This window comes from Streptomyces caeruleatus (genome assembly GCF_001514235.1).
GTDB lineage: Bacteria > Actinomycetota > Actinomycetes > Streptomycetales > Streptomycetaceae > Streptomyces > Streptomyces caeruleatus.
On record NZ_KQ948929.1, the window covers coordinates 570,360 to 626,727 of the forward strand.

A 56,368-nucleotide genomic window follows, 5' to 3' on the forward strand; every position below is an offset into this window, starting at 1 on the left:
CTCTCCCTAGGCCCAGGTCCCGCCGGCGACCTGCTCGACGTGCGGCTCGTCGCAGGACACCAGGGTCTCGGTGGACGCACCGTCCTCGTCGTCCTCGGCCAGCCAGACGCTGCCGCCGCCCCCGGAGCCCAGCCGCTGCCGCAGCAGGTAACGCCCGGCGATGATCCGCTCCCCAGCCACCAGCTCTCGCCCCTTCCGTGCGCCTTGGGCGTCTGTGACGCCTGGGGCGCGCCGTAGGCGGGACGCCCCGCCGGCCATGTTCGCCCGACCCGGTCGAGAACCCTCCCGAGGGGTCGGGCAGTTGGGGTCTGTCCTGGTCTGCTGCCGGCATCACACGCGTGGGCGCCGCACATCACCTGCGCGGCGAGGTGGGCGTCAGCCGGCCGGTGTGAGGGTCACGCGGATGCCGACCGTGCCGTTCGCGCCGCGGCGCAGTCGGCTGCCGAGGAGGGTGAGGCGGCCGGTGAGGCCGTACTTGCGGGCGATGAGCCGGCGGTAGCGGGCGCTGGTCGGCTCGTCGCAGATCTCGGCGGTGGCGGGGATCTGGTCGCCGGTCGGCCTGCCCCGCAGGTCGCAGGGGCCGACGAGGACGTCGCCGCGGGCGCGGATGCGCTTGACCTTCCATGAGTCGGCGACCGTCCACACGCCGAGCGCGTCGCCGTCGCGGACCACCCAGACCGGGGTGGGGACGCCGGTGCCGTTCTTGCGGTAGCTGGTGATGAGCAGGTACTTGCCCGCGCCGAGCGATTCCAGCGGTCCCTGCGTCTGATGCGACGAATCGTCCATGGCGGGAAGTGTAGGCAGCGGGTGCGGGGACGCCGAGGGGCGCCCCCGCCGCGCGGCTCAGTCGAGTGCCGCCGCCATTCGCCGTACGCCCTCCGTGATCAGCTCGGGCGAGGTCGCGAGGTTCAGCCGTACATGGCCCGCTCCTCCGGTGCCGAACGGGATCCCGGAGGTGAGCGCGACGCGGCCGCGCCGCAGGAAGACGTCCGCCGGGTCGTCGCCGAGGCCGAGGGCGCGGCAGTCGAGCCAGGCGAGGTAGGTGGCGTCGCCGGGGCGGTAGGTGATCGCGGGGAGGTGCTCGGCGAGGAGGTCGGCGAGGAGGCGCCGGTTGTCGTCGAGGCCCGCGAGCAGGGCGTCGAGCCAGGCGGTGCCGTCGCTCAGGGCGGCGCTGTGGGCGATGATCCCGAGGTGGCTGGGGCCGTGGCCGACCTCTTCGGGCAGCCGGGCCAGGTCGGCGGCGGACGCGGGGCCCGCGATGGCCAGGGCCGCCTTGAGGCCGGCCAGGTTCCAGGCCTTCGACGCCGACATCAGTGACAGTCCGCTCTCGCCGCCCGGGACGGTCAGGTACGGCACGAAGTCGGCGTCGGCCGCGGTGAGCGGGGCGTGGATCTCGTCGGCGACGACCCGGACGCCGTGGTGGTCGGCGAGTGCGGCGACGGCGGCCAGTTCGTCGGCGGTGTGCACGGTGCCGGTCGGGTTGTGGGGGCTGCACAGCAGGAAGGCGGCGCGCCTGCCGCCCGTGGTCGCGCGCCGGAAGCTCTCGTCCAGTGTGTCGAGGTCGATGCGCAGGTCCGCGCCGAGCGGGGCCTCGACCACCTGTCGGTCCATGTGCTCGACGAACTGGTAGAACGGCGGGTAGACGGGTGAGTTCACCACGACCGGATCGCCCGGTCCGGTGACCAGTTTGAGCATTTCGACCACACCGAGCATCACATCGGGCACGATCGCCGTCCGCTCCACGGCGAGCCCGTCCCAGCCCCACCGCTTCGCGGCGAATCCGGCGAGCGCCTCGGCGTATCCCGTGCCCGCCGGGTATCCGGTGTCGCCGAGCGCGAGGGCCTCGGTGAGCGCGTGGACGACGGGTTCGGCCAGCGGGACGTCCATCTCGGCCACCCACATCGGCAGCACGTCGTCGGGGTAGGTGCGCCACTTCATGCTCGTACGACGTCGCAGGCGGTCGAGGGTGAGGGCGTGGAGGGGATTCGGTTCGCCGGACGTCGTGTGCGGGATCCTGGTCATGGGGCACAAGATAGGCGGCCGCGCGGTGGGCGGGAACCGCTGGTGAGGTCGCCGGGGCGGGAACGATCAGCTGTGCGGTGAACACGGGCGGGCCGGGCCACGTATGGAGAGAGGGTGCTCAACTACGGGAGGGCCCCGCGGCGTTGCTGCCGCGCTGTACTGGTTCGGGAGCCCTGCATGAGGCACGCACGACGACGTCTCGTCCGGCGAGTGACACGGCTGGCGGCCGTCGGCGGACTCCTCCTCGGAGGAACGATGGTCACCCGCGCGGTGGCGAGCGAACCCCCCGACGCCTCCTCCGTCCCCCGCACCTACGCCGCCTCGGCCGCCAGTACCGGCGGTGATCTGGTCGCCCGGCTGGGGGCTTCGCGTACGGCGGGCAGCTGGATCGGCGCCGACGGGAAGCCGGTTGTCGCGGTCACCGACGAGGAGGCGGCCGCCCAGGTACGCAAGGCCGGTGCCGAGCCGAAGATGGTCGACCACAGCATGGACGAGCTGAAGTCGGCGACGTCGACGCTGCGTTCGACCCCCCGGGTGGTCGGTACGGCGTGGGTGATGGACTACCGGTCCAACCAGGTAGTCGTACGGGGTGACAGCACCGTGTCGGCCGCCGACTGGTCGCGGATGACGCGGGTCGCGGACGGCATCGGCGGCTTTGTGCGCATGGAGCGCACCGAGGGCACGTTCACGACGCGGCTCAACGGCGCGCTGCCGCTGCTGTCGACCGTCGGGCGCTGTTCGGCCGGTTTCAACGTCACCGACGGGCAGCGTGACTTCATCCTCACGGCGGGGCACTGCGGGCCCGACGGTTCGGTGTGGTTCGCCGACAACCGGGGCACGCGGCAGATCGGCCAGACGATCAAGCAGAACTTTCCGGGCGCCGACTACTCGCTGGTCCAGTACGCGAGCGGGGACGCCGGCGCCGGTGCGGACGTCGTGTCGATCGGTGCGGGCAAGGGCGTACGGATCACCGGTGCGGCCGATCCCGCGGTCGGGCAGCGGGTGTTCCGCAGCGGCAGCACGAGCGGGCTGCGCGACGGCGAGGTGACGGCGCTCGACGCCACGGTCAACTACCCGGAGGGCACGGTCACGGGGCTCATCGAGACCAACGTGTGCGCCGAACCCGGCGACAGCGGTGGTCCGATGTTCTCCGAGGGCGTCGCGCTGGGTGTGACGTCGGGCGGCAGCGGGGACTGCGACGCGGGCGGTACGACGTTCTTCCAGCCGGTGACCAAGGCGCTCGCCGCGCTCGACGTGAAGCTTCTCGTGGCGGCGCAGAACGGTTCCGGTCAGGGTGCCTCGCCGGCGCCGTCCGCGTCGTCGCCGCAGGGCGCGGGCTCGCCCGGTGACACGTCGCCCGGTTCGTCGGCCCCGGTGACGGGCGCGGACGCCGTGACGCTGCTGTCGCGGCTGGCGGACCCGAAGAACGTCGGGCCGGGCCTGCTGGTCATCGCGGGCAGTCTGGTCGCGCTGGCGGCGACCCGGTTCATCCGTGCGGAACAGGACCGCAAGGCGTATCGGCGGCATTACTCGGCGACCTGGGGGTGACGGGCCCGGGCCTGCCGTCACTACGCGGAGCGACCGGCCCGGGCGTCGGGCCGGTCGCGGAGAGGTGGGTCGAGGAGGAGGATGCCCGGGGTGCGCCGAGGCGAGTGTTCAGGCGGCCTTCGCCGGCTGGGGGGCCGCGGCGGCCCACTCCAGGACAAGGCGCTGGTATTCCTCGCGCTGCTCGACGCTCAGTGTCCCGCCCGACCGGCGCCACAGCGCCCGGATCTCCTCGTTGACCTCGTCAGCCGATCGCTCGGAGGCGAATTCAACAGTGGTGGACATGCTGTGAAGCATAGGGCTCCGCAGGTGAAGGCGCTGTGAGCAAGGTCGCACAATACGGGCATAAAGGACCGTGTTGCTGATCACTTCCGTCTGTCAACGGAGATCGTGGAGTTCAGGCGTCCGTCGCCCCGAGCACCAGCACCTGGATCGCCAGGACGGCCGCCCCACGTGCCCAGTCGTGAAAGTCGGACATCTTGGTCTCCAACCTGATGTCCAACGTCGTCGCCGGCCTGGTCTGGCTGTGGATCCTCGACACCCAGCTGGGCATCGGGAACGAGATCATCAGCGCCGTCGGTGTGGACCGCATACCGTTCCTCGCCGACGAGACCTGGGCGGTCCCCACCATCGCCCTGATCAACGTCTGGCGGCACGTCGGCTACACCGCGCTCCTGCTCTTCGCCGGTCTGCAGGCGATCCCGAACGACATGTACGAGGCGGCGAAGGTGGACGGCGCGAGCGAGTGGCGCATGTTCTGGCGGATCACGATGCCGCTGCTGCGTCCGGTCCTGGCGGTCGTTCTGATCATGACGGTGATCGGTTCGTTCCAGGTGTTCGACACGGTCGCGGTGACGACCGCGGGCGGTCCGGCGAACGCGACGAACGTCCTCCAGTACTACATCTACGGCTCCGCCTTCGGCCGCTTCCAGTTCGGCTACGCCTCGGCGATGTCCGTCGCCCTGCTGGTCGTGCTCAGCGCGATCACCGTCCTGCAGTACCGGCTCACCCGGGCCGGCCAGACCGACCTCGGCTGACGGAAGGGAGACACCGAGATGGCTGCCGTGACAACGACCACGAACAGGACCGCCGTACGGCCGGTCAGGCGCAGGTTCTCCCCGGGACGGGCCGCCGCCTGGACCGTGATGGGTCTGATCGTCCTCATCACCCTGCTGCCGTTCTACTGGATCCTGCGCACCGCGCTCTCCACCAACGCCGGGCTGAGCGCCGACCCCACCGATCCGCTGCCCGTCGATGTCACCGGCACCGGCTTCCAGCGGGCCCTGGGCCTGCAGTCGGCCGAGGACGCGGCCGCGCAGGGCGGTGCGGGCGGCGGGCTCGACTTCTGGCGCTATCTGCTCAACTCGGTGATCGTCTCGACCCTGATCACCGGCTGCCAGATCTTCTTCTCCGCCATGGCCGCGTACGCCTTCTCCCGGCTGCGCTGGCGCGGCCGGGACAAGGTGTTCGGTCTGTTCCTCGCCGGGCTGATGGTGCCGACGCACAGGGACTGGCCGGCACGTTCCCCTCGTACGAGGCGATGCTGGAGTCGAAGGCCGTCGACGCGGTCGCGATCTTCACGCAGCGCTGGACCCACGGGCCGCTGGTGCTCCAGGGCCTGAACGCCGGCAAGCACGTCTACTCCGCGGTGCCCATGGCGATCACCACTCAGGAGATCGCGGCGATCATCGACGCCGTCAAGGCGACCGGTCTGACCTACATGATGGGCGAGACCAGCGAGTACAACCCGGCGACCGTGCACGCCCGCAACCAGATCGCGGAGGGCGCCTTCGGGCGGCTCTTCTACGCCGAGGGCGACTACGTCCACGACATGGACCTGGGGTTCTACGAGGCGTACCAGTACAGCGGCGGCGAGAACTGGAAGGCGACCGCGTCCTATCCCCCGCTGCTGTACCCGACGCACGCGGTGGGCGGGGTGCTGGGGGCCTGGCGGACGCACGCGGTGAGCGTGTCGGCGATCGGGGTCGTGGACGACCGCGGCGACGGCGTCTTCGACAAGTCCGTCAGCCAGTTCGGCAACGACGTCTCCAACGCGACCGCGCTGTTCGAGGTCGCGGGCGGCGGCTCGTTCCGTACGAACGAGTTCCGGCGGGTCGGCTACCCCTCGCACATACGGGAGTCCCGGTTCCGGTTCTTCGGCACCGAGGCGAGCATGGAGCAGCTCGCCACCGTGGCCCTGTGGCAGGACAAGAAGGGCGTCAAGGACATCAGCGAGCTGCTGGAGCCCAAGCCCACCATGTCCCCCGACGACCCGTCGCTCCAGCACATCGCGCCGGAGCTGCGGGCGGCCTTCACCTCGGGTTCGGCGCCCGTGCACGACCGCTCCCGGCTGCCCCGGGAGTTCGACAGCCTGCACAACGGTCACGAGGGCAGCCATCATTTCCTGGTGGACGACTTCGTGACCGCGGTCAATTCCCGCACCCTGCCGTCGGTGAACGCGTGGGTGGCGGCCCGCTACACCCTGCCGGGCATCGTCGCGCACGAGTCGGCGCGGCAGGGCGGGGTCAGGCTGGAGATCCCGGACTTCGGGGACGCCCCCGAGGCGTGACGTTCCTGCGCGAGCCGGGTGCCTGGGGCTGCTCAGGTGCCCGGCTTGCGGCCGTACACGAAGACGTCGTCGCCGTTCTTCAGCAGGGACCAGTACTTCTTGGCGTTAATCTTGGTCATGTTGACGCAGCCGTGCGAGCCCGGCGGGTTCCACATGCTGACGCCGACCGAGTGGAAGGCCTGGCCGCCGTCGAAGAACTGGGAGTACGGCATCGGCACGTGGTAGATGCTCGACACGTGGTCGATGTTGCGCCAGTAGATCTTCTTCAGACCGGTGCGCGTCTCGTAGCCGTTGCGGCCGGTGCGGACCGGGACCGGGCCGTAGACCAGCTTCCTGCCGTCCTGGATCCAGCTCAGCTGGAGCGTGAGGTTCACACAGGCGATGCGGCCCTTGTTGACGGGGCACTTGCCGTCCTTGTTGGGGTTGTTGCCGACGGCCTTCTGCTTCAGCATCAGGTCCATCACGCCCCAGGTCACCGGGCCCGCGTAGCCGGCGTTCGGAGTGATGCCGTGCTTGGTCTGGAAGGCCTGGATGGCCTTGCAGTCGGCCGTGGACTGCTTGCCGTCGACCGGCCGGCCGAGGAACTTCTCGACCTTCTTCTGATACGGCCCGGTCTGGGACGTGCAGCTCGGGGCCGCCTGCGCCGGTGCGGCGGCGAGCGTCAGTCCGAGCGGTGCGACGAGTCCTGCGGTGATGCCGAGTGCGACGGCGCGCCGTCTGCGTATGTCCCCCATGGCCGGGCCTCTCCCTTGCGTGGTCCTGTGGACTTCTGCCAGGTAGACCGGTGTGCGGGGCGATCGGTTGTGGCCGTGGCCGGGCTGTGACCGAACGGTGAAATTTCGCCAGTCGCTCCGGCCTCGCTTCAGGCCTCTGCTCAGGCGTCGCCCGACCGCCGGACCACGGCCCGGAAGCCGGTGTGGACCGCGGTGAGGCCGCCGTCGACGGTGAGGGTGGTGCCGGTGATCCAGGCCGCGTCCCGCGACGCCAGGAAGGCGACCGCCGCCGCGATGTCCTCGGGCTCGCCGACCCTGCCCAGCGGATACAGCGGCCGGACCGCGTCGAGTTCCGCGTCCCTTCCCTCCCAGGCCGAGGTACGCACCGTGCCCGGCGTGACCAGGTTCACCCGGACTCCACGGGCTGCGGCGTGCCCGGCGAGCGTACGGGTGAGGGAGCCGAGGCCGGCCTTGGCTGCGCTGTAGGCGTGGTTGCCGAAGTCCTGCAGGGCGTTGACGGAGCCGATGTTCACGATGGCTCCGTGGCCGGTGGCGGCGAGGTGCGGCAGGGCGGCACGGCAGCAGCGGTACGTCCCGGTCAGCGTGACGTCGAGGTCGCGGGCCCAGGCGTCGTCGGAGCCGTCCTCGAAGAGCGGGGTGTCGGGTGTACAGGAGGCGGCGCTGTTGACCAGGACGTCGAGGGAGCCGAAGGTGTCCACGGCGCGGGCGACGGCGGCCTCGACGGACTCGCGGTCGGCGACGTCGCAGGCCAGCGCCTGCGCCGCGAGCCCGTGCCGGCGCAGCTCGGTGGCCGTCCGCTCGGCCTCGGGGCCGTCCCGGTCGGTCACCAGGACGCGTGCCCCTTCCTCCGCGAGGCGGCGTGCGGTGGCGGCGCCGATGCCGCGGGCCGCGCCGGTGACCAGGACTCCGTACCCTGCGAAGCGCGTCGTGTCCGTCATGGACGGAACCGTAGTACCGGGACGATCATCCGGGCAGATAGCGTGCGTCCATGTCCGTGTTCATGCAACAACTCCCCGCGCTCGTCGGCGTCGTGATCGGCGCGCTCGGTTCCTATCTGGTGGTGGTGCGGGGCGATCAGATGAGGTTCCGGCGGGAGCAGGCGGCGCGCTGGGAGGAGCGGCGGCTGGCGGTGTACGCCGACTACGCGCGGTCGGTGAAGCAGACGATCACGCTGACGTACCGGGTTGCCGCAGAGCTCGGCCACGGGACGCACCCGGATCCCCTCACCCCCGACGAGGCCAGACCGCTGCTCGCCGAGGCGAACGTCACGAGGGACCCCTCGGGTGAGGCGCTGATCATGCTGGGCAGCCGCGCTGTGGTGGAGAAGGGCCGGGCCTGGGTCGTGACCGCCATGGAGATGGAGCGGTTCGTCCGCGAGTCCGAGCAGGACACGGCGGCCTGGCGTGCGCTGCTGGAAGAGCAACGCGCCGGACGCGACGCCTACTACGCGGCCGTGCGGGAGGACCTCGGCCTGCCGCCCGGGCACTCCGCGCGCTGGCCGATCCGCCCTGCCGGCCCGGTACCGCCTCAGCGATAGCCGCTCGTGTCCGCCGGCTTCCCCGCGTCCTGCACCTCGACGAGATAGCGCCAGGCGTCGGGGCGGCTGCCGTCGAGGTCCGTGAAGCCATAGACCGGCGCGAGCTGCCCGCTGGAGAGCGACTCACCGTTCCAGCGGGCCACGTCGGGGTCGGCGGCCAGGGCGGCGACGGCGCGGCCCACGTAGCGCGGGGTCTCGGAGATGGCGAAGTGCGGGACGCGTTCGAGGGCGTCGCGCCAGTTGTCCTCGCGTACCTCGAACGCGTCGAGCATCATCTCCGAGCGCAGCCAGCCGGGGGTCAGGGCGACGGCGGTGGCGCCGCGCGGTCCGAGTTCGTGGCCGAGGGAGAAGGCCATGCGCAGAACGGATGCCTTGGCGAGGTCGTAGAAGAAGGAGTTCCGGTAGTTGGCGCGGTTGTAGTCCGCCGTGCCGTCGGTCATCTCGACGACCAGTCCGCCCGGCCGGCGCAGAAGCAGGGGCAGGGCGTGGTGGCTGGTGATGGCGTGGGTCTCGACGGCCAGCCGGAGCAGCCGTAGGCCCTTGTCGAGGTCGTGCTCCCAGACGGGGCTGTCCCAGGCGAAGAGCTTCTCGCCGCCCCAGACGTCGTTGACGAGGACGTCTAGGCGGCCCTGTTCGTCCGCGATGCGGTCGACGAGGGTGCGGACCTGGGCCGGGTCGAGATGGTCGGTGGGTACGGCGATGCCGTGGCCGCCTGCCTCGGTGACGAGGTCGGCGGTGTCCTCGATCGTCTCGGGCCGGTCGTACTCCGAGCGCCGGGCACGCGTGCTGCGTCCCGTCACGTAGACCGTGGCCCCGGCCGCCCCGAGCTCCACGGCGATGCCGCGTCCGGCCCCCCGGGTCGCCCCGGCGACCAGTGCGACCCTGTCCTTGAGCGGCTGTGACATGTCCGGCCTCCCGTGCCTCGTGTGCGGTGTCGTCATCGAGGGTGCCGGGGAAGCCGGACATCTTCTGTCGTCTTTTCCGGTCGGGTGCCGCCTTTCGAGGCAGGGTCACCCGGCCGGGCGCGGCCTCAGTGGCCCCGGTCGATCCACTCCTGGAGGTGGGGTGCCTCGGCGCCGATGGTGGTGGGGTCGCCGTGGCCGGTGAGGACCTTGGTGTCGGGCGGGAGGGCGAGGAGGCGGTTGCGGATGGAGTCGATGATCGTCGGGAAGTGGGAGTAGGAGCGGCCGGTGGCGCCGGGGCCGCCCTGGAAGAGGGTGTCGCCGGTGAAGACGACGCCCAGGCCGGGGTCGTGCAGGCACACCGCGCCCGGGGCATGCCCCGGGGTGTGCAGGACGGTCAGGTCGGCGCCCGCGGCCTCGATGATCTGGCCGTCCACGAGGTGGGCGTCGGGGTCGCGGTCCGGATGGGTCTGCTTCCACAGCGGCAGGTCGTCGGGGTGGAGCCAGATCGTGGCGCCGGTGCGGTCGGCCAGGGCGGGCGCGGCGTCGATGTGGTCGTTGTGGGCGTGGGTGCACACGATCGCGGTGAGGCGCCGGTCGCCGACGGCCTCGGCGATGGCGTCGGCGTCATGGGCGGCGTCGATGACGACGACCTCGTGGTCGTCGCCGACGAGCCACACGTTGTTGTCGACGTCCCAGGTGCCGCCGTCGAGGGTGAACTGTCCGGAGGTGACGAGCCGTTCGATGCGGGTGGCCATCAGAGCATCACCACCGAGCGCAGGACGTCGCCGTGGTGCATGCGCTCGAACGCCTTCTCCACCTCGTCGAGCTGGATGGTCTCGGTCACGAACGCCTCCAGGTCCAGGCGGCCCTGCAGATGCAGGTCGATCAGCATCGGGAAGTCCCGGGAGGGCAGACAGTCGCCGTACCAGGACGACTTGAGAGCCCCTCCCCGGCCGAACACGTCCAGCAGGGGCAGCTCCAGCTTCATCTCCGGGGTGGGGACGCCCACCAGGACGACCGTGCCGGCCAGGTCGCGGGCGTAGAAGGCCTGCTGGTACGTCTCCGGGCGGCCCACCGCCTCGATCACGACGTCCGCGCCGAACCCGCCGGTCAGCTCGCGGATCGCCTCGACGGGGTCGGTCTCGCGCGAGTTGACCGTGTGGGTGGCGCCCATGGTGCGGGCCTTGGCCAGCTTCCGGTCGTCGATGTCCACGGCGATGATCCGCGCCGCGCCCGCCAGGTTCGATCCGGCGATGGCCGCGTCGCCGACGCCACCGCAGCCGATCACCGCGACCGTGTCGCCCCGGCCGACGTTGCCGGTGTTGATGGCGGCGCCGATTCCGGCCATCACGCCACAGCCCAGCAGGCCGGCCACCTGCGGGGCGACCGCCGCGTCGACCTTGGTGCACTGTCCGGCCGCGACCAGCGTCTTCTCCGCGAAGGCGCCGATGCCGAGCGCGGGTGAGAGTTCCTGGCCGGTCGAGGCCAGGGTCATCCTCTGCTTGGCGTTGTGGGTGTCGAAGCAGTACCAGGGCCGCCCGCGCAGACAGGCCCGGCATGTCCCGCACACCGCACGCCAGTTGAGGATCACGAAGTCACCGGGCGCGACGTCCGTGACGCCGGCGCCGACCGACTCCACCACGCCGGCCGCCTCGTGCCCCAGCAGGAAGGGGAAGTCGTCGCTGATGCCGCCCTGCTTGTAGTGCAGGTCGGTGTGACAGACCCCGCAGGCCTGGATCTGTACGACGGCCTCGCCCGGCCCCGGGTCCGGCACGACGATCGTCTCCACGCGCACGGCCTCGTCCTTGCCCGGTGCGATCACGCCCCGTACTTCCTGCGCCATGGTGCTGAACCCTTTCCTCGGCGGCTCTCCGTCCACTTCCGACCCTAGACGTGACTGATCGGTAAAGGCACGGAGCGACGACCTTCACATCTGCTTCCGGCCACCTTTCAGAAATACCCCCCGGGGTACCCTGCTACTGTGGTTCATATACCCCCGGGGGTAATTTCCTCCCGGGGGCTCACAGGCTTCACCAGGAGAGGAGTGCTGCCGTGTACTTCGTCGACACCATCGAGGTGCCGGGGCTGGGCAATCGCGGGTATCTGGCGGGCGGTGCGCACAGCGCCGTGGTGGTCGATCCACCCCGGGACATCGACCGGGTGATCACGGCCGCCGCACTGCGCGGCGTGCGGATCACCCAGGTCGTCGAGACCCACGTGCACAACGACTACGTGACCGGCGGCCTGGAGCTCGCCCGGCTCACCGGGGCCGCCTATCTGGTGCCGGCCGCGGCGCGGGTCGGCTACCAGCGGGTGCCGGTCGCCGACGGGGACCGTACGGAGATCGACGACGGCCTGGTGCTGCGCGCCCTGGCCACTCCCGGGCACACCCCGCACCACACGGCGTACGTCCTGGAGGAGGCGGGACACGCCGTGGCCGTGTTCACCGGCGGTTCGCTGCTGATCGGCACGGTGGGACGGCCCGACCTGGTCGAACCCCGGCTGACGGATCACCTGGCGCGGGCGCAGTACGACTCGGCGCACCGGATGGCCGCCGAGCTGCCGGACGAGACGGCGGTCCTGCCGACGCACGGCTTCGGCAGCTTCTGCTCCGCCACGCAGGCCGCGGGCGGGGACACGACGACGATCGGGCGTGAGCGCGCCGCCAACGAGGCCCTGGTGAAGGACATCGACGCGTTCGTCGCCGACCTGCTCGCCGGCCTCGACGACATCCCCGCGTACTACGCCCACATGGGCCCGGCGAACGCCGAGGGTCCGGCTCCCGTGGACCTGACGCCGCCCCGGCCGGCCGACGCCGAGGAGATCGCCGCGCGGCTGGCCTCCGGGGAGTGGGTGGTGGATCTGCGCCACCGGGTCGCGTTCGCCGAGGGGCATGTCGCCGGGTCGTTCAACTTCGAGGCGGAGGGACAGCTCGCCGCCTATCTGGCCTGGCTGCTGCCCTGGGGCAAACCGGTCACGCTGCTCGCCGAGACCCAGGCCCAACTGGCCGACGCCCAGCGGGAACTCGTCCGCGTCGGGATCGACCGGCCGGCCGCCGCGGCGACCGGCTCCCCCGCCGACTGGACCCGCCCGGGCGACCGGCCCCGCTCCTTCCCGCGCGCCACCTTCGCCGAACTGGCCGCGCGGGACGGCGTGGTGATCCTGGACGTGCGGCGGGACTCCGAGCGCGCCGGCGGGCACATCCGGGGGTCGGTGCACATACCGGTGCACCAACTGCGCGACCGGCTGGCGGAGATACCGGAGGGCACCGTGTGGGTGCACTGCGCCGGCGGGATGCGGGCGGCCATCGCCGCCTCGCTGCTCGACGCGGTGGGACGTGATGTCGTCACCGTCGACGACGGGTTCGCGGCGGCGCTCGACGCCGGTCTCCCGATGGCCCGCGTCACCCCGGCCGAGGCCCGGGCGCGGGCGGACGCCGACGCCGTCCTCGTGGACGTCCGCGAGCCCGCCGAATGGGCCACGGGGCACGCCCCTGGCGCCGTCCTCGCGCCGCTCTCGGCACTGACGGCCGGTGAGACGCTGCCGCGGACCGCGCAGGGCCGCCCCGTCGTGGCGATCTGCCGCTCCGGCAAGCGCTCCCGCGAGGCCGCGGCGCTGCTCACGGCGCGCGGCACGGACGTGGTGGACGTCATCGGCGGCATGCGGGCCTGGGTCCAGGCGGGGCTTCCGGTGGTGACGGAGTCCTGTACCGCCCCCAGTGACCCCACGTGAGCGCGCTCGTCCTGGGCCTGTTCGCCGGTGGTGTCACGGGGCTCTCGCTCGGCGCGCTGGGCGGCGGCGGCAGTGTGCTGGCCGTACCGGCGCTGATGTACCTGCTCGGTTTCACGCCCGCGGCGGCGGCCACCGCGAGTCTGGTCGTCGTCGCCGTCACCTCGGTCACCGCGCTCGGCGCGCACGCCCGTGCGGGCACGGTGCGCTGGCGTGCCGGGGCGCTGTTCGCGGCGGCGGGTCTGCTGCCGGCGGCGGTCGGCGGTGCGGTGTCCGGGCTGCTGCCCGCGGGGGTGCTCACGGGGGCCTTCGCGGTGACCGCCGCTGCCGCCGCGCTGCGTATGCTCCGCCCTTCGGCCGCCGTACGGCGCGAGGAGGTGCCGGCGCGTCCGGGCCGGGTCGTCCGGGCGGGCGCCGGGCTCGGTGCCGTGACCGGTGTTTTGGGCGTGGGCGGCGGATTCCTGGCCGTACCGGCTCTGGTGAGCGTGGTGGGGCTGCGGATGCGGGCCGCCGTCGGCACCAGTCTGCTGGTGATCACCGTGAACTCGCTGGTGGCGCTCGCGGCCCGGGCCGGTTCGGCCGCGAGTGTCGACTGGGCGGCCGTCGGGCCGTTCGCCGCGGCCGCGGTGCTCGGCGCGTGGGACGGCAAGCGGCTCGCCGGGAAGATCTCCGGCGGCACGCTTCAGCGGGTCTTCGCCTACGTCCTGCTGGCGGTGGCCGTGTTCATGCTGGCCGACGCCGTCGGATGAGTGCCGGGCGCCACGGGACGGCCGGGCCGCCCCCTATGCCAGCGACAGGAACAGCTTCTCCAGCCGTGCCTTCATCTGCGCCGCCGTCTCGCCGTCGCGCCGGCCCTGCTCGACGTCGGTGAGGCACTGCTGCAATCCGGTCGCGATGATCGCGAAGCCGGCCCGGTCCAGGGCGCGGGAGGCTGCGGCGAGCTGAGTGACGACCTCCTCGCAGTCGCGGCCCTCCTCGATCATCTTGATCACTCCGGAGATCTGCCCCTGCGCCCGACGCAACCGGTTCAGCACCGACTTGAGGTCGTCGCCCTCGAACTGCAACTCCACGATCACTCCCCTGCCTGCCCCGCTACATACCCCTGCGGGTATTTTACCTCCACTCCGGAAAGGATCTCATTCCCCATGGCACCGCCCCACAGCTCCCCGGCGCTCGACGTCGACGAGGCCCACGCCCGCCTGAGCGAGTCGAGCGACTCGGCCGACTCGACCGACTCGACCGACTCGACCGACTCGACCGATCTGACCGTCGTCGACGTCCGCACGCCGGGCGAGTACACGGCCGGTCATCTGCCGGGCGCGCTGAACATCCCGCTGGACCGTCTCGACAGCGCGCTGCCCGCGCTCCGCAGCCTCCCCGGCGGGCAGCTTCTGGTGGTGTGCGCCTCCGGGGCCCGCTCGGCGGACGCCTGCCGTGTCCTCGCCGAGCACCGGATCCAGGCCATGACCCTCACGGGCGGCACCCAGGGCTGGGCCCAGCGCGGGCACGCGCTGCACCGGCCGGCGTCGAGCCCGCGCGCCACCTGGTCCATGGAACGCCAGGTCCGTTTCACCGCGGGCTCGATCGTCCTGGTCGGTCTCGGACTCGGACTGCTGCACCCGGCCTGGCAGTTGCTGTCCGCCGGTGTCGCGGGCGGCCTCGTCTTCTCCGCGCTCAGCAACACCTGTGGCATGGCCGCCCTGCTGGCGAAGCTGCCGCACAACCGCCCGCGCCCCGCCGACCTCGAAGCGGCCCTGGCCGCCCTGGCGCGGCGCGGTCAGGCACCGGTCACCTGAGGAAGTCCCGGACGGCCCGGGCGACGACGTCCTCGTCCAGGCCGTCCGCGCCGCCCAGCGGCAGCAGCCGGTGCGGTACGTGGACCAGGGTCTCGGCGACGTGCCGGGCCGACAGGCCGGGCAGCCCGGGTTCGACGAGCACGACGTCGGCGTGGGCGGCGGCCAGAACGGCGGTGCGCAGGCCGACCTGGTCGAAGGGCCGGACGGTGGCGGCGTAGAGCACGGCCAGGTCGAGGCCGGCCGTGGCGCGCAGCACCGGGTCGAGAGTGGCGCCGACGGCGAGGACGACGCCGCCGAGGCCCTCCCGGACGAGTTCGAAGCCCTCGGACAGGCCGTGCGGTTCGGCGTTGGAGTCGCCGGACAGATGCACGAAGGCCCGCTCGCCGCGCCCCACGGCGGACCGGATCGCGCGCCGCACCTCGTCCGGATGACCGGGGACATGGACGGTCCAGCGCGGGTCGGTGGCGAAGCGAGTCAGTTCCTCCACGGCGCCGTAGCCGACGAGGACGGTGCCGGTGCCGTGCCCGGCGGGGCCGTCGGGGCCGTCGGGGCCGTCGGGGCGGGCGGCGGGCAGGGACTCGGTGACGGCCCGGAGCATGTCGGGGTGCATGGCAAATCCTCCTCGGGACGGTTACGCGAGACGTCAAGAATTCGTCAAGAACAAAATGTGACGCTCACTCACATGGCCCTGAATTCCCCGGAGTTAACCCTTCCAGCACACTGTGAGTGAATCTTTAACAACCACAAAGGAACGTAGCCGTCTCTTTGCCCGGTCCGGGTATTTCCCGGGGTGTTCCCGCTCGCCGTGCTGCGTAACTTGGCAGTGGTCTTTCCCGTTGCCGAAAGCGGAGGGGGAACATCCCGCCATGGTCGAGAACGAAACGCCGCCCTCGGTTCGTCCGTTGGTCCATCTGATCGCGGGGCCGACCGGAGTCGGGAAGAGCGCGGCCGCCACCGACCTGGCGCGCGCCACCGGCGCCCCGATCGTCGTCGCCGACCGCCTGCAGTGCTTCACCGACCTCGCCACCACCAGCGCCCGCGCCGGTGCGGACGTGCCGGGTGTGCGCCGCCACTGGCTCGGGGACCGGACGTTCACCGAGGGGGACCTGTCCGCGAACCAGGCCGCCGACGCACTCGTCGAACTCGTCCAACTGCTCGCCGTTCAGCACCGGTTGGTCATCATCGAGGGTGGCTCGATCTCGCTGCTGCGCGTGCTGTGCGCCCGTCCGGCGCGGCTCGACTGGCGGCTGACGGTCCGTCTCCTGACACTGCCCGAGTACGACACGTACCTCGCCGCCCTGACTCACCGGGCCCGGTCGATGCTCACACCGGGCGTCTGCGGTCCGGGGCTGCTCCAGGAGCTGGCCGCACTCTGGCGCGATCCGGGGAAGCGACGGCTTGCCGCCTCGGTCAACGGGTTCGAGGCCGTGCTCGAATGCTGCGCCAAATACTCAATTGACGCGGAGACCGTCGACGACGGGGAAATCCCCGAACACATCCTGCGCCGGATGGCCGCGCTCATCGCCGTACGGCATGCCGAGCACGGCATTCTCCAGCATCGCGTGTTCACCGAGATTTTCGCGAACGGCACGACGGTCTCCGCATTCGACTTCGGCCAGCTGGAGCGTGCGGCATGACGGGCACATCGGAGGTGATGGAAGCCTCCACCGATTTCGGCCATATCATCGCTTCCTCCCCGCTCGGCGTGGTCACCGCCCGCTCGGCCGCCGACGTCAGGGAACTCGTCTCCTTCGCCGGTCCGCACGGCCTGCCGGTCTCCGCGCGAGGCGCCGGACAGGCCCTGTACGGGCAGGGACAGGCGCACGGCGGCTACGTCGTCGACATGTCGGCCCTCGACGACGTGCGCTGTGCTCCGGGCGAGCGGACGCTGAGCGCCGGGGCCGGTGCGTCGTGGCGTGCTGTGGTGCGGGCCGCGCTGGCCGAAGGGCTCACTCCGCCGGTGCTGCCCGATCACCTCGGCGGCAGCGTCGGCGGGCTGCTGAGCACGGGTGGCCTGGGCGGCTCCAGTCATCGGTACGGCCTGGTCGCCGACTGGGTGCGGGAGTTGGAGGTCGTCACCGGCACCGGTGAACGGCTGGTCTGCGCCGCCGACCGGCGTCCGGACCTCTTCCACGCGGTCCTGGCGGGCCTCGGCCAGTGCGCCCTGATCGTCCGCGCCACCCTCGCCCTGGTGCCCGCGCCGACCCACGTCCGCCGCTACCGCCTCTACCACGACGCCCCGGGCACGTACTTCACCGATCAGCGGCGCCTGGCCCGCGACAGCCGCTTCAGCCACGTCTCGGGCCAGGCGCGGCCCGCGCTCGGCGGGGGCTGGCACTACATGATCGAGGCGGTCGTGCCGCACGACGGCGGACCGCCGGCCGACGACGAGCTGCTGATCGGCGACCTGGACCACGACCGGGACACCGAGGAGACCGCGGACCTGTCGTACGCCGAGTACGTGCACCGTCTGGACCGCGACGAGCGGCTGCTGCGCGCCACCGGCGAGTGGGACCGCCCGCACCCCTGGCTGACCCTGCTGCTGCCGGAGGAGGCCGCGGCCTCCTTCGTCCCGGCCCTGCTCGCCGAGGACGCCCAGCGGGGACTGCGCTGCTGCGGCACGGTCCAGCTCCGTCCGCTGTCGGCCCGCACACTGCGCGCCCCGCTGCTGCGCCGGCCCGAGGGCGAACTCCTCTGCCTGCTCGCCCTGATGCGCACGGCGCCACCGGCCGCCCCCGACGTCGTCCGCCGTATGGTCGCCGCCAACCGGGCCCTGTACGAGCGGGCCAGGACGGTCGGCGGCGTCCTCCACCCGGTCGGCGCGCTGCCCATGACACCGGGCGACTGGCGCGACCACTTCGGCCCCGGCTGGCCCGAACTGGTCGGCGTCAAGGACCAGTACGACCCGCATCACGTCCTGACCAGGGGGTACGGCTTGTGGACCTGACCTCCGTGCGGGCCGTGACCGTCTTCTGCGGTGCCTCCCCCGGGCGCCGCCCCGACCATCTGCGTACCGCCGCGGAACTCGGCCGCGCACTGGCCGGGGCGGGCCTCCGACTGGTCTACGGCGGTGCGCGCACCGGGCTCATGGGGGCCGTCGCGGACGGGGTGCTGACCGCCGGCGGCGCGGTCACCGGAGTGGTGCCGCGCGGCATGCTGCCCTACGAGATCGCCCACACGGGACTCACCGACCTCGTCGTGGTCGCCGACATGCATGAGCGCAAGGCGCGGATGGCCGCGGAGGGCGACGCGTTCGTGGCGCTGCCGGGCGGGCTGGGTACGGCGGAGGAGTTGCTGGAGGTGCTGACCTGGGCGCAGCTGCATCTGCACCGCAAGCCGTGTCTGCTGCTGGACCCGTCCGGTTTCTACGGTCCGTTGCTGTCCTTCCTGGAGCACGCGCGGGACGAGGGCTTTCTGCACGCCGGGGATCTGGAGCGGATCGTGGTGTGCGGCTCGGCCGAGGAGGTAGTGGCACGGCTGACACGGCCGCGCAGGGCACCCGCGCCGGCGGTGGCCGCCGTGCCGGTGCCTCGGGGGCGGGTGGCGTTCCTGTTCTCGGCGGCCGGGTCGCAGCAGCCGGGCATGGGGCGCGAACTGTACGGCTGCTCCCCGGTGTTCGCCGACGCGCTGGACGAGGTGTGCGGGCTGCTCGACCCGTATGTCGACGTGCCGCTGCGGGACCTGATGTTCGCCGAGGCCGGGACGCCCGCCGCCGCCCTGCTCGACCGGGTCGCCTTCGGGTATCCGGCGATATTCGCGGTGCAGATCGCGCAGTACCGGCTGCTGGAGAGCCAGGGGGTGCGCCCGGACGTGCTCTTCGGGTACTCGGCCGGGCACATGGCCGCCGCGCACGCGACGGGGGTGTTCTCGCTGCCGGACGCCTGCCGTGCGGTCGGCGCGCTGGCCCGGCTGGCGGACGCGCTGCCGAAGACGGGGGGCATGGCGGCCGTGGAGGCGTCGCCCGGGGAGCTGAGCCCGGGGCCGGGCGCGGTGATCGCGGCGGTCAACGGCCCGAGGTCGGTGGTCGTGTCGGGAGACCGGGCGGCCGTACGGCGGATCTGCGAGGAGTGGACGGCCCGCGGTCGCCGTACCCATGTGCTCCGCCTGGACGTGGCACCCCACTCCCCTCACTTCGACGCCCTGCTGGACGACTACCACCGCGCCCTGGAGCCGCTCGACCTACGGGTCCCGCGGCTGCCGCTGCTCTCCGACACCACCGCCGAGCCGGTCGGGGCCGAGGCGACCTCGCCGGGCTTCTGGGCGCGGGCGGTGTGCGCGCCGGTCCGTTTCGCGGACGCCGTCGGCCGGCTGCGGCGCGACGGTGTGACGGTCTGTGTGGAGCTCGGCCCGGGTGACGTCCTGACCCGCATGCTGGACGACTGTCTGCCCGAGGGGGCCGAACGGCCCCTGACGCTCGCCGTGGCGCGGAACTGGCAGGCTCCGCGGGAGGAGGCCGACGTAGCCTGAAGGCTCCGTCCCACCTCGGAGGAGTCCCGTGAGCATCGCAGCGACCGAACCCGCCCCGCCCGCCTGGCGGCTGCTCCTGGGCTACGTCCGCCCGCACCGGTGGACCCTGCTGACGGGCGCCGTGCTCTCGCTGGTCACGGGCGCGACCGGGCTGCTGCTGCCGCTGGTGGCCCGGGAGTTGATCGACGACCTGTCCCACGACCGGGCCATCACCGGGGCGCTGCTGATCATGTCCGGGCTGGTCGTGACGAACGCGGCGCTCGGCGCGCTGGGTTCGTACGTGCTGCGGCGCACCGCCGAGTCGGTGGTGCTCGGCGCGCGGCGCGCCCTGTCGTCGTATCTGCTGCGACTGCGCATCCCCGCCGTGGACCGCAGCGAGCCCGGCGATCTGATGGCCCGCATCACCTCGGACACCACGCTGCTGCGTGAGGTCACCACCGACTCGCTCGTGGGCCTGGGCACCGGAGGGCTGACCCTCGTGGCGACGGTGGCCATGATGGGCCTGGTGGACCCGGTGCTGCTGCTCGTCACGCTCGGCGTGATCCTGGCCGCCGGCACGATCCTCGGCGTGATCGTTCCGCGCATCAACCGGGCCAGCCGGCAGGCGCAGGACGCGGTCGGGGTGATGGGCGCCTCGCTGGAGCGGATCCTCGGCGCGCTGCGCACGGTGAAGGCGTCGGGCGCCGAGCACCGGGAGGAACGGACGCTGCACGAGGCCGCCGAGGAGTCGTGGCGGCAGAGCGTGCGGGCCGCCAAGTGGTCGGCGGCGGCCGGCAACACGGCCGGACTCGCCATGCAGATCGCGTTCATCACGGTGCTCGCGGTGGGCGGGGCGCGGGTGGCGACCGGGGCGATCGACGTCGGCACCCTGGTCGCGTTCCTGCTGTACGTCTTCTATCTGATGTCGCCGATCCAGCAGGTGGTCGGCGCGATCACGCAGTACCAGACGGGTTCGGCGGCGCTCGCCCGGATCCAGGAGGCGCTGCGGCTGCCCGCCGAACCGGCCGCCGCGCCCGCGCCGTTGCCCGCCGCCGGGGCGGAGCCGGCCGCGCTGGCCTTCGAGGACGTCCGTTTCCGGTACGCCGATGATCTGCCGTACGTCCACCACAGGGTGACGTTCGCCGTGCCCGCACAGGGCATGACCGCGTTCGTCGGCCCGTCCGGCGCGGGCAAGACCACCGTCTTCTCCCTCATCGAGCGGTTCTACGACCCCGAGGCCGGCACCATCACCCTCGACGGGCGGGACCTCGCGGACTGGGAGCTGCCACAACTGCGGTCCGCGATCGGCTATGTGGAGCAGGACGCCCCGGTCCTGTCGGGTTCGCTGCGCGCCAACCTGCTGCTCGGCAACCCGGACGCCGCCGACGACGCCCTTACGCGCGTGCTGAAGACGACCCGCCTCGACGGCCTGGTCGCGCGGCTGCCCGACGGTCTGGAGACGCTGGTCGGACATCGCGGAACCAAGCTGTCCGGCGGCGAGCGTCAGCGTGTCGCCATCGCCCGCGCCCTGCTGCGCCGCCCCCGGCTGCTGCTCCTCGACGAGGCCACGTCGCAGCTGGACGCGGTGAACGAGGCGGCGCTGCGCGACACGGTCGCCGACGTCGCCCGTACGACCACGGTCCTGGTCGTCGCGCACCGCCTGTCGACGGTGACGATGGCCGACCGGATCGTGGTGATGGACGCGGGCCGGGTGCGCGCGGTGGGCACGCATCGCGAACTCGTGGCGTCCGACCCGTTGTACGCGGAGCTGGCGGCTACTCAGTTCCTGGCGACGGCCGACTGATCCGTCGTCCGGGATACCGGGGTTATCAGCCCTGGAGCCTGCGCAGCCGCTCCGTGTCGCAGGTGCGGGGGCAGGTGGAGCATGCCTCGGCCGGGCGGATCGTGTAGTACATGCAGCAGCCGGCGCGGGTGCGGGTGGGGTGCCGCTGCCCGTCGTCGGTCGTCAGGTGCCGGAAGTCGGCGCCGCCGGGGTACGGGGTCACGGCGGTGGGCAGCAGCCGGGTGGCCGCGGCCACGGCGTCGTCCTCGCGGCCCAGCGTCCGGCCGAGGTACCAGACGCCGGAGACCAGGTCGTCGGCGACCATGCCCCACAGGGCGCGTGAGCGGCGTCGGGTGACGGGGCCGATGGCGTCCAGGAGCGGCCCCATGTGATCGGCGACGGCGGCACGCAACTCGGCGCGCAGGGCCTCCTCGTGAGGAACCGTCAGCACGCCGGGGAGCGTGGCCGCCGGGTCGTCGGCCAGACAGGCGAGGTCGCTGCCGGGTGTCAGGGTGAACTCGGCCGTGGCGAGGTCGAGGCGCAGGTCCTCGGGCCGGATCCGGGGCACGCGGCGCGCCAGGTACCAGGGGCCGCTCATGAGGAGCGCGACGGACCAGGCGTAGTCGTGCAAGGCGCGGGAGGCGGCGACGTCGCGACGCGGGGCGGTCCCGTAGCGATCGTGAATCCGGGCCGCCTCCGCCGCCACGAACGCGTCGAGCACGGCCTCGTCCTTGACCAGTTCCGCCGCCGACACGCCCGCTGCGGCCTCCTGGGCACCGGGCGCGGCGACCCGCACGGTCAGGACGTCGCAGAGGTCGGTCAGCCGGGTGAAGTCGTGACGGAGCCTGCGCGCGACGGCGCCGGGCGGCGGGATCGTGAGGGCCACGGACATCGGCGCTCCTGGGCGGGTTGCAGCGAAAGGCTCTATAGGTAAGGCTTACCTTACACTCGCGATCAAGAGGAAATGCCAGGTGAACCCGGTGCAGTTGATCGACTATCGCGCACATCACAGTGTTCCCACAGCAGTTGAAACCTAAAGCAAGCCTAACCTAAGCTCACGGCTTGTGACTGCGACCCAACGGGGCGCACCGACCGGTGTGCCCTTCCGTGCCTTCAGGCACATACCGCTCTTCCTCACCGGCTTCGCCGCCCTGACCCTCTGCACCGCTCTGAGCCTCGCCCTCGGCGCCCGCTCCGTACCGCTGGGCACGGTGGTGGACGCACTCCTCGGCAATGTTCACGGGCGCGAGGCCCTGGTGGTGACCGGGCTGCGTCTGCCGCGCACCGTCATCGGGCTCGCGGTCGGCGCCGCGCTCGGGGTCGCCGGTGCCGTCGCCCAGGGCATCACCCGCAATCCCCTCGCCTCGCCGACCACGCTCGGCATCAACGCGGGCGCCGGTTTCGCGGTCGTCGTCGCCATCTTCGCCCTGGGGCTCAACAGCCCCGCCCAGTACGTGTGGTTCGCGTTCGCCGGCGCGGCCGGAGCCGCCCTGTTCGCGCAGGCGCTGGCCCGCCGCGCCGGGGACATCGACCCGGTACGGCTGGCGCTCGGCGGCACCGTGCTCCAACTCGTGCTGCTGTCCTGGACGTCGGCCGTGATGCTGATGAACCAGCGCACCCTGGACGAGGCCCGCTTCTGGCTGGCCGGGTCCCTGTCCGGGCGCACCCTCGACGTCCTGTGGCCGGTCCTGCCGACCCTGCTGCTCGGCCTGGTCGTAGCCCTGGCCGTCTCCCCCGCCCTCAACGCCCTTGCCCTGGGCGACGACTCGGCCCAGGCGCTCGGCGTGCCGGTCGCCCGGATCCGGCTGGCGGGCGGCGTCGCGGTCGTCCTGCTCGCCGGATCGGCGGTCGCGGTGGCCGGTCCGGTCGCCTTCATCGGCCTGGCGGCCCCCCATCTCGTACGCCCGCTGCTCGGCGGCGACCACCGGCTGCTGGTCCCCGGCTGTCTGATCGCCGGTCCCCTCCTGCTGCTCTCGGCGGACGTGCTCGGCCGGATGGTGATCCGGCCCTCGGAACTGGAGGTCGGCATCGTGACCGCGTTCCTCGGCGCGCCCCTGCTGGCGCTGCTGGCCCGGAGGGTGGCCCGATGAGCGCCGCGGTCGTCTCCCCGCGTACGAGGTCCACGTCCCGGGCCCGGGCCCGGCGCCGCGTCCTGCTGTTCGCCACGACCGGTCTGACCCTGCTGTTCGTGCTCCTCACCGTGTCCCTGACGATCGGTGAGATGCCGATACCCGCGAGCACGGCGCTGCGCGCCCTGGTCGGGCTCGGGGACCCGGGTGACGTGCTGGTGGTGCAGCAGTTCCGGGCGCCGCGGACGGTGGCGGCGATCTTCGCCGGTGCCGGGCTCGGCGCGGCGGGGTGCGTACTGCAACGGCTGTTCCGCAACCCGCTCGCCTCCCCGGACGTCATGGGCATCACGGGCGGCGCCTCGCTCGGCGCGGTCGCGCTGATCGCCGCCGGGGCCTCACAGGCGCTGATCCCGGTCGGGGCCCTCGGCGGCGGGCTGCTCGCGGCCCTGCTGCTAGGCGTGTTCGCCTGGGGTTCCGGCCTCACGGTCACCCGGCTGGTGCTCACCGGCCTCGCCGTACAGGCTGGTCTCGCCGCCGCCGTGAACCTGATGATCGTGCGCTTCCCGGCCGAGCTCGCCGGATCCTCGCTGCAGTGGATATCCGGTTCGGTGTACGGGCGGACCTGGACCGAGGTGTGGGGAGCGGGCGGCGCGATGGTGCTCGCGCTCGCCGCCGCGCTGGTGATGAACCGTCAGTTGGCCGTGCTGGACCTCGGGGACGACTCGGCGGGGGCGCTGGGGCTGCGTACTTCCGCCGCCCGGCTCCAGCTGCTCTTCCTTGCGGTCGTGCTGGCCTCACTGGCTGCCGCGCTCGCTGGTCCCGTGACGTTCGTGGCGCTCGCCGTGCCGCACATCGTGCGGTTCGTCACCGGGCCGCCGACCGCCGCGTCGCTGGCGTTGGCCGGGCTCACCGGGGCCGTGCTGTTGCTGGCCTCCGACTTGGTGGTGCAGCACCTGCTGCCGGTCGAGGGGCTGCCGGTCGGGGCGGTCACGGCCACGTTGGGCGCGCCCTGGCTGTTGGTGTTGATGCTGCGGCAGAGCTCGCCTGTTCAGAGGGGCGGCGCATGACGATGCGCTCCTCTGGGGTGCCGCGATGTGTCGTTCGGCGGGTGGGGCGCCGTCGAGGCTGGTCGCGCCCGCGCGGCGGAAGCCGCATGTGCAATACAGCCCCGCGCCCCTTGGGGCGATTCCCTCACCCGACCTCATGAACATCCCACCGGCCTTCAGGAGCCGCACATGACCGCGACCGCCAACCAGCTCTCCACCCAGCGCCTCGACCTGCGCTACGGCGATCGTCTCGTGGTCGGCGGGCTCGATCTGACGCTTCCCGGTGGGGCCGTCACCGCGATCGTCGGGCCCAACGCCTGTGGGAAGTCGACCCTGTTGCGCGGACTGAGCCGGCTGCTCGCGCCGGCCGCCGGGAGCGTGACCCTGGACGGTGCCGACATCCACCGCATGTCGGCGCGGGCGCTGGCGCTGCGGATGGGGCTGCTGCCGCAGCAGCCGGTGACGCCGGAGGCGATCACCGTGGAGTCGCTGGTGCGGCTGGGCCGGTATCCGCACCAGCGGCTGCTGAGCCCGTGGTCGGCCGCCGACCAGAAGGCCGTCGACGAGGCGCTGGAGCGCACCGGCACCGCGGCCCTGCGCGACCATCCCGTCGACCAGCTCTCGGGTGGTCAGCGGCAACGTGCGTGGATCGCGCTGGCGTTGGCGCAGGACACCGAGCTGCTGCTGCTCGACGAGCCCACCACCTTCCTCGACCTGCGGCACCAGCTCGACGTACTCGACCTGGTCGCCGCGCTGCACGCCGAGGCGGGCCGCACCGTGGTGATGGTGCTGCACGACCTCGGACAGGCCGCCCGCTACGCGGACCACATGGTGGTCCTCAAGGACGGCAGCCTCGCCGCCGCCGGCGCCCCGGCCGACGTGCTCGACGCGGAGCTGGTGAAGTCCGTGTTCGACGTGGACTGCCGGGTGATCCCCGACCCGGAGACCGGCACCCCGCTGGTCGTCCCCAAGAGCAGCGCGGTGCGGCGTACTTCCGCCGCCACCGTCTGATCCGTCCCCTCTCACAGAAAGACCCCTCATGTTCAACCGATCTCCCCTGCGCGGAATCGGCCGGCTGATCGCCGTGCTGCTCGCCGTCGTGCTCGGTACGGCCGTCCTGGCCGCCTGCGGCAGTGAGGACTCCTCCTCCACCGAGAGCGACACGGCCAAGGCCGCGGGCGACAGCTCCGCCTTCCCGCGCACGCTCAAGACCGTCATGGGGGACGTGAAGATCCCGTCCCAGCCCAAGCGGGTCGTCGTGCTCGACACCGGTGAGCTGGACGACGTCACCCTGCTCGGCATCGACCCGGTCGGCGCGGTCGCCCCGCACTTCAAGACGTCCGGAGGCTTCCCGACGTACCTGGACGGCGAGTTGAAGGACACCGTCGACGTCGGCCCGCTCCTGGAGCCGAACCTGGAGAAGATCGCCTCGCTGAAGCCCGACCTGATCCTGTCCTCCAAGGTCCGGCACGAGAAGGTCTACGACAAGCTCAGCGCCATCGCCCCGACCGTGTTCACCGAGACCACCGGCGGTGTCTGGAAGGAGAACCTCAAGGTCCACGCCGAGGCGCTGGGTCTGGAGAAGGAGGCCTCGACCAAGCTCAAGGAGTACGAGACGCAGGCCGCGGCGCTCGGTGCGGCCATCAAGAAGAAGGACGGCGGCACGATGCCGACCGTGTCCGTGGTCCGCTTCATCGCCGGTCCGACCCGTCTGTACCAGACCAACTCCTACAGCGGCGTCGTGCTGAACGACATCGGCCTCCAGCGCCCGAAGTCGCAGATCTCGAACGACCCCGAGGTCACGATGAAGGACGTCAGCCCGGAGGAGATCGACCAGGCCGACGCCGACCTGATCTTCGTCACGGCCGCCGACGCCGAGGACAAGACCCAGAAGAAGCAGGTCGTGTCCAACCCGGTGTGGAAGGACCTCCCGGCCGTGAAGGACGGCAAGGTCTTCGAGGTCCCGGACGAGACGTGGATGTCGGGCATCGGTGTCCAGGCCGCCGAGGAGATGCTCAAGGACGTGGCGAAGGCCACCGGCGTGGCGCTCCCGGCGAAGTAGCAGCCGCAGCCCCCTTCAGGGGGCGGGCCGTGCCCGACCGGCCGGTCCGCCCCCAACCCCCCACCCGCTAGCGGAAGTTCTCATCCGGCATGCGCCTGTACCTGCTCGCCCTCAACCCGACCGACGCCGTCACCGAGGGCTTCCTGCCCGCCGCGGCCCGGCTCGGCCTGGACGTCACCGTCCTCACCGACCAGCCCGACGCCCACCGCGGCGTGTACCCGGACGTCGAGATCCTTCAGTGCGACGTCCGGGACTTCCGGGCCGTGATCACCCGCGTCTCGACCCACCACGAGCCCGACGCCGTCTTCACCAACAGCGACCACCTGCAGACCCAGGCCGCCCTGGCCGCCGCCTACTTCGGCCTCCCCGGCAAGGACTGGCGGGCCGCCCTGCGCTGCAAGGACAAGGCCGAGATGCGCCGTCGGCTCGCCGCGGCCGGCGTGGACACCGTGTGGTCGGCCGAGCTGACCGAACCGGTCGCGCCCGGCGACGCGCCGTACCCGTGTGTCGTCAAACCGCGCGAGGGCGTGGCCAGCGAGGACGTCGTCCTCGTCCACGGCCCCGAGGAGCTGGTCGCGCACACCAAGGAGATCCTGGACCGCCGCCCGGGCACGGTCCTGGTCGTCGAGGAGTACCTGCCCGGCGACCTGTTCACCCTGGAGACCCTCGGCGACGGGCAGGCCCGCCAGGTCCTGGGCGGCTTCCACACCGAGCTGTCGCCGCCGCCGTACTTCATCGAGGAACGCCTCACCTTCGTCCCCGCCCATCCCGAGCCGGTCGTCGCGCAGGTCCTGGAGCAGCTGGACGCGCTGGGCGTCGGGTTCGGGGCGTGTCACACCGAGTTCGTGGTGCACGAGGGGCGGGCGCGGATCATCGAGGTCAACTACCGGGCCATCGGCGACCAGTGCGACCTTCTGCTCGCCCGGCTGCTGCGGATCCCCCTCTTCGAGCACATCCTGCGCGTCCACCTCGGCGAGCCGCTCCCGGCCGACCTGGGCGCCCGCCGGGACGGCGCGGCCCGTCTGGAGTACCCGTGCGCCGAGCGCGCCGGCACGCTCGTGGGCGCGCCCGAGGCCACGGACCTCGACATCGACGGTGTGCATCTGACGTACCGTCCGCTGCGCGCGGTGGGCGAGCGGCACGAGCTGTACCGCACCAACCGGGACTACCTCGGCGTCCTGCGGGCCACCGGCACCGACCAGCCGACCGTGGACCGGGTGGTGGCCGACTTCCTGGCCGAGCGGCGCTGGGAGATCCAGCCGTGACCGGGCCGGACAGCTCCGAGGCGGAACTCCTCACCCGTGTGCTGAGCGCTCTCCTGCGCGAGGACGTGGTCGGCCTGCGCACCCGGAGCACGCCGGTCCACCAGCAGGACGGGCCCTGGCTGCGGCTCTCCACCGGACCGGACGCCCTGCTGCTGCCGGTCGCCGAGGACGGCTTCCAGTGCGTGTACGCCGCCCGGCGGCCCGTGCTCGTGCGCGAGTCGGACGGCCTGGAGCTGACCTCGTACGAGAGCGTGCTGGCGGCGCTGCGTGAACTCGCCGATCCCGAGGACCGGGGCGGCTTCGACGCGTTCGCCGAGGAGTGCCGTCAGACGCTGGCGACCGTGCGGCTGCACGCGGCGACGCGGGCGGAGGTCATGGCCCGGCTCACGGACGAGCCCGGCCTCGGCGGCGGCCTGGTGTACGACACGCTCGCCGCTCGCCACGACCACCCGGTCTACCCGACGGCACGCGGCCGCTCGGGGCTGACGGAGCAGCAACTGCGCGCGTATGCACCGGAGTTCGGCCCACGTTTCGCCCTGCGCTGGCTCGCCGTGCCCCGGGGCGAGGTCACCCTGGCGGGCAAGCTGCCGGAGTTCTGGCCGACACTCGACACACTGGGCCTGCCCAGGCTGCGGGACACGCATGTGACGCTGCCCGTGCATCCGCTGACCGTCGGCGCCCTGCCCGCCGGCACCGTACTGGCCGACCGCGCGTGTCTGGACGTCGTACCGACGCTGTCCATGCGGACCGTGGCCACGGTCGCCGACCCTTCCGTGCACCTCAAACTGCCGCTGGCCACCGCGTCGTTGGGGCTGCGCAACAAGCGGACCATCAAGCCGGGCACGCTGGTCGACGGAGCGGTGGGCCAGCGGCTGCTGGAAGCGGTGATCGCCCGCGAGCCCCGCTTCCGGGAGACGGTCCTGCACGCCGACGAGACGACGTACGCCCACGCCGGGCACGAGCTGCTGGCCGTACTGTGCCGTCGCTATCCGGCCGGGCTGGACGACTGCACGGTGGTGCCGTTGGCGGCGCTGCTCGCCGAGGCGCCGGACGGACGCCTGGTGATCGACGGTCTCGCCGACCGCTTCTACGGCGGTGACCCGCTCGCCCTGCTGGACGCGGCCCTCACCCTGCTGTTCGACTGGCAGACCACGCTCTTCGGCTACGGCATCGCCCTGGAGTCGCACCAGCAGAACGTCTCGCTGGTGCTGCGGCCGGGCGGTCTGCGGTTGCTGTTCAAGGACAACGACGGGCCGCGCGTCAACACCGCGCGGCTGGACGCCCGACTGCCGGGGCCGTGGGCCTTCGACGACGCGCGGGTTCTCGGTACGGACGACGGGCCGATCGCCGACGTGTTCACCACCATCACCGTGCATCTGTGCGCGGGCGCCTACGCGTTCGGGCTCCCCCGGTACCGGCGGGCGCTGCTGGATCTGGTCCGGGCCCGCCTGACGGAGGCCGTCGACCGGCTCGGCGGCGACGCGGCGGACGTGCTGCGGGCCCATGTGCTGGGCGCGGCGGAGCTGCCGGTGAAGGCGATGGTGTCGGCCGGGACGCTGCTGTCCAAGGAGCGGTCGGGCGCCGCCGACATCAACAAGCACTACACGAGCGGACCCAACTACCTTCTGCCTACCGGGAGTTCGGCATGAGCGCGCAGGCACTGCGGATACCGAGGTCGGACTTCGGACGCGGGCATGTGCACGCGGTGGCGGGCTGCTACTTCGTGGCGTCGTTCGCCGCGCTCGGGCTGCCGCCGTATCTCACCGAGATCCTGCCGGAGCTCGGCGACCGTGACGCCCGCTGGGCCGGTGTGCTCTATGTCGTGCCGACGGTGTTCGGTGCGCTCGGGGCACCGCTGTGGGGGCGGCTCGCGGACCGCTTCGGCCGAAAACGGCTGCTGCTGCGCGCCCAACTGGGGCTCGCGGTGTCGTTCCTGCTGGCGGGCTGGGCGGACTCGCTGGCCACGTTCACGGCGGCGCTGGTCCTCCAGGGCATCCTGGGCGGTACGTTCGCCGCGTCCAACGGCTATCTGGGCGCGGCCCTGGAGGGTCCCGCCCTGTCCAAGGCGCTCACGCTGATGCAGGGCAGTGCCCGGGCCGCGCTGGTCGCCGCGCCGATCGTGGTGGGCTCGCTGTCGGGCTGGCTGTCCCCGCACCGGCAGTACGCCCTGCTCGCCGTACTGCCGTTGACGGCGGCCCTGCTACTGGCCGCGCTGCCGGAACCGGCCCCGGCCGGGCAGCCGCGGCGCGAGCCCGAGACCGCGGTGACCGAGGCGCCCGCGCGGGTGTCGCTCCGGGGCCTGTTCGCGCTGGAGTTCGCCTTCGTGTTCTCCACGGTCATCTCCTTCCCGTATCTCATCGAGCTCGTCGACGACCGCCTCCCCGGCACCTCGCCGACCGTGACCGGCGTCCTCTTCGCCCTGCCCCACCTGTGCTACCTGGTGTCCGCGCTGACGGTGCACTCCGTCTTCCGGGACCGTCCGCGGGCCGGGCTGGGGCTCGGCTTCGCCTGTATCGCGCTCGGCCTCGCCGGGCACGGGATCGCCGACTCGCTGCCCACGCTGATCGCCGTACGACTGCTGCTGGGCGCGGGGCTCACCCTCGGCCTGGTCTGTCTGTCGGTGCTGGCCGCCGACTGTGCCAAGGGCCGCTCGCCCGGCCGGATGTTCGGGTCGCTGGAGCTCTTCTCGAAGGCCGGCGCGGTCGCCGCGGGCGTGACCGCGGCGGCGGGCAGCGCCCGCTACGGACCGGCCGCACCCGTGCTGATCGGCGGTGCGGCGGCAGCCGTCGTCGCCGCCCTCCTCCCCACACTGCACTTGCGCACCCGCTGGAGCCACTGATGCCCTCCCTGACCGACTCGCTCCATGAGCAGGGCCGTACCCCCGTCACTCCCGCCGAACTGCCCACCGCGGACGAGGCGGTGGCCCACACCCTTCTCAACTGTCTGCTGCGCGAGGTGTCGGCGCCCGAGCACCAGTCCGTGGTCGCGGACGGCCGGCTGCTGCTGCGGCTGCCCCGCCGTGGCGTCCTGCTGCGGGTCGCGCTGCGCCGTACGTCGCTGCTGGGCGCGCACCGGTTCACGGGTCCGGTGGAGGAACAGCGGGGTGACGCGTGGGGTGCGGTGGACTGGCGGCGCCTCGCCGAGTACACCCACGACGAGCTGGCCCTGCGGACGGGGGTGCGCAACGAGGAGTTCCTGGAGCAGGTCGCCTCCAGCCACGAGGCCGTCGACACGGCCCTCGCCGGCACGCGGCCGACGGGCCCCACGGACGACCGTCTGTCCACCTACATGAGGTCCGAACAGTCCCTCCTCTTCGGCCACCGCTTCCACCCCACGCCGAAGGCCCGCACCGGCGACCCGCGCGCCTGGTCCGCCTACGCCCCCGAGGCCGGCGCCTCCTTCCCGCTGCGGCATCTCGCCGTCCGCGCCGACCTGATCGCCGAGGAGTACGCCGACCCGTCGGCCCTCGCCCCGCTGGACCGTCAGCGCACGGACGTCCCGGACGGCTACCGCCTGCTGCCCGCCCACCCCTGGCAGTACGAGACGCTCCGCGAGCACCCCCTGCTGCGCGCCGCGCTGGAGCGCGGTGACGTCCTGGACCTCGGCCCGGGCGGACAGCCGTTCGCCGCCACCGCGTCGGTGCGCACGTTGTACGACGGGGAGACGTTCCTGAAGTTCAGCCTGAACGTGCGGATCACCAACTGCCTGCGCAAGAACAGCAGTTACGAGCTGTCCGGCGCCGTCGCCCTGACCCGCGTCCTGGCTCCGGCACTGGCCGACCTGGCCGAGCGTTTCCCCGGCAACGACATGCTCCGCGAGCCCGCCTATCGCACGCTCGCCCTGCCCGGCCCCGACGGCACGCCGGACCGCGAGCTGTTCGAGGGCTTCGGCGTGATCGTCCGCGAGGGCCTGCCCCGGCGGCTGGCGCCGGGCGCCACTCCCCTGCTGGCGGCGGCCGTCGCCGACGAGTACCCGTCCGGCCCCGCCCATCTCTCGGGTCTCCTGGCCGGGGCGGACGAGCAGACGGCCCTCGACTGGTGGACCGCCTATCTCGACCTGCTGCTCCCGCCCGTCCTGGCCGCCTACTTCGACCACGGACTGGTCCTGGAACCCCACCTCCAGAACGTCCTGATCTGCGTGGACGGCGAGGGCCGGCCCGTCCAGGTGCTCTTCCGCGACCTGGAGGGCACCAAGCTGGTCCCCGACCACCACGAGGACACCCTCGGCGCCCTGCCGCCCGAGGTCGCGGGCCCTCTGACGTACGACGCGCAGCGCGGCTGGGACCGTGTCGTGTACTGCCTGCTGGTCAACCACGTCGCCGAGGTGCTGGCCGCCCTCGCCGACCTGTACCCCCGGGCGGAGGCGGCGCTGTGGGGCCGGGTGCGTGTCACGCTGCGGGCGTACTCCGAGCGGTTCGGCTGCCCGCCGCGGCTGGCCGCCCTGCTCGCCGGGGTGCCGTTGCCCGCCAAGGCCAACCTTCTCACCCGCTGGGAGCGCAAGGCCGACCGGGAGGCGGGCTACGTCCGGCTGCCGTCGCCGCTCGCCGAGGACATCCAGCGCGACACGACCGGAGGCACGCGATGACCCGGCCGACACCCGCGGTCCACGACCGGATCCTGTCCCTGCCGTCGACCGAACTACCCGCGTACGTCTACGACTTGACGGCACTGCGCGCCCACGCCTCCGCCGTCCGGGACGCCCTTCCCGAGCGGGTCGAGCTGTACTACGCCGCCAAGGCCAACCCGGAACCGGAGATCCTCGCCGCGCTCGGCCCGTACGTCGACGGCTACGAGGTCTCCTCGGGCGGCGAACTCGCCCATGTCGCCGAGGCGGTGCCGGGGCGCCCGCTCGCCTTCGGCGGTCCCGGCAAGACTCCGCAGGAGGTGACCGCCGCGCTGGCGGCGGGCACCGGGCGTTTCCACGTGGAGAGCGAGTACGAGCTGCGGATGCTGGCGGAGCTGGCGCGGCGGGTGGCGCCGGGTCGGCGGGTGGCGGTGCTGCCGCGCGTCAACCTGCCGGTGGCCGACGGGTCGTTGGCGGGCAGCTCGCTCGCGATGGGCGGCCGGCCGACGCCGTTCGGCATGGATCCCGGTCAGGTCGGGCCGGTGCTCGCGGCGCTCACCGACGGCACGTATCCGCAGCTCGAACTGCGCGGTGTGCACGCCCACTTGGCCAGCGGCCTCGAAGCCCCGGCGCAGGTGGCGGTCGCCGAGTCCGTCGTCGCCTGGGCCACGGGCCTCGGGGTCCGGCTCGACGAGGTGAACGTCGGCGGCGGTATGCACGTCGACTACGGCGACCCGGAGCGCCGCTTCGACTGGACGGCCTACGGCGAGGGGCTCGCCCGGCTCACCGAGCGGCATCCGGAGCTGACCCTGCGCATCGAGCCGGGTCGGGCGCTCACGGCGTACTGCGGCTGGTATGCCACCGAGGTGCTGGATGTGAAGCACAGCCACGGCGAGGAGTTCGCGGTCGTCCGGGGCGGCACGCACCATCTGCGGACCCCGGCGACCAAGGGGCACGACCAGCCGTGCTCCGTCCTGCCGGTGGACGCCTGGCCGCACCCCTGGCCGCGGCCGGCCGCCGACCGTGAGCGGGTCACGCTGGCCGGACAGCTGTGCACCCCGAAGGACGTCCTGGCCCGCCGGGTCCCGGCAGCCGGGCTGCGGGCCGGGGACCGGGTGGTGTTCGCGCTGGCGGGGGCGTACGCGTGGAACATCTCGCACCACGACTTCCTGATGCACCCCCGGCCCGGCTTCCACTTCCTGGACGCCACCGGGTAGACGGCACATCACTCTCGGCACACGCGCAAGGGCCGCCGGATCCATCCGGCGGCCCTTGGAACAGCGGTCGCGCAAGCGAGGGAGGCGACCTAACCGAGCCGACCCAAACCCTTGACCTGGTCGAGGTGGCCCAGGTGCTGGGAGACCGGCGGAACCCGGTGCTTGTGCCGCTCGGGGATGCCGGTCGCGGCGAGCGAGTCGAGCGTGTTGACCGGATCGATCCGGCCGGCGATCGGGGCGTCCACTTCGGCGGCCCGCGCCATGGGTGCGGTGAGGCCGGTGAGACCGGCGGCGAGACCAACGGCCGCGACGATACGTCGTGTTGAGATCATGTCCTCAGCAACGCGGGCGTCCGCCGCCGGACACGGCTGTGCCGCGCCGCTCACCCACCAGGCCCAGCGCTCCGGCTGCGCTTGCCTGCTCCGGTACGACGGAGGACTCTCGAAGGTGAGGCCCTCGCGGCCGCCCCCTCTTCCTGCCGCGGGCCTCGGAGGAGGTCACCATGGGCACTGCCGCACGCCCCTCGTTCGACACCGACATACTGCGCCGGGCCGTGGAAGGACGCACCCCGGAGACGCTTCTGTCGCTGTACACGGACGACGCGGAGATCCGCGTCGTGAACCGCAACGCCCAGCCCAGCCACCCGAAGGTGCTGCACGGCCGCGACGAGATCGCCGACATGCTCACCGATGTCTACAGCCGCGACATGACGCACAAGCTGGAGGGATGCGTGGTCCAGGGTGACCGCGCGGCCTACAGCGAGTCCTGTGAGTACGCGGACGGGGTGCGCGTCCTGTCCGAGTCCATGATCACACTGCGCGACGGCAAGATCTCCCAGCAGATCATCGTCGAGGCCTGGGACGAGTAGAGGAGCGGGAGAGCACGAGCAGGGAGCGGCCGGGAGGAGAGGAAGCCGCCGGGGAGGGCCGGGCCGGTCGACTGCCGGCCCGGCCCTCCCCGGCGTCAGGGCGTGCGGAGCGTCGTGACGAGGTCGCGGGGCAGTCCGTGGGTGTCATGGAGGTACCGGTAGTCCTCCTCGCTCAGCGGGCCGTCGAACCGTGACCCGCCCAGCACCCGGCGCCCCCGCTCCAGGAGCTTTTCGAACCGCCGCTCCTCGTCCAGCAGCACGTCGCGCACCCGCTCTGTCCCGCCGGGTTGCCGGAAGCGGTCCAGGGTGTGCCCGAGGAGCTCGGTCGGCAGGTCGGACAGAGTGCGTGAGGGGTCGTCGCGCCACAGCGTGGTCAGGACGCGGCGGGTCAGCCGGCGCAGGACGTAGCCGCGGCCGGTGTGGGACGGTCGTACGCCGTCGCCGAGCACGGCGATGCCGGAGCGCAGGTGGTCGCAGACCAGGCGCAGCGACGGCTCGTCGAGGTCCCACAGCGGTGGCACGAGCCGCGTCCAGGGTTCGAAGAGGTCGCTGTCGTAGACGGAGTCGTGGCCCTGGAGGACCGTGGCGAGGCGTTCGAGTCCCATGCCCGTGTCGACGTTGGGCCGGCGCAGGGGTCGGAGGCTGCCGTCCTCCAGGCGGAGGTAGCGCATGCTCACGTGGTTCCACACCTCCACCCACCGCGGATCGGTGGTCGGGCTGCCCTGGGGCGGGGTGGCGGGGTCGCCGGTCCATACGAAGATCTCCGAGTCGGGGCCGCACAGGCCGACCGGGGCGTGGGACCACCAGTTGTCGTCGCCGGTCCGCTCCACGCGCACGCCCAACTCGTGCCAGGTGTCGGAGGCCTCGTCGTCGGGGCCCACCTGGTCGTCTCCGCCGAAGACGGTGGCGTACATCCGCTCCGGTGGGATGCCGAATCCGTCGCGCAACAGCTCGTGGCCCAGGCGCAGGCTCCGGGTATGGCCGTAGTCGCCCAGGGACCAGGAGCCGAGCATCTCGAACACGGTCAGATGGGTGCGGTCGCCGACCTCGTCGAGGTCGGTCGTGCGCAGACAGCGCTGGACGCCGGCCAGGCGTCGCCCCTGTGGATGCGGGCGGCCTTCCAGGTAGGGCGTGAGCGGATGCATGCCCGAGGTGGTGAAGAGCACGGGGTCGGTGGGTGGGGGCAGGAGGGTGGCGCCGGTGAGCAGTTCATGTCCGCGCTCACGGAAGTAGTCGGTGAAGGTGCGGACGATCCGGTCGGTGGTCATCGGGTTGATCGTGTTCATCGCGGGTTCCTTCGGTCATGGGACCGGAAAGAGCCGCGGAACGGGTGCGACCGGGAGGGAGAAGGCGCACGTACACCGGCGGTCCGTTTCCGGCCGCCGGGAGGGGTGGGATCAGGCGTCGGCAGCCGTCGAGCGGGGCGCTCGCGCGGCTGCGGTGTGGCTGTGCCTGATGACCTTCACGGGCTCGACGCTAACAGTCCGCGTCGGAACCGTCGCCGGATTTTCCGCCGCCCCCGGACGCAGGCGCGGATCGCGCTTGAGCGGGCCTGGTCCGGGATACCCGGGGGCCATGACCCGACTACTCAGATCCCGGCACAAGGATCAGCCGGCGCGGGACGAGCCGGCGCCCCAGAGCTTCGGCCCGGATCCGCAGGTGGAGCGGCAGGCGCCGGACTCGCCGACCGAACTGCCGAAGCGATCGTGGTGGGCGGCGCTGAAGGGCACCCTGCGGGAGTTCAAGGACGACGAGCTGACCGACCGCGCGGCGGCCCTGACCTACTACAGCGTGCTGTCGCTGTTCCCGGCCCTGCTGGTGCTGGTGTCCCTGCTCGGTCTGGTCGGCAGGTCGGCCACCGACAAGGTCCTGCAGAACATCAACGAGCTGGCGCCCGGCTCGGCCCGCGACATCCTGACACGCGCGGTGGAGCAGCTGCAGGGCAACGGCGGCCTCGGCTCCGTCATGGCCGTCGTCGGCCTCGTCCTCGCGGTGTGGTCGGCCTCCGGCTACGTGGCGGCCTTCATCCGCACCTCGAACGCCGTCTACGACATCCCCGAGGGGCGCCCGGCGTGGAAGATCCTGCCGATCCGCCTCGGGGTGACCGTCGCCCTCATGGTGCTGGCCCTGCTCAGCGCGCTGATCGTCGTCTTCACCGGCTCCCTGGCCCGGCAGGTCGGCTCCACCCTGGGCATCGGCGACACGGCCCTGACGGTCTGGTCGATCGCCAAGTGGCCGGTCCTGGCGGTCCTGGTGACCACCATGATCGCGATCCTGTACTGGGCGGCCCCGAACGCCAAGGTGCGCGGCTTCCGGTGGATCACCCCGGGCAGCTGCCTCGCCCTGGTGATCTGGCTGCTCGCCTCCGCCGGCTTCGCGTTCTACGTCGCCAACTTCGCCTCCTACAACAAGACCTACGGCACCATGGCCGGCGTGATCGTGTTCCTGGTCTGGCTGTGGGTCGGCAACCTCGCCATCCTGCTCGGCCTGGAGTTCGACGCCGAGGCGGCACGACAGCGTGTCATCGCCGGTGGCCATCCACCCGACGACGAGCCCTATGCGACACCGCGCGACACCCGCGCCTGGGACGAGCAGGACCGGCGACGGCTGCGAGGCCGATGACGGCGGGCGTACACGCAAGGCACTGTCCGGGGCCCGCGCCGCCTCCGTTAGGGTGGGCCGCGGGCCGTGACTGGCGCTGAGGTGGAGTACCACCGGGGAGCGGCCCCTGGAGAAGTCGACGTGGAGTCGATGCCGTGCGCCTGGGCGAACCGGACTACAGCCCAGGAGTGGATCATGTCTCAGGCAAGGATCATGGACGGCACCGCGCTCGCCCGGCGGATCGTGGAGGAGACCGCCGAGAAGGCGGCCGACCTCACCGCGCGCACCGGCACCGCGCCCTGTCTCGCGACGGTGCTGGTCGGCGAGGACCCCGCGTCCGTGACGTACGTCCGTATGAAGCAGAACCGCTGCCGCAAGGCCGGTATCGAGTCCCGGCACGTGGCCCTGCCCGCCGGCACGACCACCGGGGAACTGGTCGGCACGCTGCGCGAGCTGTCGGCCGACCCCGGCGTGCACGGCATCCTGCTCCAGCACCCGATGGGCCCGCACATCGACGAGCGGGCGGCGTTCGAGGCGATCACGCCGGAGAAGGACGTCGACGGTGTCACCTTCGCGTCGTTCGCGACGATGAGCTTCGGGCTGCCGGGGTTCGTGTCGTGCACGCCGGGCGGGATCATGCGGCTGCTCGACGAGTACGGCGTCGACCCGGCCGGCCGGCGTGCCGTGGTCGTCGGCCGCAGCGCGATCCTCGGCAAGCCGGCCGGCATGCTGCTCCTGGCCCGCGACGCGACGGTGACGTACTGCCACTCCCGTACGGCTGACCTGTCCGCGGCCGTGCGAGAGGCGGACATCGTGGTCGCCGCCGTGGGCCGGGCCCGGCTGATCCGGGGGCAGGACATCAAGCCCGGCGCCGTCGTCGTCGACGCCGGTTACAACGCCGGGAACGTCGGCGACGTCGACTTCGACTCGGCCGTGGAGCGGGCCTCGCTGATCACGCCGGTGCCGGGCGGCGTCGGTCCGATGACGATCGCCACGCTGCTGGAGCAGACGGTGGACGCGGCCGCCCGCCAGCTCGGGGTGTGACGGCTCCGGTCAGCGCATCCAGGCGCTGTACGACATCACGTCGCCGGCCTTGACGCCGTACTCCGGCTCCGCCTCGGTGAAGGTGGTCTCCAGCCCGAGTACGGCCCCGGTGACCGGGTCCATGATCAGCATCTGGCGGGAGCCTGACCCGTCGTACACGTACGCCTGCCCCCGCCGTCCGAGCCGGTCCGTCACCTGCCCGACCGGGCTGAGCCCCTCCGTGTCCGCGAGCAGCCGTGCGAGGGCGGCCGACTCGCGGGCGCCGGGGGTCCAGGTGTCGAGGAGCGTCGCGACGGCGTGGAGGAGCTCGCCGGTGTTCAGCGCCGTCCTGCTGTACTCGGCCTCCTGGAGGTAGGCGCGCAGCCGGGCGACGTCGGTGGGGGGGGTGGCGACTGCGGCGGCGCGTCGCTCCAACTGGGCGGATAGGTCTGCCTCCTGAGGACGTGGCCGTCCTCGACGAGTTGTCCCTCGCCGCCGAGGACCAGGCGGCCCGGGTGGCGGGGGTCGGTCGCCACGACGATCTCCGTGTGGCTGTCGTCGGCGTGCCAGCGCACGATGCGCTCCTCGGGGAGCGTGATCGGCGGCTTGCGTCGCTCATGCCCATGCTCCACGTCTGCACGTGGGTGCCCTTGCGGAGCTTCGGCGTCACGTCGGCCGCGGCTGCCCGGGCCCGCTCGGCCATGATCCCCAGGGGTACGGGGGTGGAGTCGGCCTGCACGAGCAGCGGGCGGGGTGCGGCGACGGCGGGTGCGGTCGTCCGGCCGCTGAACAGCAGGGCCGACACGAGCGCGGCGACGACGGCCGTGGCGGCGAGGCCCCAGGCCAGCCGGGTGCGGCGGCGCTGCGAAGAGGGCGCGGACACCGTGGCGTGTTCGTGCAGCAGCCGGTCGAGGTGCCGTTCGGCGTGGTGGTCGAGGGGGCCGTCGCCGAAGTGGGGGCCGTCGACCGGGACGGGGTTGGCGTGGCGCAGCAGTTCGAGTTCGTCATCCATGGCTTCGTTCCTTGGACACGGTCGGCGGGCACAGACGGTCGATCTCGGCTCTCAGCCGGCGCCGGGCCCTTCCACTACGTCATCTTCGGCACGGTGGTGTTCGCCATGTTCTCCGGATTCCACTTCTGGTGGCCGAAGTTCACGGGCAGGATGCTCGACGAGTGCCTCGGCAAGATGACCTTCTGGACGCTGTTCATCGGCTTCCACGGCACCTTCCTGGTCCAGCACTGGCTGGGTGTGAACGGAATGCAGCGCCGTATTCCCGACTATCTGGCCGTGGAGGGACTCACGACGCTCAACTCCCTGTCGACCGTCTTCTCGTTCGTCCTCGGCGCCTCGCTGCTGCCGTTCTTCTACAACGTCTGGAAGACGGCGAAATACGGCAGGAAGGTCGAGGCCGACGACCCGTGGGGTTACGGCCGCTCGCTGGAATGGGCGACCTCCTGTCCTCCCCCACGCCACAACTTCCTGGCCTCCTGCCTGCTGATCTGCGCCGTGGTGTTCGGGGTACTGGTCCTGTGCCTCGCCTAGGGGCCGGCTAGCTCACCCGGTTCCTTGCGGGACCTTGGTGGGGGTGTTGTTGGCACAGGAGGTCTCGAACGACATTCGGAAACTCGAACGCGCGCGCCGAGATCAGGGCCTCGCGAGAGGGAAGTCAACGAACGGGGCCGACCTGAAGTCGCCGGTTCATGCGACCGGTTGACGCTCACGAGGGCCGTTGGCCGCCATACTGACGGGGTGCGCGTAGCGATCATGACGGCGGGCTCCCGGGGCGATGTCGCCCCCTACACCGGACTCGGGCACGCCCTGTCCCGGGCCGGACACGAGGTCACCCTGGTCACGCACGGCTGCTTCGAGCGGCTGGTCGCGGGATCCGGTGTGCGCTTCCATCCGATGCCGCTGGATCCACGGGCGGAGCTGGAGTCCGAGCGCGGCCGGAACCTGCACCGCAGCACGACCGGACTGGGCAAGCTCGTGCGCGTGGTGGGGATGGCGCGGGCGCTGGCCGGGCAGCTGACGGACGACATGCTGGCCGCGGCGCGCGACAGTGACGTCCTGCTCCTGGCGGGCGCCACCACCCCGCTGGGGCACACCATCGCCGACGGTCTCTCGCTCCCGACGATCGACATTCCTCTGCAACCGCTCGCTCCCACCCGGGAGTTCGGGCCGCCGATGCTCGGGGGCGGCTCCTGGGGACCCGTGGGGAACCGGGTCGCCGGACACGGTGTGAGCCTCGCCATCCACCGTGTCTTCTCGGCGGCCGTACCGGACGCGCGGGCCCGCCTCGGGCTGCCGCGCGGCAGGTCCCGCACCCCGCGCAGGGCCCGCGCGCTGCACGGTTACAGCTCCCTGGTGGTGCCCAGGCCGCGCGACTGGCCGCCGCATCTGGAAGTGACGGGTTACTGGTGGCCGTACGACGGTGACACGCAACTCCCGTCCGAGCTGCGAAAGTTCCTCGACGCGGGCCCGCCGCCGGTCTTCGTGGGTTTGGGCAGCGCGACCGTGCCGGATCCGGCGCGGCTGAGCGGCGAGGTCGTGCGCGCGCTGCGCCGGGCGGGGCTGCGCGCGGTGATCCAGCGGGGCTGGGGCGGCCTGGAGGCGGCCGGGGACGACGTCCTGACCGTCGACGAGGTGCCGCACTCCGCGCTGTTCCCGCGAATGGCCGCCGTGATCCACCACTGTGGTGCGGGCACGACGGCGGCCGGGCTGCGTGCCGGGGTGCCGGCGGTGCCGGTGCCGATCCAGTTCGACGAGGGCTTCTGGGCCGGCCGGCTGGTCGCCCTGGGCGTGGCGCCGCGCGCAGTGCCGCTGCGGAAGTTCACGGCCGACGCACTGGCGGACGCCGTACGGCGGGCGACCACGGATCCGTCCTACGGCCGCCGCGCCCGGGACATCGCGGACGGACTGCGGGCCGAGGACGGCTTCGCGCCCGTCCTCGACGCGGTGAACCGGCTCGGCGGCTGAACCGCGCGGGCCCACCTCACCGGTGGTCTGGGCTCAGGCACCGGCCAGCCGTGCGTCCCTCGGCTGGAGGATGCCGAGAAGGATGCGGACCAGTTCGTCGACGACCTCGTCCAGGGTGGCGTCCACCCACCCGGCGCTCCAGTCGTGCAGCAGCCCGTTGACGCTGCCGATGAACGCGGTCACGGCGATCCGGTAGTCGCGCGGTGCCGCCTCCCCGCGCGCCACGGCGGACGCCACCTCGGCGCAGACCAGCTCGACCCAGCGGGCACGGCGCGCGAGGCGCTGTTCCTCCAGCCGTGGGCTGACGCCGATGATCTCGACGAAGGTGATGCGGATGCGGCGTGGGTCGGCGGTGACGTTCGCGGCGTACGCGCGGAAGATCGCGGTGGCGCGTTCGGCGAGCGGAAGGTGCCGCGCCCCGGCCACGGCGGTCAGGGTGGCCTCCTCGGCCCAGGCGTTGACCTCCAGGTGAAGGGCGGCCAGCACGTCCTCAAGGGCGCGGAACTCCTCGTAGAACTGACGGGTCGACAGCCCCGCCGCCTCACTCAGTGCCGCGACGGTCGTGCCCCGGTAGCCGGGACCGCCGCCGAAGAGCCGGAGCGCCGCGTCCAGGAAGCGTCGCCGCCGCTCGGCCTGACGCTCCTCGGCCGACTTGCCGCCGTAGCGGCCGGTGGGCGCCTTGATCCTGCCCGTCACGCTGTCCTCCCAGCACCTTGCCGACCCGACGGCCAATTTTGTCGTGTACGCAGTCTTGTGGAGAAGGGCACCCCCTCCTTACTTTTCAGTAAGTTGATTCTGAAAGCACATGTGTTCAGATTCTTCCTCCCCTCTCGGAGGACTCCCATCTCAGAGGAAGAGAGCAGTCATGCCTGCCATCAGACCCAGGCACCTGTGCTCCGTGGCCGCCGCCCTCGCCCTGACCGTCGCCGTCCCCGCGACCACCGCGACCGCCGCCACCGCCGCCGACTCCTCCGCCGCAGCCCTGCGCGAGGTGATGTTCGTCGGCAACAACTGGGACGGCACCGCCGATGTCATCAAGTCCTCCGGGGACTTCGGGAAGATCGGCCGCATCGACGTCATCCCGGACAAGGACGAGCGGATGGCGGAGATCAACGCCGATCCGATCAAGTGGATCTACTTCATGGCGATCCGCAACAGCGTCGGTGAGGGCCACGACCAGTTCGTCGACGACATGTACTCCACGCCGGACGGCGGGTCCGTGGTCGTCTCGCGCCCCAGCTTCGCGGACGTCGTCTCCCTCGACCTCGCCACCGGAGAGGTCAACTGGCGCTTCCCGGTGTCCGGTTACCGCGCCGACCACATGGCGGTCTCCCCCGACGGCAAGCGGGTCGCGGTGTCCGCCTCGACCTCCAACACCGTGCATGTGCTGGACATCGACACGGGAAGGGAACTCGGCAAGTTCGCCACCGGTGACAAGCCGCACGAGAACATCTTCACCCGGGACGGCAAGTACATCTACAACATGGCGATCGGCGACGTGAACACGCAGACCGACGCGCCCTGGCTGGACTGGACGAAGGGCGACCGGCGGATCACCGTCGTCGACGCGAGCACGTACCAGCAGGTCAAGGTCATCGACATGCGCCCCAAGCTGGACGCGCTCGGGCTGACGGACTACTCCGACGCGGTCCGGCCGGCCGTGTTCTCGCCGGACGAGTCGAAGCTGTACTTCCAGGTGTCGTTCTTCAACGGCTTCTTCGAGTACGACCTGGCCACCGAGAAGATCACCCGCACCAAGACCCTGCCGAAGAACCCGGCGACCAGCGACGACCGCACCACCTTCGTCAACGACTCACGCCATCACGGCATTTCGATGAGCCCCGACGGCAGCAAGCTGTGTGTCGCGGGCACGATGGACGACTACGCGACCGTCGTCGACCGCACCACCCTCCAGGAGGGCCCGCTCGTCACCGCCTCCAAGCCCTACTGGGCCACGGTCAGCGGTGACGGCACGTCGTGTGTGGTCTCCGAGAGCGGCACCGACCAGGTCACGGTCATCGACTTCGCCACGGGTCGCAAGCAGGTGTCCGTCCCGGTCGGCGACCACCCGCAGCGGGTCCGCCTCGGCCATGTGGAGGCCGGCTGGACGAGTCCGGCCGGCGGCTGATCAGCCCAGCGCCTTCAGCACCGCACCCACCCCGTCCTCGGTCGCCATGTGCCGCGCGGCGACCGAGGCGGCACGGGTGTACGTCTGCTGCCGCACGGCCTGACCGAGCGCGTCGGCGAGCCGCCGCGCGGTGAGGGACGCGAAGGGGATCGGGTCGGTGGCCGCGCCGATCGCGGCGAGGCGTCCCGCCCAGAAGGGCTGGTCGGCCGTCACCGGCACCGGAATCGAGGGCGCCCCGGCGCGCAGGGCGGCGGCCGCGGTGCCGGCCCCGGCGTGATGCACCACCGCGGCCACCCTCGGGAAGAGCAGCGCGTGCGGCACGTCACCGATGGTCAGGATGTCGTCTCCGTCGGCCGCGAGCCCGGCGCTGCCCGCCTGCAGGACGCCGCGCAGCCCGGCCCGGCGCAGCGCCTCGACGGCGATCCCGCTCAGCCGCTCCCCGTGACCGCCCGCCATGCTGCCGAAGCCGACGAACACCGGGCGCGCCCCGGCCGCGAGGAAGTCCTCCACCTCGGCGGGCAGCCGACGGCCGGGGGCGACGTACGGCCACCAGGTGCCGACGACGTCGAGTCCCGTGCGCCAGTCGGAGGGGCGCGGGATCAGCGCCGTGCTGAAGCCGTGCAGGATCGGCCGGTTCTCTCGCTCCTGTCGCCGTCGTGTCTCGGACGGCGTCATGGGGGGCAGGTCGAGTCGGTGGCGCAGTTCGGTGACGGCGTCCGTGTAGACGCGATCGGCCATGCGGAGCGCGAAGCGTCCGGCGGCTCGGTTGCCCAGGCGGCCGAGGGAGCGGGTGCCCATGACGGTGGGTGGGAAGTCGCCGGTCGGGGCGTTGGGCTGGAGATGGACGCCGACCGTCGGGATGCCCATGGCCTCGGCGACGTGCAGTCCGAGCGGGGCCGTGGTCGTCGACAGCAGGAACAGGTCCTTGTCCGTGTCCTGACTCACCGCGTCGGCGAAGCCCCGGCCGAGCTCGGTGACGAACGCGGCCGCGGTGCGCATCAGTTCACGTCGGCTCTCGACCCCTCCGTGGCTCTGCGGGCGCGTCGGCAGGCTCCTGAACTCCAGGCCCGCTTCTCGCACCAAGGGCGCGAAGGCGTCCGTCGTGGCGAGGGTGACGTCGTGCCCGGCCTCGCTCAGGCCTGCCCCCAGCCCGGTGTACGGCGCGACGTCGCCGCGTGATCCGGCGGCGGCGATCAGGATCCTCATCTGTCCTCCTCGGGGTCCGCCCGGCGGGCCGCGTTCGCGTGGACGGCCTTGCGGAGGTAGGCGGCCAGGCCCGGCCGCTGCTGCGAAGGCGGTACCACGAGCGCGAAGGCGCGCGGGTCGGTGGCGAAGTCGTCCGCGATGCGCCGGTGCATGTCGGGCGGGCAGGTGGTGAACCAGCGGGCGATGTGCAGACGGTGCTCCTCGGCGAGGTCCATGGCGCGCTCGCCATGGTCGGGCTCCCCGTCGTCGAAGGCCGCGAGCAGTTCCGCCCGCCAGGCGGCGGCCTCGCCCATGAGCTGGCGCCAGTCCTCCTTGGTGTGGGCGGCGGCGCGGGCCATGGACTCCTTCCGCCCCGGCGAGTCCTGCCACTTGAGCTGGGCCTCGGTGGCGTAGCTGAGGTCGAAGCCGATCTCGCCGAAGACCTCGAAGCGTTCGGCGGGCGTCAGTTCCACGCCCGTCCGCTGGACCTCGATGGCCTGCGCGGCGACCTCGGCCAGCCGCTGGAGCCGGCCGATCTCCTCGCTCAGCTTCCGCAGCCGGGCCTGGAGGTGTTCCAGGGCGTTGGCCTGCGGGTCCTTGAGGATCTCGGCGATCTCGTCGAGGGAGAAGCCGAGTTCGCGGTAGAAGAGGATCTGCTGGAGCCTGGCCAGGTCGGTGTCGCCGTACAGCCGGTAACCGGCGCCGCTGCGGCCACTGGGCGAGAGCAGTCCCGCCCGGTCGTAGTGGTGCAGCGTGCGCACGGTCACCCCGGCGAAGGCCGAGACCTGCCCCACGGAGTAGCTCATTCACCTGCCCTTTCGTCGGGGTACAGCGTGCAGCCTGACGTAAGGGCAGGGTCAAACGGGGTCTTCGGCCCGGCTACTGGCCGGCCGTCCGCGCGGCCCACGCGGAGAGCTCGGACCGTGCGGCGTTCAGCACGGCGGCCGAGGGGCTGCTCGCCCCGTTCGTCACCAGCGCGTAGTGCGGGACGCCGGAGTCCGCGTCGGTGAGCAGCAGGCGGCGGCTGCCGGTGCCGCCCGGTTCCGCGGCCACGCCGACCGGGGTGGTCGCCGTGTACGAGGGCGGGCCGTACGCGGTGCCCAGGTCGGAGACGACGGTGGTGGACCCGGTCGGGAAGGACGCGGGCAGGTGCAGTTCCGTCGGTGCCGTGCCGCTGTTCGAACGCCACATCAGCAGCCCGTACTGGCCCGATCCGACCAGCTGCGCCACGTTCGGCAGCGAGCCGGGCACCGGGTTCCAGGTCAGGGTCGTGTCGCCGTCGCGGGAGCGGTCCTCGTAGGTGAAGGCGACCGTCGTGCCGGACGTGGCGCTCGGGTAGATCCGGTCGAGCAGCCGGGCGTCCTGCCGCAGGACCGGGTTCCCCGAGTCGTCGAGGCGTACGGCGGACAGGTCCTCGTCGTTCCAGGCGTCACCGGTGGTGAGGATTTTGTCGGGGTTGCCGTTCATCAGCTCGTGATGGCGTCCGTGGTAGATGTCCCACTGCCACTGCGAACCGGAGAGCACCGGTCCGGAGCCGGCCGGGTTCGTCCACCAGCTCTTGCCCGGGACACGGGAGTCGAGGGCCTGGTACATCGCCTTGAGCACGGTCGGCGCCTTGTCGGAGACCGACCCGGCGAGCGGGTGCCCGAACTCGCTGATGATCGCGGGCGTGTTCGTGGCGGAGGCGCGGTCGCGGACGGTGCCGAAGTCGCCGGCGTACTGGCCGTCCTCGGCCTTGCCCCACATGAAGACGCCGGAGATGGCCTTCTGGTCGTAGAAGTGGGTGTTGAAGACGTACCGCGGCCCGAGCGTGCCCGCGTCGAGCAGTCCGCCCTCCTGTTTCTGGAAGTCGATGTTGGCGTTCCAGAAGAGGTTCGGCTCGGCGAAGAGCGGCTTGTCCTGCCAGCCGGCCGCGTCCATCCGGGCGCGGAACTTCTCGTAGAACGGCCACAGCACATCGCGCTCCCAGGTGCGGCTGGTCTGGCCGGAGTCGTAGACACCCGCGTGGGGCTCGTTGTAGGGGTCGAAGCCGACGACGCCCGTGAACGCGGCGGCGGAGACGTTCTGTTTGACGTACGCCATGGTTTTCTGGGCGGTGGTCAGGAAGGCGTCCTGGAGGCCGTACTCGTTGTGCCAGAAGTCGTACGACGCCTGTTTCACGGCCTCGTTCTGGGTGATGTTCTGGCCCCAGAACAGGCAGATCCCGCAGTTCTCGTCCGGGTAGTTCCCGAGGTCGACGGCCCACTTGGGGGCGCCGTCGCCGGTGTACCAGCTGTCGGGGTCGAACAGGTGGCGGGAGTAGAGGTCCTGGTGGAAGTCGGGGTAGACGCGGATGCCCGCGTCGAGGAAGGCGCGTATCTGGGCGGTGGCGGCGGCCAGATACGTGGTGTCGACCTGGCCGCGTACGGGTTCCGCGTAGGCCCAGGAGAGCAGGAAGCGGATCGAGTTGCCGCCGCCGAGGGCGCGCAGCGCGGTCGCGGACTTCTTCGCGTCGGCGACCGAGGCGAAGGGCAGGCCCTTGTTCTCGGCCAGCTTGGTCTCGCCGGAGACGTTGTAGCCGCGCAGGACGACCTCGCGGCCGTTTCCGTCGGTGAAGCGGCCGTTCTGGACGGTGAGAGGCGTTTCGTCGAACCAGAGGGAGTCGGGGAGGGTGGCGGCGGTGGCGGGAGAGGGGCCCGCCACCGACAGGGATCCGAAGAGGACGACCAGGACAACGAGCAGACGCGTCCGGATGTTCGGCATGTCCACTACAGTCCGGTGATATCAGGACACCGTCAACACCCCTGACTCTGGAGTAAGTCCAGACTCGGCCAGCACGCCGGTCTCATGCCTCCCCGGACGGATCGAGTTCCCCACGCGCCTCGGCCACCCACCGCAGGACACCTTCCGCCCCGGCCTTCTCGGCCGCCTCCGCCGCCTCCCGGAGGAGTTCCGCGGCCTCCTCCCGCCGGTCCTGCTGGGCCGCGACATAGGCGAGCCCGATCAGGTTGGCGGCCACCCCGGGCAGGAAGCCCAGCTCGCGGCGCAGCCGGGTGGACTCCTCGAAACGGTCGCGCGCCGCGTCGAGCCGCCCGGCCATCTGCTCCGCGAAACCGAGGTGGCGAAGGGCGTACGACATGGTCAGCCGGTCGTCGGCGCGGGTGGCGAGGTCGAGGGCGCGGGTGAAGGCGGGCAGGGCCGTCTCGGTGTCGTCACGGACCACCTGGTGGAAGGTGCCCACCCAGAACAGCGCCTCCCCCTCGCCCCGCACATCACCGAGCCGCCCGTACAGCCGTGCCGCGCGCTCGAAGAGCTCCAGCTCCCGCGCGTCCTCGACCCGCTCCTCCAGGAACCGGGCGTGGACGATCCGGCCCCGGGCGAGGGCGAGGTCCGCCTCGACCGCGTCCAGCACTTGCCCGGCATCCGCCAGCGCACCGCTGTCACCGCCGAACACGGCACGTTCGTAAAGGAGTTGGGCCTGTTCTATTCGTGGGTCCGCAGTCATGCGGCGATCGTACGAAAGTCGTCCGGCACATCCCAACGACTTTCCGGTGCCCGGCCGACGACTCCCCTCAGCCGCCGACCCTGCGGGTCAGGTTCAGCAGGTACTCCTTCCGGTTCAGCGGGTTGAGGTCGGTGCGCCGGCGTTCCGGGCACGTGCCGCGCGGGGCGGGCGCGTAGTGGTCGAAGGCGCTCTCCAGCTCGCCCCGCCCCTGCAGATCCGCGGGCACCTCCGTGCCGTGCGCCTTGCAGGCCGACTTCATCAGCCCGTCGAGGAAGTGCTTCTCCGGGATGCGCTCCCCGCTGAAATAGCGGGACACCGAGGAGACGCTGGTGCGGTAGTACACGGCGAACTGCCGCTGTGACTTTCCCGAGCCCTTCAGCAGGTGCGGCAGCGCCGTCGCGAGCTCCCGCACCTCGGGACGCAGCTTCTCCGACAGCGGCTTGAAGCCGTCGGCGTCCTCGAAGACCTCGTGCTCGCGGCCGTCCTCCCGCCTCACGAGCTCCCCCGACTTGTGTACGCCCGGACCAGTACCCCGGTGCGCGGCCGCGGGCTAGCCCTCATCGATGACCCAGTCGAAGAAGGCCACGGCGCCCGCACAGGCCGCCGCGCCCGCCATGACCGACTCCGCCGGACCACGGCCCGACAGCGCGGTCAGCGCGTCGGCGCCCGCACCGACGAGGACGCCCAGCAGCAGGACCAGCGCGGCACGCATGGTCAGCAGTGACCGGTTCACACACCCTCCGAATGAACGAACGGCGCCCCGCCCCTGAACCGGAACACATGTTTTGCTACCGCGGGCTCCCCGCAGCTGGACTTGTGGTCGCCGCTCACGTGCCCCTCTTCGTGAGCGTCCCGATCCAGGCTCGGATCGTGGACGCCGTCGTCTCCGCGTGTTCCCGCATCATCGTCAGATGGTCGCCGGGGACGTCGACGACATCGTGGGCCGTCGGCCAGGACGTCCGCCAGTCGTCCGCCTCCGCGGACGCCGCCATCGCGGGCGTGGGCCGCAGTGCGCGCACCAGGAGCGTGGGCGTGGTGACCGGCTCGGGATCCCAGTCGAGGAAGATCCGGTTGTAGGCGCCCATCGCGGCCAGGGCGGTGTCGTCGTCCCCGGTGAGGACGGGCCGTCCGGTGTCCCGCGGCGGTGGGGCGGCCAGGGACAACAGCCAGTCCTTGCCGCTGTTGTCGGGCGTGATGTGGTAGGTGTCCAGCAGCACCAGACCCGTCGGCGCCCGGCCCATCCCCTCCAACTCGCCCGCCACCAGGTGCGCCACATTGCCGCCCGCCGACCGTCCCACGACCACGAAGGGCGCGTCCCCGACGTGCCGCAGCACGCTCTCGGCCTGCGTACGCGCAAGCGCGGCACGGTCCTCCGGTACGGCGGCGCCGGCGCCGATGCCCGGGTGCGGGAACTCCAGGATTTCCAGGTCGTCGGGTTCCGTCGCGAAGGCGTGGTGGAACCGCGGGAACTCTCCGCCGTCCGAGGCGAGCGACGGATGGTAGGCCGGGAAGTAGACGACGGTCGGGCGTCCCGAGCCGGGCCGGCCCTGGGAGCGGCGGATCGGGGGCAGGGCGTGCTCGCGGCTTCGGGAGGCCGGGAAGGTGGGCAGCGCCCAGGACGCGGTGACGAGGAGGTGCATCGCCGCCACCGGTTGTCCGGAGGCACTGACCGTCCGGAACAGCGAGGACAGGGTGTACGTCGGCCGCTCCGCCTCCCCCGGTTCAGGGGTGCCCGTGGCTGCCGGTTCGTCGTCCAGCAGGCCGAGCAGATGGCGGGCCAGTTCCTCGGCCGTGCGGTGCTCGAACACCACGGCCGCCGACAGCCGGAGCCCCAGCCCCGTGCTCAGCTGGTTGCGGATCTGTACGGCGGTGAGGGAGTCGAACCCCAGATCGGCGAGGCTCTTGCCGGCCGGGAGTGCGTCGGCGTGCGGGTAGCCGAGCACGGCGGCCACGTCGGCCCGCAGCAGCGCCACGAGCACCGCCTCCCGCTCACCCGGGGCTGCCCGGTCCAGCCGCTTGCGCCACTCCCCCGGCTCGGCCGTCTGCCCGGGAGACCCGACGGAGCCGGATGCGGTTGCCGCGGCGGTCGGCCTGCCGGGACGGACGAGGCCGCGCAACGGCGCCGGCAGCTGCCCGGCACCGGAACGCAGCGCGGCCTGGTCCAGCAGGATCGGCGCCAGGACCGGCTCCCTCGAACGCAGCGCCGCGTCGAACAGGTCCAGCCCCTGCCGGGTGGACAGCGGCACAAGGAACTCCGGTGTCTGTGAGCGCTGTCGGGGCTGACCGGCCGCCATGCCGCCGCTGTGCTCCCACGGACCCCACGCCAGCGACAGCGTGGGCAGTCCTTCGGCGGCGCGGCGGCGGGCGAGGGCGTCGAGGAAGGAGTTCGCGGCCGCGTAGTTGCCCTGGCCCGCCCGGCCCAGCAGACCGGAGACGGAGGAGAACACGACGAACGCCGTAAGACCCATGTCACGGGTCAGTTCGTGCAGATGCCACGCCGCGTCGGCCTTCGGCCGCAGCACCGCCGCCATCCGCTCGGGCGTCAGCGAGCCCAGCACTCCGTCGTCGAGCACCCCGGCGGCGTGCACCACCGCGCTCAGCGGCGGCTCGCAGCCCCGGACCACCTCGGCCAGTGCGGCCGGGTCGGCCGCGTCGCAGGCGACGATGCCGACCCGCGCGCCCAACTCCTCCAGCTCCCGGCGTAGTTCCCGCACCCCCGGTGCCTGCGGCCCACGGCGGCCGGTCAGCAGCAGATGCCGTACGCCGTGTTCGACGACCAGGTGACGGGCTAGTTCCGCGCCCAGTGCGCCGGTGCCTCCGGTGATCAGCACTGTGCCGTCCGTGTCGAGGGTGGCCCCGGTGTCCGGGGTGTCGTCGGCCATGGCCAGCCGCGGGACCGTCACCCGCCCGTCCCGTATGCGCAGTTGCGGCTCGCCGGTGGCGACGGCCGACGCGAGGATCCGCAGCGATTCCGGCCGCCCGTCCACATCGACCAGGACGACACGTCCGGGCAGCTCCGACTGCGCCGCCCGCACCAGCCCCCAGACCGCCGCACCGGCCAGATCAGGCACCGGCCCGGTGGCGTCCCGCGTGACCACGACCAGCCGTGAGCCCGCCGTGCCCGGATCGTCCTGCCAGTCCTGGAGCACCCGGAGCACGCTGCCGGTCAGCTCGTGCACGGCGGAGAGCGGATTGGAGCCGGTGCCGGAGTCGGAGTCGGAGTCGGAGTCGGCGGCTGTGACGGCTGTGACGGCTGTGACGGCTGTGACGGCGACGAACTCGGGATTCGCCGCGTCGGCCTCGGGCAGGAACCCGGCGAGGTCCAGCTCGTCCGGTCCGCGCACCGCCCAGGCACGGTCGTCCGCACCGCCCGCGAGTTCGAGAGCGGCCCAGTCAGGGCGCAGCAGAGCCCTTCGTACGATGCCATGTGTGCCGTTGTCGGTCATGTCGGCCCCGCCGGCCGAGAGTTCCCGCGTGACCAGTGACTCCACGCGTGCCACGAGCCGGTCGGACGGGTCGGCCATCGTCAGCGAGACCGTGTCCGGGCCCGTCGACGTCACCCTGACCCGCAACTCCGTGGCTCCCGACGCGTGCAGGCTCACTCCGCTCCACGCGAAGGGCACCCGAACCGCGCTCGGGTCAGCGGGACCTGCCAGGAGAGGCGCGTGCAACGCGGCGTCGAACAGGGCCGGGTGGAGCCCGTAGCGGCCCGCTTCCGAGGCCTGCGAGGCGGGCAGCCGGACCTCCGCGAAGACGTCGTCGCCGCGCCGCCAGAGTGCGGCGACTCCCTGGAACGCGGGCCCGTAGGTGAGCCCGGTGTCGGCGAGGGCGGCGTACGCGTCGGTGAGGTCCACCGTTTCGGCGTCCGGCGGGGGCCAGGGGTCCGATCCGCTCTCCGCCACCGCCACCGCCACCGTCGCCGCCGCCGCCGTCGCCGTCGCCGTCGCCGTCGCCAGGCCGAGTCGGCCGGTGACGTTCCGGGTCCACGGCGTGTCCTCGTCGGAATCCTCCGGCCGGGAGTAGACGTCGAGCGACCGTCGTCCCGTGTCGTCCCGCTCACCCACCACGACCTGCACCCGCACCCCGGCGGGCCCGGACAGGGCCAGCGGCGTCAGCATCACGAGCTCGTCGACCGCGGCACAGCCCACCTCGTCGCCCGCCCGCACGGCCATCTCCACGAACACCGTCGCCGGCACGACCGCCCTCCCGGCGACGACATGGTCCGCGAGCCACGGGTGCGCCGCGAGGGACAGCACCCCGGTCAGCACCGTCCGCTCGGTGTCCGGAACCGGGAACGCCGGGCCCAGCAGCGGCCCGGCGGCGGTCGCCGGGGGCGGTGCGTCCAGCCAGTACCGCCGCCGCTGGAAGGCGTACGTCGGCAGATCCACGCGCCGCGCGCCGGACCCGGCGTACACCGCCCGCCAGTCGACGGCCGCACCCGCCGCATGCAGCCGCGCCACGGACGCCAGGAGCGTCTCCGGTTCGTACGCACCGCCTCGGGTGGCCGCCGCGAGTACGGTGCCGCGCGTGGACGGGTCGGTCAGGGAGTCGGTGGCCGCGGCGGTGAGCGCGGGCCCGGGGCCGAGTTCCAGGTAGGCGGAGATCCCGTCGTCCGCGAGTCGCCGCACGGCGTCGGCGAAGCGTACGGGGAGCCGGGCGTGCCGCGTCCAGTACTCGGGCGAGCACAGCTCGGCGGGCTCGGCGAGCCTGCCTGTCACGGTGGAGACGATGGGGATGCTCGGCGGCCGGAAGGTCAACTGCTGGGCGACGCCCAGGAGTTCGTCGAGCATCGGGTCCATCAGCGGGGAGTGGAAGGCGTGACTCACGCGGAGTCGTACGGTCCCGCGGCCGCGCGCCTCGAAGCGTGCGGCGGCCGCGATCACCGCTTCCCGCTCGCCCGAGACCACCACCGAGCGGCGGCCGTTGACGGCGGCGATGGCCACCCGCGTTCCGAACTCCGTGAGCACGGCGGTGACTTCCGTCTCGGACGCGTCCAGCGCCACCATCGCGCCGCCCTCGGGCAGCGCCCGCATCAGCCGGCCGCGAGCGGCGACGAGCGTGGCCGCGTCAGGGAGATCGAGTACACCGGCGACGTGGGCGGCGGCCAGTTCGCCGACGGAGTGGCCCACGAGTCGGTCGGCTCGAACACCCCACGACTCCAGCAGCCGGAAGAGCGCGACCTCGAAGGCGAACAGTGCGGTCTGCGTGAAGTCCGTACGGTCCACGAGGGCCGCGTCCGGTGAGCCCGGCTCGGCGGACAGCACCGCGCTGAGCGGCTGTGGGAGACGGGCGTCCAGACTGTGGCAGACCTCGTCGAAGGCTTCGGCGAACACGGGGAAGGCGGCGCGCAGTTCGGCGCCCATCCGGGGGCGCTGGGCGCCTTGTCCGGTGAACAGGAAGGCCGTGCGGATCGCCGGGTCCGCCAGTCCTCGGACGACGCCCGGTGCGTCGCGTCCCTGCGCGAGCGCGGTCAGCGCGTCCAGCATCCGTGCCCGGTCGCCGGCCGGCACGATCGCCCGATGGGAGAGGGCGGGACGCGACACCGCGAGCGCGTGGGCGATGTCGGCGGTCGACGCGGACGACAGGGCCGTGCCGTTCGCCGCTTCGGCCGCGAGGCGGCGCGCCTGGGCGCGCAGGGCGGCCTCGTCGGCGGCGGAGAGCAGCCAGGGGACGGGCGGGGCGGCGGTCGTGGTCTGCGGGGCCGCCGCGGACTCTGCCCCAGGTGCCTCCTCCAGGATCACATGCGCGTTGGTCCCGCCTATCCCGAAGGCCGAGACCCCGGCCCGCCGCGGCCGGTCCGTGGCCGGCCAGGGCCGGGGCTCGGTGAGCAGTTCCACCCGGCCGGAGGACCAGTCGACGTGCGGTGTGGGCGGGTCGGCGTGCAGCGTGCGGGGCAGGGCGCCGTGCCGCATGGCCTGCACCGTCTTGATGACACCGGCGACCCCGGCCGCCGCCTGTGTGTGCCCGAGGTTGGACTTGACCGAACCGAGCCACAGCGGCCGCGTACGGTCCTGCCCGTACGTGGCCAGCAGGGCCTGCGCCTCGATGGGGTCGCCGAGCCGGGTTCCCGTGCCGTGCGCCTCCACCACGTCCACGTCACCGGCGCGCAGTCCCGCGTCGGCCAGTGCCTGGGTGATGAGCCGCTGCTGGGCCGGTCCGTGGGGCGCGGTGAGCCCATTGGAGGCGCCGTCGGAGTTGACGGCCGAGCCGCGGAGCACGGCCAGGACCGGGTGACCGTGGCGCCGCGCGTCGGACAGCCGCTCCAGCAGGACGAGTCCCACGCCCTCACCCCAGGCCGTGCCGTCGGCCGCCGCCGAGAAGGACTTGCAGCGCCCGTCGGCCGACAGCCCGCGCTGCCGGCTGAAGGCGAGGAACGACTGGGGCGTCGCCATCACCGTGACCCCGCCGGCCAGCGCCAGCGAGCACTCGCCCGACCGCAGCGACCGCGCCGCCCAGTGCAGCGCCACCAGCGAGGACGAACAGGCGGTGTCGACGGTGATCGCGGGACCGCGCAGGCCGTACACATAGGAGATCCGTCCGGAAGCCACGCTGCCGGTCGAGCCGAGGCCCAGGTGCGCCTCCAACTCATGGGCGCGAGGGAGACGGGAGGCGTAGTCGTCGTACATCACGCCGACGAAGACGCCGGTGTCGCTCTCGCGCACCGACTCCGGGTCGATCCCGGCCCGCTCCCACACCTCCCAGGACGTCTCCAGGAGCAGCCGCTGCTGCGGATCCATCGCGAGCGCCTCGCGCGGGGAGATCCCGAACAGTCCGGCGTCGAACTCCGCGGCCCGGTGCAGGAATCCGCCGTGTCGCGTGTACGAGGTGCCGATGCGGTCGGGATCGGGGTCGTACAGGGCGTCCAGGTCCCAGCCGCGGTCGGCCGGGAACTCGGTGATGGCGTCCCGGCCCTGTGACACCAACTCCCACAGATCTTCGGGGGAGTTGACGTCACCCGGATACCGGCAGCCCATGGCGACGATGACGATCGGATCGTCCTCGGACGACCTGTCCGGTCCGACGTAGGCCTGGCGGCGTGTGTCCGGCCCGCTCTCGAACAGCGCGGCGCGCAGGTACCGGGCCGCCTCGGCCGGTGTCGGGTGGTCGAAGACCAGCGTCGCCGGCAGGGCCAGGCCGGTCAGCGCGCCGAGCCGTTCGACCAGTTCGACCACGCCGACGGAGGTCATGCCGATATCGGCGAACGGGCTGTCCGCGTCGGGCAGTTCGCCCGCTGTGTGCCGGCAGATGTCGGCCGTCTCGGCGAGCACCGCCGCGCGCAGCGCGCGCTCCTGGTCGTCGGGTGAGAGGGCGAGGAGCCGCTCGTGCAGGGCGGTGGCGGAGGGGGCGGCGTCGGTGAGGGCGGCGTCGGTGAGGGCGGTGTCGGCGAGGGCGGTGTCGGCCGCGACCGGGACGGCCGGGGCGGGGACGGCCGGGGCGGGGACGACGACCTCGTGGCGGGCGATCTTGCCGGACGCGGTGCGCGGGACGGCGGCGATCTCGCGTATCTCGGCTGGCACCTTGTAGTCGGCCAGCCGGGTACGGCACTCGGCGAGCACCCGCCGCGTGTCGATCCCCTCCGGGCCCGGTACCACGAAGGCGACCGGGACCTCGCCGAGCACGTCGTGCGGTACGCCCACGACCACTGCATCGGACACCCCGGGACACTCCGCCAGGACCTGCTCGATCTCCGTCGGGTGGATGTTCTCGCCGCCGCGGATGATCAGCTCGCTGACCCGGCCGGTGAGCCGGAGGTGGCCGTGTTCGACGCGGCGGCCGAGGTCGCCGGTGCGGTACCAGCCGTCCCGCAGCGCGGCGGCCGTCGCCTCGGGCTGCCGGTGGTACCCCGTCATCAGTCCCGGCGAGCGCACCCAGAGCTCGCCCTCGGCACCGTCCCGGGCGTCCTCGCCGCTGCCCGAGTCGACCACGCGTATGTCCACCCCGGGTACGGGCGGCCCGCAGGAACCATCGACCCCGGGTCCCTCGGGGCGGCTGACCGCGATCACGCCGCAGGTCTCGGTGCTGCCGTACGCGTCGAGCAGCGGCGCCCCCAGAGTGTCCGCCACGGCCGCGCGCAGCGCGGAACCGCTCGGCGCACCCGCCACGACACACAGGCGCAGGGCCTGCGGGGGCTCGCCGGGCGAGTCGAGCAGCCGGTGATACGTCGTGGGCACGCCGCCCAGCAGGGTGAAGGGCCCGCCGAGTCCCTCGTACGCGGTGGCGAGTTCCCGGCGCAGACCGCCGGGCGGCAGCAGGTCACCGGCGATGCGGGCGCTCGCGCCGACGGCCGTCACGCCGAGGACGGCCAGCGAGTGGCTGAAGCTGTGGAACAGCGGAAGCGGCCAGAGCAGCCGGTCGTCGGGCGAGAGGCCGAGGATCGGGGCGTAGCAGGCGGCCACGGACCACAGCGCGGCCCGCTGCGTGGACAGCACGCCCTTGGGCCGGTGGGTGGTGCCGGACGTGTACAGCATCCAGGCCGGATCGTCGAGCCCGAGCAGGTCGATCTCCGCGGACCCGATGTCGCTCCCGGCCACGCTCTCGAACAGCTGGGTGTCGCCGTCCGGTGCCGGGCCACTCCCGGTGACCAGCACGCCCAGGCCGTCGTACGGCCGTCCCAGGCGCCGCAGTCGGGCGAGGTGCGCGGCGTCGGTGATGACGTGGGCGGCGCCGCTGTCCTGGAGGAAGTGGGCCAGCTCGGCGTCGGAGGACCGCGGGTTGAGCGGGACGCCGACCATCCCGGCCCGCAGCACGGCGAGGCAACTCTCCACGGCCTCCACGCGGTTGCCGAGCCAGATCGCGACGCGGTCGCCGCGCCGC

The 56,368-nt window shown here is 72.4% G+C and carries 44 protein-coding genes, 7 pseudogenes and 1 riboswitch (1 of these 52 running past the window's edge); of the genes and pseudogenes, 28 read left to right on the plus strand and 23 right to left on the minus strand.

Annotated features, from left to right (window positions below; genetic code table 11):
* Positions 1 to 6: 6 nt before the first annotated feature.
* The 3 genes from AQJ67_RS47745 to AQJ67_RS20735 form a co-directional block, all read right to left on the minus strand.
* Entirely contained in the window at positions 7 to 180 is a 174-nt protein-coding gene (locus AQJ67_RS47745) for a hypothetical protein (protein WP_159058803.1), read from the minus strand.
* 195 nt (positions 181 to 375) lie between these two features.
* On the minus strand, positions 376 to 786 hold the full coding sequence (locus AQJ67_RS20730; protein ID WP_062720466.1) for a PPOX class F420-dependent oxidoreductase: 411 nt from the start codon (positions 784 to 786) through the stop codon (positions 376 to 378).
* A gap of 57 nt (positions 787 to 843) precedes the next feature.
* Positions 844 to 2,022, minus strand: coding sequence for a MalY/PatB family protein (locus tag AQJ67_RS20735; protein WP_062720467.1), 1,179 nt, complete (start codon positions 2,020 to 2,022; stop codon positions 844 to 846).
* A 177-nt stretch (positions 2,023 to 2,199) separates the two neighbouring features.
* Here AQJ67_RS20735 and AQJ67_RS20740 point away from each other — a divergent pair, with 177 nt between their 5' ends.
* The gene (locus tag AQJ67_RS20740) at positions 2,200 to 3,570 is read left to right on the plus strand and encodes a S1 family peptidase (protein ID WP_062720468.1); all 1,371 of its coding nucleotides are present in this window, start codon (positions 2,200 to 2,202) and stop codon (positions 3,568 to 3,570) included.
* A gap of 108 nt (positions 3,571 to 3,678) precedes the next feature.
* Here the strand turns inward: AQJ67_RS20740 and AQJ67_RS20745 are convergent, their stop codons facing one another.
* Positions 3,679 to 3,864 (minus strand): hypothetical protein, encoded by a 186-nt coding sequence (locus AQJ67_RS20745; RefSeq protein WP_062720469.1) that lies wholly within the window; start codon positions 3,862 to 3,864, stop codon positions 3,679 to 3,681.
* A 179-nt stretch (positions 3,865 to 4,043) separates the two neighbouring features.
* On the opposite strand from AQJ67_RS20745, the pseudogene AQJ67_RS20750 reads away from it, so the two are divergent.
* The 3 pseudogenes from AQJ67_RS20750 to AQJ67_RS20760 form a co-directional block, all read left to right on the plus strand.
* A pseudogene (locus AQJ67_RS20750) lies at positions 4,044 to 4,604 on the plus strand (carbohydrate ABC transporter permease); the annotation flags it as partial.
* A gap of 18 nt (positions 4,605 to 4,622) precedes the next feature.
* Positions 4,623 to 5,069 (plus strand): annotated as a pseudogene (locus tag AQJ67_RS20755) (ABC transporter permease family protein); the annotation flags it as partial.
* Positions 5,042 to 6,136: pseudogene (locus AQJ67_RS20760) on the plus strand (Gfo/Idh/MocA family protein); the annotation flags it as partial. The pseudogenes AQJ67_RS20755 and AQJ67_RS20760, both read left to right, overlap by 28 nt.
* 32 nt (positions 6,137 to 6,168) lie before the next feature.
* On the opposite strand, the gene AQJ67_RS20765 reads toward AQJ67_RS20760, so the two are convergent.
* Positions 6,169 to 6,870, minus strand: coding sequence for a L,D-transpeptidase family protein (locus tag AQJ67_RS20765; protein WP_062720470.1), 702 nt, complete (start codon positions 6,868 to 6,870; stop codon positions 6,169 to 6,171).
* 140 nt (positions 6,871 to 7,010) lie between these two features.
* Positions 7,011 to 7,808, minus strand: coding sequence for an SDR family NAD(P)-dependent oxidoreductase (locus AQJ67_RS20770; protein WP_062720471.1), 798 nt, complete (start codon positions 7,806 to 7,808; stop codon positions 7,011 to 7,013).
* A gap of 50 nt (positions 7,809 to 7,858) precedes the next feature.
* Here AQJ67_RS20770 and AQJ67_RS20775 point away from each other — a divergent pair, with 50 nt between their 5' ends.
* Complete coding sequence (locus AQJ67_RS20775) at positions 7,859 to 8,407, plus strand: hypothetical protein (RefSeq protein WP_062720472.1); 549 nt, start codon at positions 7,859 to 7,861, stop codon at positions 8,405 to 8,407.
* Here the strand turns inward: AQJ67_RS20775 and AQJ67_RS20780 are convergent.
* The 3 genes from AQJ67_RS20780 to AQJ67_RS20790 form a co-directional block, all read right to left on the minus strand.
* Positions 8,398 to 9,312, minus strand: coding sequence for an SDR family oxidoreductase (locus tag AQJ67_RS20780; protein ID WP_062720473.1), 915 nt, complete (start codon positions 9,310 to 9,312; stop codon positions 8,398 to 8,400). The genes AQJ67_RS20775 and AQJ67_RS20780 overlap by 10 nt on opposite strands.
* A gap of 125 nt (positions 9,313 to 9,437) precedes the next feature.
* Positions 9,438 to 10,067 (minus strand): MBL fold metallo-hydrolase, encoded by a 630-nt coding sequence (locus AQJ67_RS20785; RefSeq protein WP_062720474.1) that lies wholly within the window; start codon positions 10,065 to 10,067, stop codon positions 9,438 to 9,440.
* Positions 10,067 to 11,155: an S-(hydroxymethyl)mycothiol dehydrogenase gene (locus AQJ67_RS20790; RefSeq protein ID WP_062720475.1), complete on the minus strand. Its 1,089-nt coding sequence runs from the start codon at positions 11,153 to 11,155 to the stop codon at positions 10,067 to 10,069. Before AQJ67_RS20790 ends, AQJ67_RS20785 begins: the two co-directional genes overlap by 1 nt.
* A 209-nt stretch (positions 11,156 to 11,364) precedes the next feature.
* Here AQJ67_RS20790 and AQJ67_RS20795 point away from each other — a divergent pair.
* The 3 genes and pseudogenes from AQJ67_RS20795 to AQJ67_RS20800 all read left to right on the plus strand — a co-directional run.
* Positions 11,365 to 12,702 (plus strand): annotated as a pseudogene (locus tag AQJ67_RS20795) (rhodanese-like domain-containing protein); the annotation flags it as partial.
* 27 nt (positions 12,703 to 12,729) lie between these two features.
* A pseudogene (locus tag AQJ67_RS50450) lies at positions 12,730 to 13,044 on the plus strand (rhodanese-like domain-containing protein); the annotation flags it as partial.
* A complete protein-coding gene (locus tag AQJ67_RS20800; RefSeq protein WP_062720477.1) occupies positions 13,041 to 13,790 on the plus strand; it encodes a sulfite exporter TauE/SafE family protein in 750 nt (249 codons plus the stop codon). The pseudogene AQJ67_RS50450 and the gene AQJ67_RS20800, both read left to right, overlap by 4 nt.
* A 33-nt stretch (positions 13,791 to 13,823) precedes the next feature.
* Here AQJ67_RS20800 and AQJ67_RS20805 read toward each other — a convergent pair whose 3' ends face one another.
* On the minus strand, positions 13,824 to 14,111 hold the full coding sequence (locus AQJ67_RS20805) for a metal-sensitive transcriptional regulator (RefSeq protein ID WP_062720594.1): 288 nt from the start codon (positions 14,109 to 14,111) through the stop codon (positions 13,824 to 13,826).
* Between the two features lie 75 nt (positions 14,112 to 14,186).
* Between AQJ67_RS20805 and AQJ67_RS20810 the strand changes: the two genes are divergently transcribed.
* On the plus strand, positions 14,187 to 14,837 hold the full coding sequence (locus AQJ67_RS20810; RefSeq protein WP_079056065.1) for a rhodanese-like domain-containing protein: 651 nt from the start codon (positions 14,187 to 14,189) through the stop codon (positions 14,835 to 14,837).
* On the opposite strand, the gene AQJ67_RS20815 is transcribed toward AQJ67_RS20810, so the two are convergent.
* The gene (locus AQJ67_RS20815) at positions 14,830 to 15,447 is read right to left on the minus strand and encodes a hypothetical protein (protein ID WP_062720478.1); all 618 of its coding nucleotides are present in this window, start codon (positions 15,445 to 15,447) and stop codon (positions 14,830 to 14,832) included. The two genes, AQJ67_RS20810 and AQJ67_RS20815, sit on opposite strands and share 8 nt — an antisense overlap.
* 256 nt (positions 15,448 to 15,703) lie before the next feature.
* Between AQJ67_RS20815 and AQJ67_RS20820 the strand changes: the two genes are divergently transcribed.
* Genes AQJ67_RS20820 through AQJ67_RS20835 form a run of 4 tightly spaced genes read left to right on the plus strand, consistent with a single transcriptional unit; the run spans position 15,704 to position 21,087 of the window.
* The gene (locus AQJ67_RS20820; protein WP_062720479.1) at positions 15,704 to 16,474 is read left to right on the plus strand and encodes an isopentenyl transferase family protein; all 771 of its coding nucleotides are present in this window, start codon (positions 15,704 to 15,706) and stop codon (positions 16,472 to 16,474) included.
* Complete coding sequence (locus AQJ67_RS20825) at positions 16,471 to 17,784, plus strand: FAD-binding protein (protein ID WP_062720480.1); 1,314 nt, start codon at positions 16,471 to 16,473, stop codon at positions 17,782 to 17,784. The genes AQJ67_RS20820 and AQJ67_RS20825 overlap by 4 nt, the downstream gene beginning before the upstream one ends.
* Entirely contained in the window at positions 17,775 to 19,304 is a 1,530-nt protein-coding gene (locus AQJ67_RS20830) for a TIGR00730 family Rossman fold protein (protein WP_244190534.1), read from the plus strand. Before AQJ67_RS20825 ends, AQJ67_RS20830 begins: the two co-directional genes overlap by 10 nt.
* A gap of 28 nt (positions 19,305 to 19,332) precedes the next feature.
* A complete protein-coding gene (locus AQJ67_RS20835; RefSeq protein ID WP_062720481.1) occupies positions 19,333 to 21,087 on the plus strand; it encodes an ABC transporter ATP-binding protein in 1,755 nt (584 codons plus the stop codon).
* Between the two features lie 25 nt (positions 21,088 to 21,112).
* On the opposite strand, the gene AQJ67_RS20840 is transcribed toward AQJ67_RS20835, so the two are convergent.
* Complete coding sequence (locus AQJ67_RS20840; RefSeq protein WP_062720482.1) at positions 21,113 to 21,958, minus strand: (2Fe-2S)-binding protein; 846 nt, start codon at positions 21,956 to 21,958, stop codon at positions 21,113 to 21,115.
* A gap of 205 nt (positions 21,959 to 22,163) precedes the next feature.
* Here AQJ67_RS20840 and AQJ67_RS20845 point away from each other — a divergent pair, with 205 nt between their 5' ends.
* The 9 genes from AQJ67_RS20845 (at position 22,164) to AQJ67_RS20885 (ending at position 33,288) form a co-directional block, all read left to right on the plus strand.
* Positions 22,164 to 23,156 (plus strand): FecCD family ABC transporter permease, encoded by a 993-nt coding sequence (locus AQJ67_RS20845; RefSeq protein WP_062720597.1) that lies wholly within the window; start codon positions 22,164 to 22,166, stop codon positions 23,154 to 23,156.
* Positions 23,153 to 24,202 carry a FecCD family ABC transporter permease gene (locus tag AQJ67_RS20850; RefSeq protein ID WP_062720483.1) on the plus strand — a complete coding sequence of 350 codons (1,050 nt, stop codon included), beginning with the start codon at positions 23,153 to 23,155 and terminating at the stop codon, positions 24,200 to 24,202. Before AQJ67_RS20845 ends, AQJ67_RS20850 begins: the two co-directional genes overlap by 4 nt.
* 168 nt (positions 24,203 to 24,370) lie before the next feature.
* Positions 24,371 to 25,192, plus strand: coding sequence for an ABC transporter ATP-binding protein (locus AQJ67_RS20855; protein WP_062720484.1), 822 nt, complete (start codon positions 24,371 to 24,373; stop codon positions 25,190 to 25,192).
* A gap of 28 nt (positions 25,193 to 25,220) precedes the next feature.
* Positions 25,221 to 26,243 carry an ABC transporter substrate-binding protein gene (locus AQJ67_RS20860; RefSeq protein ID WP_062720485.1) on the plus strand — a complete coding sequence of 341 codons (1,023 nt, stop codon included), beginning with the start codon at positions 25,221 to 25,223 and terminating at the stop codon, positions 26,241 to 26,243.
* Positions 26,244 to 26,332: 89 nt separating this feature from the next.
* Entirely contained in the window at positions 26,333 to 27,508 is a 1,176-nt protein-coding gene (locus tag AQJ67_RS20865) for an ATP-grasp domain-containing protein (protein WP_062720598.1), read from the plus strand.
* Positions 27,505 to 29,157 (plus strand): IucA/IucC family protein, encoded by a 1,653-nt coding sequence (locus AQJ67_RS20870; RefSeq protein ID WP_079056066.1) that lies wholly within the window; start codon positions 27,505 to 27,507, stop codon positions 29,155 to 29,157. Before AQJ67_RS20865 ends, AQJ67_RS20870 begins: the two co-directional genes overlap by 4 nt.
* Positions 29,154 to 30,347 (plus strand): MFS transporter, encoded by a 1,194-nt coding sequence (locus AQJ67_RS20875; protein ID WP_062720486.1) that lies wholly within the window; start codon positions 29,154 to 29,156, stop codon positions 30,345 to 30,347. The genes AQJ67_RS20870 and AQJ67_RS20875 overlap by 4 nt, the downstream gene beginning before the upstream one ends.
* Positions 30,347 to 32,092 (plus strand): IucA/IucC family protein, encoded by a 1,746-nt coding sequence (locus tag AQJ67_RS20880; RefSeq protein WP_062720487.1) that lies wholly within the window; start codon positions 30,347 to 30,349, stop codon positions 32,090 to 32,092. The genes AQJ67_RS20875 and AQJ67_RS20880 overlap by 1 nt, the downstream gene beginning before the upstream one ends.
* Positions 32,089 to 33,288 (plus strand): type III PLP-dependent enzyme, encoded by a 1,200-nt coding sequence (locus AQJ67_RS20885; RefSeq protein WP_062720488.1) that lies wholly within the window; start codon positions 32,089 to 32,091, stop codon positions 33,286 to 33,288. The genes AQJ67_RS20880 and AQJ67_RS20885 overlap by 4 nt, the downstream gene beginning before the upstream one ends.
* An 89-nt stretch (positions 33,289 to 33,377) precedes the next feature.
* Here AQJ67_RS20885 and AQJ67_RS20890 read toward each other — a convergent pair whose 3' ends face one another.
* Complete coding sequence (locus tag AQJ67_RS20890; protein ID WP_062720489.1) at positions 33,378 to 33,620, minus strand: hypothetical protein; 243 nt, start codon at positions 33,618 to 33,620, stop codon at positions 33,378 to 33,380.
* 170 nt (positions 33,621 to 33,790) lie between these two features.
* Between AQJ67_RS20890 and AQJ67_RS20895 the strand changes: the two genes are divergently transcribed.
* Positions 33,791 to 34,156 (plus strand): nuclear transport factor 2 family protein, encoded by a 366-nt coding sequence (locus tag AQJ67_RS20895; RefSeq protein ID WP_062720490.1) that lies wholly within the window; start codon positions 33,791 to 33,793, stop codon positions 34,154 to 34,156.
* Between the two features lie 95 nt (positions 34,157 to 34,251).
* Here the strand turns inward: AQJ67_RS20895 and AQJ67_RS20900 are convergent, their stop codons facing one another.
* Complete coding sequence (locus AQJ67_RS20900) at positions 34,252 to 35,424, minus strand: alanine--tRNA ligase-related protein (protein ID WP_062720600.1); 1,173 nt, start codon at positions 35,422 to 35,424, stop codon at positions 34,252 to 34,254.
* A 307-nt stretch (positions 35,425 to 35,731) separates the two neighbouring features.
* Between AQJ67_RS20900 and AQJ67_RS20905 the strand changes: the two genes are divergently transcribed.
* Together AQJ67_RS20905 and AQJ67_RS20910 are read left to right on the plus strand one after the other, a co-directional pair.
* Entirely contained in the window at positions 35,732 to 36,778 is a 1,047-nt protein-coding gene (locus tag AQJ67_RS20905; protein WP_062720491.1) for a YihY/virulence factor BrkB family protein, read from the plus strand.
* 56 nt (positions 36,779 to 36,834) lie between these two features.
* Positions 36,835 to 36,931, plus strand: a riboswitch (ZMP/ZTP riboswitch).
* Positions 36,932 to 36,952: 21 nt separating this feature from the next.
* The gene (locus AQJ67_RS20910) at positions 36,953 to 37,801 is read left to right on the plus strand and encodes a bifunctional 5,10-methylenetetrahydrofolate dehydrogenase/5,10-methenyltetrahydrofolate cyclohydrolase (RefSeq protein ID WP_062720601.1); all 849 of its coding nucleotides are present in this window, start codon (positions 36,953 to 36,955) and stop codon (positions 37,799 to 37,801) included.
* 9 nt (positions 37,802 to 37,810) lie between these two features.
* Here the strand turns inward: AQJ67_RS20910 and AQJ67_RS50740 are convergent.
* Positions 37,811 to 38,792, minus strand: a pseudogene (locus AQJ67_RS50740) (CU044_5270 family protein).
* Positions 38,793 to 38,861: 69 nt separating this feature from the next.
* Here AQJ67_RS50740 and AQJ67_RS20920 point away from each other — a divergent pair.
* Positions 38,862 to 39,263: pseudogene (locus tag AQJ67_RS20920) on the plus strand (cbb3-type cytochrome c oxidase subunit I); the annotation flags it as partial.
* Between the two features lie 282 nt (positions 39,264 to 39,545).
* Entirely contained in the window at positions 39,546 to 40,757 is a 1,212-nt protein-coding gene (locus tag AQJ67_RS20925) for a glycosyltransferase (protein WP_062720602.1), read from the plus strand.
* 33 nt (positions 40,758 to 40,790) lie between these two features.
* Here the strand turns inward: AQJ67_RS20925 and AQJ67_RS20930 are convergent, their stop codons facing one another.
* Positions 40,791 to 41,453, minus strand: a complete 663-nt coding sequence (locus AQJ67_RS20930; protein ID WP_062720493.1) for a TetR/AcrR family transcriptional regulator — start codon at positions 41,451 to 41,453, stop codon at positions 40,791 to 40,793.
* Between the two features lie 169 nt (positions 41,454 to 41,622).
* Here AQJ67_RS20930 and AQJ67_RS20935 point away from each other — a divergent pair, with 169 nt between their 5' ends.
* A complete protein-coding gene (locus AQJ67_RS20935) occupies positions 41,623 to 42,885 on the plus strand; it encodes a YncE family protein (RefSeq protein ID WP_062720494.1) in 1,263 nt (420 codons plus the stop codon).
* On the opposite strand, the gene AQJ67_RS20940 is transcribed toward AQJ67_RS20935, so the two are convergent.
* The 7 genes from AQJ67_RS20940 to AQJ67_RS20970 form a co-directional block, all read right to left on the minus strand.
* Complete coding sequence (locus AQJ67_RS20940; protein WP_062720495.1) at positions 42,886 to 44,091, minus strand: glycosyltransferase; 1,206 nt, start codon at positions 44,089 to 44,091, stop codon at positions 42,886 to 42,888. It abuts the gene before it with no gap.
* On the minus strand, positions 44,088 to 44,876 hold the full coding sequence (locus tag AQJ67_RS20945; protein WP_062720496.1) for a MerR family transcriptional regulator: 789 nt from the start codon (positions 44,874 to 44,876) through the stop codon (positions 44,088 to 44,090). The genes AQJ67_RS20940 and AQJ67_RS20945 overlap by 4 nt, the downstream gene beginning before the upstream one ends.
* A gap of 73 nt (positions 44,877 to 44,949) precedes the next feature.
* Entirely contained in the window at positions 44,950 to 46,812 is a 1,863-nt protein-coding gene (locus AQJ67_RS20950; protein WP_062720603.1) for a cellulase family glycosylhydrolase, read from the minus strand.
* An 82-nt stretch (positions 46,813 to 46,894) separates the two neighbouring features.
* Positions 46,895 to 47,554 (minus strand): tetratricopeptide repeat protein, encoded by a 660-nt coding sequence (locus AQJ67_RS20955; RefSeq protein ID WP_062720497.1) that lies wholly within the window; start codon positions 47,552 to 47,554, stop codon positions 46,895 to 46,897.
* A gap of 67 nt (positions 47,555 to 47,621) precedes the next feature.
* The gene (locus tag AQJ67_RS46880; protein ID WP_062720498.1) at positions 47,622 to 48,050 is read right to left on the minus strand and encodes a helix-turn-helix domain-containing protein; all 429 of its coding nucleotides are present in this window, start codon (positions 48,048 to 48,050) and stop codon (positions 47,622 to 47,624) included.
* Positions 48,051 to 48,104: 54 nt separating this feature from the next.
* Complete coding sequence (locus AQJ67_RS20965) at positions 48,105 to 48,287, minus strand: hypothetical protein (RefSeq protein ID WP_062720499.1); 183 nt, start codon at positions 48,285 to 48,287, stop codon at positions 48,105 to 48,107.
* A 94-nt stretch (positions 48,288 to 48,381) separates the two neighbouring features.
* Positions 48,382 to 56,368, minus strand: the 3' portion of a protein-coding gene (locus tag AQJ67_RS20970; RefSeq protein WP_062720500.1) for a type I polyketide synthase. The gene runs 164 nt beyond the window's last position; the window shows 7,987 of its 8,151 coding nt (coding positions 165-8,151); its start codon lies off the right edge, out of view — the gene reads right to left on this strand; its stop codon occupies positions 48,382 to 48,384.

What these genes read in the sequence shown, in the direction of transcription:
- AQJ67_RS20730 (WP_062720466.1), bottom strand. Translation starts at nt 786, where the DNA reads ATGGACGATTCGTCGCATCAGACGCAGGGACCGCTGGAATCGCTCGGC.
- AQJ67_RS20735 (WP_062720467.1), bottom strand. Translation starts at nt 2,022, where the DNA reads ATGACCAGGATCCCGCACACGACGTCCGGCGAACCGAATCCCCTCCAC.
- AQJ67_RS20740 (WP_062720468.1), top strand. Translation starts at nt 2,200, where the DNA reads ATGAGGCACGCACGACGACGTCTCGTCCGGCGAGTGACACGGCTGGCG.
- AQJ67_RS20745 (WP_062720469.1), bottom strand. Translation starts at nt 3,864, where the DNA reads ATGCTTCACAGCATGTCCACCACTGTTGAATTCGCCTCCGAGCGATCG.
- AQJ67_RS20765 (WP_062720470.1), bottom strand. Translation starts at nt 6,870, where the DNA reads ATGGGGGACATACGCAGACGGCGCGCCGTCGCACTCGGCATCACCGCA.
- AQJ67_RS20770 (WP_062720471.1), bottom strand. Translation starts at nt 7,808, where the DNA reads ATGACGGACACGACGCGCTTCGCAGGGTACGGAGTCCTGGTCACCGGC.
- AQJ67_RS20775 (WP_062720472.1), top strand. Translation starts at nt 7,859, where the DNA reads ATGTCCGTGTTCATGCAACAACTCCCCGCGCTCGTCGGCGTCGTGATC.
- AQJ67_RS20780 (WP_062720473.1), bottom strand. Translation starts at nt 9,312, where the DNA reads ATGTCACAGCCGCTCAAGGACAGGGTCGCACTGGTCGCCGGGGCGACC.
- AQJ67_RS20785 (WP_062720474.1), bottom strand. Translation starts at nt 10,067, where the DNA reads ATGGCCACCCGCATCGAACGGCTCGTCACCTCCGGACAGTTCACCCTC.
- AQJ67_RS20790 (WP_062720475.1), bottom strand. Translation starts at nt 11,155, where the DNA reads ATGGCGCAGGAAGTACGGGGCGTGATCGCACCGGGCAAGGACGAGGCC.
- AQJ67_RS20810 (WP_079056065.1), top strand. Translation starts at nt 14,187, where the DNA reads ATGGCACCGCCCCACAGCTCCCCGGCGCTCGACGTCGACGAGGCCCAC.
- AQJ67_RS20815 (WP_062720478.1), bottom strand. Translation starts at nt 15,447, where the DNA reads ATGCACCCCGACATGCTCCGGGCCGTCACCGAGTCCCTGCCCGCCGCC.
- AQJ67_RS20820 (WP_062720479.1), top strand. Translation starts at nt 15,704, where the DNA reads ATGGTCGAGAACGAAACGCCGCCCTCGGTTCGTCCGTTGGTCCATCTG.
- AQJ67_RS20825 (WP_062720480.1), top strand. Translation starts at nt 16,471, where the DNA reads ATGACGGGCACATCGGAGGTGATGGAAGCCTCCACCGATTTCGGCCAT.
- AQJ67_RS20840 (WP_062720482.1), bottom strand. Translation starts at nt 21,958, where the DNA reads ATGTCCGTGGCCCTCACGATCCCGCCGCCCGGCGCCGTCGCGCGCAGG.
- AQJ67_RS20850 (WP_062720483.1), top strand. Translation starts at nt 23,153, where the DNA reads ATGAGCGCCGCGGTCGTCTCCCCGCGTACGAGGTCCACGTCCCGGGCC.
- AQJ67_RS20855 (WP_062720484.1), top strand. Translation starts at nt 24,371, where the DNA reads ATGACCGCGACCGCCAACCAGCTCTCCACCCAGCGCCTCGACCTGCGC.
- AQJ67_RS20860 (WP_062720485.1), top strand. Translation starts at nt 25,221, where the DNA reads ATGTTCAACCGATCTCCCCTGCGCGGAATCGGCCGGCTGATCGCCGTG.
- AQJ67_RS20865 (WP_062720598.1), top strand. Translation starts at nt 26,333, where the DNA reads ATGCGCCTGTACCTGCTCGCCCTCAACCCGACCGACGCCGTCACCGAG.
- AQJ67_RS20875 (WP_062720486.1), top strand. Translation starts at nt 29,154, where the DNA reads ATGAGCGCGCAGGCACTGCGGATACCGAGGTCGGACTTCGGACGCGGG.
- AQJ67_RS20880 (WP_062720487.1), top strand. Translation starts at nt 30,347, where the DNA reads ATGCCCTCCCTGACCGACTCGCTCCATGAGCAGGGCCGTACCCCCGTC.
- AQJ67_RS20885 (WP_062720488.1), top strand. Translation starts at nt 32,089, where the DNA reads ATGACCCGGCCGACACCCGCGGTCCACGACCGGATCCTGTCCCTGCCG.
- AQJ67_RS20890 (WP_062720489.1), bottom strand. Translation starts at nt 33,620, where the DNA reads ATGATCTCAACACGACGTATCGTCGCGGCCGTTGGTCTCGCCGCCGGT.
- AQJ67_RS20895 (WP_062720490.1), top strand. Translation starts at nt 33,791, where the DNA reads ATGGGCACTGCCGCACGCCCCTCGTTCGACACCGACATACTGCGCCGG.
- AQJ67_RS20900 (WP_062720600.1), bottom strand. Translation starts at nt 35,424, where the DNA reads ATGACCACCGACCGGATCGTCCGCACCTTCACCGACTACTTCCGTGAG.
- AQJ67_RS20905 (WP_062720491.1), top strand. Translation starts at nt 35,732, where the DNA reads ATGACCCGACTACTCAGATCCCGGCACAAGGATCAGCCGGCGCGGGAC.
- AQJ67_RS20910 (WP_062720601.1), top strand. Translation starts at nt 36,953, where the DNA reads ATGTCTCAGGCAAGGATCATGGACGGCACCGCGCTCGCCCGGCGGATC.
- AQJ67_RS20925 (WP_062720602.1), top strand. Translation starts at nt 39,546, where the DNA reads ATGACGGCGGGCTCCCGGGGCGATGTCGCCCCCTACACCGGACTCGGG.
- AQJ67_RS20935 (WP_062720494.1), top strand. Translation starts at nt 41,623, where the DNA reads ATGCCTGCCATCAGACCCAGGCACCTGTGCTCCGTGGCCGCCGCCCTC.
- AQJ67_RS20940 (WP_062720495.1), bottom strand. Translation starts at nt 44,091, where the DNA reads ATGAGGATCCTGATCGCCGCCGCCGGATCACGCGGCGACGTCGCGCCG.
- AQJ67_RS20945 (WP_062720496.1), bottom strand. Translation starts at nt 44,876, where the DNA reads ATGAGCTACTCCGTGGGGCAGGTCTCGGCCTTCGCCGGGGTGACCGTG.
- AQJ67_RS20950 (WP_062720603.1), bottom strand. Translation starts at nt 46,812, where the DNA reads ATGCCGAACATCCGGACGCGTCTGCTCGTTGTCCTGGTCGTCCTCTTC.
- AQJ67_RS20955 (WP_062720497.1), bottom strand. Translation starts at nt 47,554, where the DNA reads ATGACTGCGGACCCACGAATAGAACAGGCCCAACTCCTTTACGAACGT.